Source organism: Mucilaginibacter pankratovii (assembly GCF_014773265.1).
Classification (GTDB): Bacteria; Bacteroidota; Bacteroidia; order Sphingobacteriales; family Sphingobacteriaceae; genus Mucilaginibacter; species Mucilaginibacter pankratovii.
Genome location: NZ_JACWMY010000011.1, coordinates 1 through 57671, shown reverse-complemented (window position 1 = coordinate 57671; position 57671 = coordinate 1). Strand labels below are relative to the sequence as shown.

Below are 57671 nucleotides of genomic sequence, written 5' to 3'. Positions count from 1 at the left end.
CCGCAGCCGCCGAGCAACAGGCAGAAGTGGTTGCCGCATATATGAACGGCGATATTGCCAGCTATTACAAAGGCAGCCTGTTTATGAATATCATCAAGATCCACGGGTTCGATCTGTGCAGCATTGGCCTCTCGGATTGCCCGGATGATAAGGATTACGAGGAGATCGTGTTTATTGATAAGGCCAAGCGCTACTATAAAAAATGCATCATCCACCAGGATAAATTAGTGGGCACTATTTTGATAGGCGATAAGAGCGAGTTTTTGGAGTTTAAGGAACTTATCGCCAATAAAACCGAACTAAGCGACAAACGCCTTAAGCTGCTCCGCAGCGGCAAAACTGCCGAGCCGGTTTTAGGCAAGCTGGTTTGCAGCTGTAATAATGTGGGCGCGGGTAATATCCGCAACAAAATTGAGGCAGGCTGCGATAATCTCGCCAGCCTTTGCACGGCTACAGGTGCCGGCATGGGTTGCGGCAGCTGTAAGCCGGAGGTAAAACGATTATTGGAAGAAATGCAAACGGTAAGTGCGGTATGAACAATAAAAAGCAAATTAAGATAAACCTGCCCGGTGGGGTAGTTGCTGCCGGCGACTTATACGAAATTTTGGTATTGGCGCAAAATGCCGGTGCCACGCACATTAGGTTTGGCAACCGCCAGCAATTGTATTTTGAGATAGATGGTCATGAACTGGATGCCCTGGATATTGAACTGTTTAATGCAGGTATTGATTATGAGGCGAATGCCGCCGAGTACCCCAACATTGTAAGCTCCTACATTGCCGATGGTATTTTTAACCAAGAAAACTGGCTAAAGGAGGGCGTTTACAAAGATATTTTCGATCTCTTCGATTACAAGCCGCTGCTGAAAATAAACATTGTAGATGGCAGCCAAACCTTTGCGCCGTTTTTTACCGGCAATCTTAATTTTATAGCTTCATCGGTAAGTAATTACTGGTATTTGCAGATCAGGTATCCTAAAACTAATATTGTTTATAGCTGGCCATCTTTGATCTATTCTGAGGATATCCCTGCGATAGCCAAGGTGATAGAGGAGGTAATATTTGCCAATAAGCAACAGTTTTATGATCAGCCTGAGATTGATTCTTCCTTATTGCATCAGCTGGTATCGGCAGATCGCGATTTTGTGATCCAACAGATAGAGCAGCCCTTAAAACTGCCCGATTTTCAGTTGCCCTACTACGAAGGTTTCAATAAGCAGGGCAACAAATACTGGCTGGGCATATACCGCCGCGATGAATTGTTTGCTATTGAACTGCTGATGGAGATTTGTAATTTATGTATGCAAACCCGCATAGGGCAGTTGTACATCAGTCCCTGGAAATCTTTACTGATTAAAAATATAGAGCCTGCCGACCGCCCTTTATGGGGTAATATCCTTAATAAATACCGGGTGAACATCCGCCATGCCTCCAACGAATTGAACTGGCAGGTGGAGGACCTTTGCCGCCAGTGCCTGCAATTGAAGCAACAATTGGTTCGCGAATTTGAGGAGGCCGACCTGCGCACTTACCGCCTTAGCTTTGTGGTGAAACGCTCGCCCAAATCGGGACTGTACGGCTCTATCATTATCCGCGACCGCGGGAACGATCTGTACGAAATAGCGCATACACAGGATTTTAACCCCAATACCAAAGAAGTTGTGGTATACCGGCAAGGGGTATCGGCCAACGAGCTCAGCATACACCTGATGGCACTTTGCAGCGACTTTTATGCCAGGCAAAGTATGGAATTAAAACCTGCCGCTGTTATGGTGACCGAAGCGCCACAAATTGATGGCATTACCGTACACCAATGCAGCGATTGCCTGACTATTTACGATGAGGCTTATGGTGATGAACACAACGGGATACCACCGGGCGTGCCATTTGCCGGTTTGCTTAGCTACGAGTGCCCGGTTTGCGGCTCATCAAAAGACACGTTTAAGCCGGTTTTGATGGAAGGGAACAAATTCGCGCATACCGCTTAGCCCTGGCTACCGCTTCAGATCATTTAAAAACTGCGAGGGCGTTTTACCAAACTCTTTTTTAAAGGCTTTGGTGAAGTAAGCCTGCGTTTGGATGCCTACACGCATCATTATTTCGGTAATGGAGGCGTCTTCGTGCGTCATGATGTGGATGGCTTTGTTGAGCCTGATGGTGCGGATAAACTCCACAATGGATTGGCCGGTGAGCCGTTTAATCAGCTCGTACAACTTGGTACGGCTCATGTTGAGGTTGGCGCACAGGTAATCAACATCCAGGTCGGGGTTTTCCAGCTGGGCCTCTATTACCGTTACCAGTTGGTCCATAAACTGCTTGTCTTTATTGGAGTGTACGGTTTCCTTTACCTCGGCCTGGTAGTCGTGTGTGTAGCGTTCTTTCAACTGATCGAGCTGGAGAAACACATTCCTGATAGTGAGCAGTAACAGGTTAATGCTTACCGGTTTCGAAAAATAGAAATCGGCACCACTTTCTATGCCCTCCAGTTTCGCCTCCAGCGAATCTTTAGCAGTAAGCAGGATGAAGGGGATATGTTTGGTTTGCTCGTCGCTCTTTATCAGTTTACAAAGCTCAATGCCATTCATATTGGGCATCATCACATCGCTGATGATCATATTAGGCGACCTGTCGCGGGCCATGGCCAGGCCTTCCTGCCCGTCTTTCGCTTCTATCACATGGTAAATGCTGCCCAGGATCTCTTTCAGGAAGGTGCGTAGCTCAGTGTTATCCTCAACAAGTAAAATATACCTGGCAGCTGCATTTGCTCGGGCTTCGCCGGGTTGTTCCTTCAGATCGGTGCCTTCTGTGGGCTGCGGCCATTCGGTAGTTACGCTTTCCAGCAGTACGGGTTTGTTTTCGCTTATCCAGCGCTCATTTGGCTGGTAATCTGCCTCGTCAACCGGCAGCGCTATCAAAATCTCTGTGCCCTTATTGCGCTCACTGTATACGTTAATGCAGCCTTTATGCAGCAGGGTAAGCGTTTTTACAAAGGCCAGCCCAATACCCGAGCCCAGGTGTGTTGATGTGATGCGGTAATACCGCTGAAAAAGATGTTTGATAGAATCTGCGGAGATGCCAATGCCGGTATCGGCCACCAAAATATACATGTATTGCCGGGCCTGGTAGGTGTTGGTTATCTTCAGCTCATTTTGGTAGGAGGGCTTAAAGTCGCTTTCGTCAAAAAACAACTTCACGGTAATTTCCCCGCCATCGTTGGTGTATTTGAATGCGTTATTGATGAGGTTGAGCAGGATCTTTTCCAGCAGCTGCCTGTCGAAGAATACCTCTTTGCCGCCCAGATCGAAGTTTTGGAGGGTAAACTTAATATGCTTTTGCTCTGCCCACAGGTCAAACTCGTCGGTTATCTCGTTCATAAAAACAGTGATATTGCCGGCGGTAACGTTCAGTTTCAGCACACCCGATTCGGCCTTGCGGAAATCCATCAGCTCGTTTATCAGGTTCATCAGCCGTGTAGCGTTGCGGTACATCAGTTGGTAGGTGCGGCTTTGCTCGGGCTGGCTGCCGTTCCCCATCAGTTTTTCCAGCGGGCCAAGTAACAGGGTAAGCGGGGTACGAAACTCGTGCGAAATATTAGTGAAAAATTGCAGCTGTAACTGGTGCACCTCCTCCTTTTTCTCTTCTTCGAGTTTTTTCAACTGCATGTTTTGCCTGTAGCGGATGATGGCATAGGCCAAGCCCAGGCTAAATAACACACCCAATGTGCGGAACCACCAGGTTAGCCACCAGGGCGGCGTTATGGTAATGGTGATAGATCTGCCAACATTATTCCATACGCCATCATTATTGGCCGCTTTTACGGTGAAGGTATAATCGCCGGGATCGAGGTTGGTGTAGGTGGCCTGCGGTGCGGTGCCGGTGTAATTAAAGCTTTTATCGAAATCGGTTAGCTTGTAAGCGTATTTGTTATTCTCGGGCGCGAGGTAATTTAGCGCGGCAAAGCTGAACGAGATGCTGGATTGCAGATAATTAAGTTCGATATGATCCGTCAGGCTGATATCTTTTTCCAGCGTGGAATCTTTCCCGGGCAGCGCGGATCTGTTAAAGATCTGGAAATCGGTAATGTAAACCGGGGGTACATAGTAGTTGCTTTTAATATCGCGCGGATAGAAGGCGTTGAACCCGTTAATACCGCCAAAGAACATTTGCCCGTTTTTGGTTTTCATGTAGGCGTTCACTTCAAACTCCATCGCCTGCAGGCCATCGCTGGTGTTGAATTTATTGGCGTGGCGGGTGGCGGGGTTTAATTTAACCAGGCCATTGGATGTAGATACCCAAAGGTTGCCTTCATCATCTTCGGTAAGGCCCTTTATAAAATCGTGGCCCAGGCCCGCTTCGGTGGTAAAAAGCGCGAACGCGTTTTTTTGTTTATCGTATTTGTATAAACCCGATTGCCCTATCCATAGTCCCCCGTTATGGTCGGTAAATATTACGCGAAGATCGGGTTTCTTGTTCTCCCTATCAAAGTAATGTTCAAATATTTGGCTTTGCCTGCGGTAGCAGTTAAGCCCGCCGTCATCGGTGCCTATCCATAAATTGCCATCAGCATCCTCATTAAGGGCCACTATATTATTTCCCTGCAGCTTTGTTTTACCGGCCGGATCAGCAATTACCCGGCTGAACTTTTTGGTTGATGGATCGAAACGGTTCAATCCACCAAAATAGGTGCCCACCCACAGCGTGCCAGCCTTATCCTGGTATACACTCTGCACGTAATCTGAGGAGATGGACGATGGATCTGCCGGGTTGTTTTTAAAACTCGTAAACGTACCCGCAGCAGGGTCCATCAGGTTCAGGCCGCCGCCCCAGGTAGAGATCCACAGGCGGTTCTGCTTATCTTCGGTAATATCAAGCACGGCATCACTGCCCAGGCTGGCAGCATCGTTAACACGGTGGCGGTAGGTGGTAAAAGTTTGCTGCTGCTGGTTAAACAGGTTCAGGCCACCGCCATCGGTACCTACCCATATCCTGCCGGTATGGTCTTCTTCAAAGCATTTTACATCATTATAGCTCAGGCTGTTTGCGCCTACTTCCTGCCGGTAAACATTGAATTTTTTTGCGCCGGGGTTGTACAAATTTACGCCCCCGCGGTGGGTGCCTATCCAAAAATTACCCTGCCTGTCCTCAAATATGGCAGATATGGTGCGCTGGCTCAGGCTGTAGGGCTTGGCAGGCTGGTAGGTATACTTAGTAAAAGTTTCTGTATCGCTGTTGAACAGATTTAAGCCGCCGTTAATGGTACCGGCCCAAATGCGGCCCGCCTTATCGCGCAGTAGGCTTAAAACCTGGTCGTTACCCAGGCTGGCAGGGTTTGCATCACTATGGCGATAGGTTTTATATTGGCCATCGGGGGTCAATGCAATTAGTCCCTTGCCTTTTGTGGCAAGCCATATCTGCCCGTTTAGCCCCTGTTGAATAAAGTTGATGCCAAGGCCGCTATCCTTTATTTGCAGGGCGAAGCTTTTGGTGACGGGGTTGTACTTTACTAATCCACCATCTGCCGCTATCCAAATGTTTTTTTTGTTATCCTGTAAAATGTAATTAACAGAACCCTGCAGCATGGGGTTTGTAATGTGCGAGAATTTTTTGCTGCCGCGATCGAATATATCCAGGCCTTTATTGGTGCAGATCCACATGTTTTTATCCGCATCCTCCATGATGCAGTTAATGGTATTGCCGGTTATGCTGTTCGCGTCAGCCTGTTTTACATAAGAGGTGAAAGATTTTGTGGTTTCGTCAAAGCGGTTAAGTCCGTTTAGCGTGCCTACCCAAAGCGTGTTTTGTTTATCGGTATAAAGGCAGGTGATGTAATTATCGCTTAAGGTACCCGGCTTACCTTTTTCGTTCCGGAATACCGTCATCCGGTAGCCATCGTAAAGGTTCAAGCCATCGCGCGTGCCTATCCAGATAAAGCCGCGGCTGTCCTGGGTGATGGCTTCGATGGTACTGTTTGATAAGCCCTGATCGTAATTAATATGCTTAAAAGTGATGCCCGGCGCCTGGGCGAAGGAGAAGGTTGTTGCCGATAGCCATCCACAGCCGGCTAACACTGCAAAGCGCAGGCAAAAGCATAAAAACCGGGCTGTAAATTTAGTCATGATCTGTTCCTGGTAATTGCTTTTAAGGCTAACGGGCAATCCCCCATAATGGTTATTCAATTATAGGCTTTATTGGCCGATTTATTTTAAAACAGGCCCATTTAATGAACTTTTGCCCTATAAAAATGCTGATTCGGACAATATTTAAGCTGATTTGCACAAAGCCCCGGGCATAAGCGCAGCCTAACTTGCAACTGTTTTGTAACACACCAATTATACCAATTTTCTTGTTTAACAGTTTTTGCCGGCAATGCCATTGTTAATGCAGGGGGATAAATTATCGGTGCTTGTTTACAGGCCGAACCAAACCAATTAAACCAATTAAATGAAAAAACTTTATCTAAAACTAACACTTTTATTAGTGTTTATTTTCACCGCGCTGTGCGTTCATGCGCAAACCGGCAGCATCAGCGGGCAGGTGCTTGATGAAACCGGGCTGCCCCTACCGGGAGCCACCGTTTCGGCGGGCGACAAGGCTACTATTACTAATACCGAGGGTAAATACACTATTACAGGTTTACCCGCAGGGAGTATTTCGGTGTCGGTAAAATTTGTGGGTTACCAGGTTTTGCAGCAGATGGTTACCGTTAACGGCGATACCAAGTTTAATGCAAGCCTTAAGCCATCGTCAACCGGGCTGAACGAGGTGGTCGTGATCGGTTATGGTACTGTGCAGAAAAAGAATCTAACGGGTGCCGTATCTACAGTAACTTCAAAAGATTTCCAGAAAGGCAGCATCACTACGCCGGAGCAACTGATAGCGGGTAAAGTACCGGGTATCAGCATTACTTCAAATGGTGGTTCGCCGGGCTCGGGGAGTGTTATCCGTGTACGTGGCGGGGCATCGCTCTCGGCAAGTAACGATCCCTTAATTGTGATTGATGGCGTACCGTTAAGCAATAACAGCATTTCCGGCGCATCAAACCCGTTGAGTTTGATCAATCCGAATGATATCGAAACCTTTACGGTGCTTAAAGATGCATCCGCCACGGCCATCTACGGCTCGCGGGCATCAAACGGGGTAATTTTAATTACCACCAAAAAAGGTACATCGGGCGCGCCTAAGTTTAACTTTAGTACCCAGCTATCGGCCTACAAAGTCGGCAAAAAGCTGGATGTGCTTACCCCGGCCGAGTTTCGCGATTATGTGACCTCCAAAGGCACCCCGGCGCAAATTGCCATGCTGGGTACCGAAAATACCGACTGGCAGGATAAGATCTACCAAACATCCCTGGGTACTGATAATAACCTGAGTGTTTCGGGCGCTTATAAGAATATGCCTTATCGCATATCCGGCGGTTACTTAAGGCAGGTGGGCGTACTCATCACTGATAAATTACAGCGTACTACCGGTAGCATCACCCTAAACCCTAAGTTTTTTGATAACCACCTGAAGGTAGACCTGAACCTGAAAGGTGCATTAACCGAAAGCCGCTTTGCCAATCAGGGCGCTATCGGCTCAGCCGTTTTCTTTGATCCTACGCAACCGGTTTACGCAAAAAACTCCTTCGGTAATTATTACGAGTGGACCAACACCAGCAGCGATGGCTCGGTTATACCCAACAACCTTGCGCCCCGTAACCCTGTAGGGCTTTTGGCGCAGCGCAGCGATAACAGCCAGGTAAAACGCAGCTACGGCAATGCGCAGTTTGATTACTCGATGCACTTTTTACCCGAATTGCATGCCAACTTAAACTTAGGGTACGATATCTCTAACGGTAAAGGCACTACGTACGTTCCGGCTAACGCCGCGCAGAGTTTTGCGGTACAGGGCCTCGATAACAACTATCAGCAAAACATCAATAATAAAGTAGGCGAGTTTTATCTTAACTACAATAAAGACCTGAAAGGCATTAAAAGTAATATCAACGTAACCGCTGGTTATGGTTATTACGATTTTTTAACCAAGATCTTCTTTTATCCAAGCTACAACGCCAACCATGATGTGGTAGCCGGTTCGGAGCCTGCCTTCCCGTTTGATAAACCGCAAACCACGCTGATATCTTATTACGGCCGTGCTATTTATACGTTCGATAATAAGTACATCCTGGCCGGGTCGGTACGTACGGACGGTTCATCGCGCTTCGCACCGGAAAACCGCTGGGGTGTGTTCCCTTCAGCAGCCTTTACCTGGAGGATTAATCAGGAGGATTTCCTGAAGGATTCTAAAACCATCAGCGATCTTAAACTTCGCCTGAGCTACGGTATCACCGGGCAGCAGGACGGTATCCCGTATTACTCGTACCTGCCTACGTACGCCTTAAGTATTGCCTCGGCAAAATACCAGCTGGGCGACACTTTTTACAGTATGTACGCGCCGCAGGCTTACGATAAATCTATCAAATGGGAGCAAACAGCAACGTACAACGCCGGTATGGACTTCGGCTTATTTGATGGCCGCGTGAACGGTAGTGTGGATGTGTATTTTAAGAAAACAAAAGACTTGCTGAATAATATCCCTATCCCGCTGGGCTCTAACTTCAGCAACTTTATTACTACTAACGTAGGTAATATAGAGAATAAGGGTGTAGAGTTTGCCATCAATGGCGTACTGGCGCAAAGCAGCAGCGTTAACTGGACAGCAGGCTTCAACTTTACCTATAATAGCAACAAAATAACCAAATTGACCAACGTAGAGAACCCTACTTACCCCGGCGTTTTAACCGGTGGTATCTCGGGTGGTACAGGTAACACCGTGCAGGTGAACTCGGTTGGCTATAACACTTTTTCATACTACCTGTACAAGCAGGTTTATGATGCTGCGGGCAAACCCAAAGAAGGGATCTACGAGGATTTGAACGGCGATAATATCATCAACGAGAAGGATCTTTATCGCTTTCAGTCATCGGTACCTAAATACATCTTAGGTTTCAGCACACAGTTTAGCTACAAAAAATGGTCGCTTTCTACCGTATTGCGTGCCAATTTGGGTAACTATGTTTACAACAACGTAAAAGCCAATGCGGGTGTTACCCGCGGCATTTTAAACCCGGGCGGTTACTTGGGCAATGCCAGCACCGAAATCTTTAAAAGCGGCTTTGATAATAACCAATACCTCAGCGATTATTATGTAGAAAACGGCTCGTTCCTGCGGATGGATAACTTAGGGCTATCGTACAATGCGGGTAAAATATTCGGCCCTACAAGCAAAGTTGGGCTGCGTTTGAACGCTAACTGCCAAAACGTGTTCATCGTAACCAAATATTCCGGCCTCGACCCGGAGATCAGCAGCGGTATCGATAATAACTTTTACCCCCGCCCGCGCACATTTGTATTAGGTGTTAACCTTGATTTTTAATTACGACCATGAAAAAATTCAATTATATAATAGGCTTATCCGCGCTGATATTGTTATCGGCCGGGTGCAAAAAGGACCTTAACCGGGTGCCAACAAACGCCATCACTGCCGACGCAGCTTACAGCAGCCCCGCAGGTTACAAACAGGTACTGGCAAAAATGTATGGCGGCTTTGCCCTAACCGGCAACGGCGGTCCGGATGCTACCGTAGGAGATGTAGCCGGGATAGACCAAGGTTCATCAGATTTTCTGCGCCTGTTTTGGAATATGCAGGAATTAACTACCGATGAAGCCGCCATTGTTTGGAACGACCCGGGTTTGCAGGATTTCCACGTAATGAACTGGACATCAACCAACATTATGGTGCGCGGGCTTTATAGCCGCAGCATGTACCATATTACAGCGCTTAACGAGTTTATCCGCGAATCGACCGATGCTAAGCTAAGCAGTCGTAACATTACCGGTACCGAAGCGGATAACATTCGCCATTACCAGGCAGAAGCAAGGTTTTTAAGGGCCTACGAGTACTGGGTGTTATTAGACTTGTATGGCAACCCGCCATTTGTTACCGAGAACGACCCGATAGGCAAATTCATCCCTCCGCAGATAAAACGTGCTGATCTGTTTACCTACATCGAATCGGAACTGAAAGCGATAGAGCCTTTATTGGTTGCTGCCAAACAAAATGAGTACGGCCGTGCCGATAAAGCAGCTGCTAATGCGTTGCTGGCAAGGCTTTACCTGAACGCCGAAGTTTACACAGGTAAAGAGCACAATACCGATGCCATTACCTACGCGCAAAAAGTGATCGGCTCGGGATATACCTTACATCCGAAGTATGCCAACCTTTTCCTGGGCGATAACAATTTAAACAACCCGGAAACTATCCTGGCGCTTAACTACGATGGCGTAAACTCACAAAGCTACGGTGGTACAACGTATCTCATTAACGCGGCCATCAGCGGTGCGCTCGATCCCAAAACCTTTGGCGTACCAAACGGCGGCTGGAGCGGTATGCGTGCCACCAAAAACCTGCCTTTGCTGTTTGCAGATTATAGCGGCGCAACCGATAAACGCGCCAAGTTTGCCGGCAGCAATATCGAAATGAATGATCTTACGGTTTATACCGATGGGCTTGCGGTTACCAAGTTTAGCAACATAACTTCTACGGGTACTATCCCGGCATCGCCAAATGGTGTTTATTCTTCTACCGATTTCCCACTGTTCCGCCTTGCAGAAATGTACCTCATTTATGCGGAGGCTGTTAAACGCGGCGGTACCGGTACCGAGGGGCAGGCAGTTACTTACCTTAACCTGTTGCGTACCCGTGCCTATGGCAATGCCAGCGGCAACATATCTACCTATACTTTAAACGATATTTTAGACGAGCGCGGCCGCGAATTGTATTGGGAAGGCTTCCGCCGTTCGGATCTGATCCGCTACGGCAGGTTCACCGGTGATAATTATCTGTGGCCATGGAAAGGTGGTGCCAAGGCCGGTAAAGGGGTGGAAAACTTCCGTGTGCTTTATCCCTTACCATCAACAGATATTATTGCCAACCCAAATTTGGTACAAAACGCAGGTTATTAATTTTTACAGATCATAAAGATGAAAAAGAATATAATAAAAGCATTATTTGGCACGCTTGCACTGTTGATCATCATCAGCGGCTGCAAACGGGACGATATACTGGTTAAATCTTCAGACGGTACAGCGCCCGCGCTAACTGCTACCGCAAGCACATTAGTGCTTAGCAGCGATAAGGCAACAACCGAGGCCGTAGCTTTCAGCTGGAATAAGGCCGATTACGGCTACAACGCCGCAGTGCAATACACCCTGCAATTAGATAAGGCAGGCAATAATTTTGCCGCGCCCAAAGAGGTTGCCATAGATGCGGCAGCCAGCACGCAAAAGTTTAACGTTGCCGATTTTAACAACGCCCTGGCATTAATGGGGTACTCGGCAGGCACAGCTTCCGGCCTGGAGGTAAGGGTTAAAGCAGAACTGCGCCCCGGCGTAAATACGCTTTACAGCAATGTGGTAAACCTAATGGTAACTACTTACCCCATCATCATTGTTTACCCGGGGCTGTTCGTACCCGGCGCATACCAGGGCTGGACCCCGGCTACCGCGCCAAAAGTTGCCTCGGTAAAAGATGATAAGGTTTACGAAGGTTATGTTGATTTCAACAACGCTACCGATTTTGCTTTCAAATACACCGAAGATGTGGAGTGGAAAGTGAACTACGGCTGGGCGAGCAGCACCAATACTGATAGCTATGCCGGCGGTACATTTGCTATGGGCGCCAGCGGGAATCTTTTCGTACCCTCTAAAGGTTATTACCTGCTAAAGGCCAATGTAAATAACAGCACCTGGAGCGCTACCAAAACGTCCTTCGGTATTATTGGCGATAGCACACCGGGTGGTTGGGATAACGATACCGATATGACCTTCAGTTCCACCACGCAGGAGTGGAAGATAACCACTAACCTTGTTGGCGGTAAAAAGATAAAATTCCGCGCGAACGACAGCTGGGACATTAATTATGGTGATAATGCACCGGCAAATGGTTTCCTGAAACTGAATGGCGCTGATATCACCGTACCTGCCGATGGTAATTACACCGTTGTGTTAAATTTATCAAACCCGGGCAATTACTCGTACACCATCACCAAAAACTAAGTAATGAAGAAATTATTTATAGGAATCAGCATTATAACAACAGCGCTTTTTGCGGGCTGTACCAAAGATATTACCGCGCCCGATTTCCCGGACGCGCCGCTTGCGGCTAACTATGCAAAAGGGGCCGACGTAAGCTGGGTAAGCGAAATGGAAGCAGCCGGCATTAAATTTTATAACAACGCCGGTACCCAGCAGGACCTCTTCCAGATATTGAAGGATAAGGGCATCAACTCCATTCGCCTGCGGGCATGGGTAAACCCGGCCGCCGGCTGGAATAATACGGCCGATGTAGTTGCCAAAGCACAGCGGGCAAAGAACGCGGGTTTCCGCATCCTGCTCGATCTGCATTATAGCGATATCTGGGCCGATCCGGGCCACCAGGCAAAACCTGCCGCGTGGGTGGGGCAGGATATCACCGCGTTGAAAGCATCTGTAGGCACGTATACCCTAAGCGTAATGAATGCGTTGAAAGACAAAGGCATTACACCCGAGTGGGTGCAGGTTGGTAACGAAACCAATAACGGGATGCTTTGGGATGAAGGCAAGGCATCGGTTAACATGAAAAATTATGCCGACCTGGTACAAGCGGGCTATGCCGCCGTTAAAAGCGTAAGCAGCACCAGCAAAGTTATTGTACACGTTTCTAACGGGTATGATAATGGCCTGTTCCGCTTTATATTTGATGGACTGAAGGCAAACGGCGCTAATTGGGATGTTATCGGCATGTCGCTTTATCCAACAGCGGCTAACTGGCAAACCCTCAATGCGCAATGCCTTACCAATATGAATGATATGGTAACACGCTACGGTAAAGAAGTAATGCTGGCGGAGGTAGGAATGCCCGTTGCAGAAGCTACGGCAGCAAAGGCGTTTTTAACCGATATCATTACCAAAAACAACAGCCTTTCCGGCGGCAAGGGGCTCGGCGTTTTCTATTGGGAACCACAGGCTTATAGTGGTTGGCAAGGTTACCAGCTTGGCGCTTTTGATGCCAGCGGTAAGCCAACAATTGCAATGGATGCATTTTTAATAAAGTAGTTACATATAATTGGTTGATGAGATTTAAGGCTTTAATAATTGTAACCTGCTTTTACCTGTTTGGCGCGGCCACTGTTGGTCGCGCGCAAACTGGTGTGCCAAAAAATAAGGCGAACGAAATTTATATCGATGCAAAAGGCATTATCCGTTTGCAAAAAGACGATAGCGAGGCAAGCTTTTTCGGTGTGAACTATACTGTGCCTTTTGCTTATGGCTATCGTTCGCATAAAAAGCTGGGCGTAGATCCCGAGAAAGCGATAGACGCGGATGTTTACCATCTGGTCCGGCTTGGCGTAACAGCCTTCCGTGTGCATGTTTGGGATACCGAGATAAGTGATTCGCTGGGAAACCTGAAGAATAACGAGCATTTACGCTTGTTTGATTACCTGCTTGCCAAACTGGAGGAGCGCGGCATCCGCAGCATTATCACACCCATAGCTTTCTGGGGTAATGGCTATCCTGATAAGGACGAGCATACCGGAAGCTTCTCCGACGTTTATGGTAAGGAGAAAGCATTGGTAAACCCCAAAGCTTTTGAAGCGCAGGAGCGTTACCTGATACAGTTTTTTAGGCACGTAAACCCTTACACCAAAAAAACCTACGGTGCCGACAGGTTTGTTATCGCTACCGAAATAAACAACGAACCACACCACAGCGGCCCAAAAGCGCTTACTACAACTTACATTAACCGCATGATGGCGGCTATAAAAAGTACCGGGTGGACAAAGCCTGTATTCTACAATATCAGCGAATCGCCGTGGTACGCGGATGCTGTCGCGGCCTCTACCGCTAACGGTTTCAGCTTTCAGTGGTATCCAACCGGGCTGGTATCGGGTCACGAACAATTGGGTAACCTGTTACCGCATGTAGATCATTATGCTATTCCTTTCGATACTATTCCGACATTCAAAAATAAGCCGCGGATGGTTTACGAGTTCGAATCGGGCGATGTATTGCAGCCCTACATGTACCCGGCAATGGCACGTAGCTTTAAAACAGCGGGCTTCCAGTGGGCCACGCAATTTGCTTACGACCCTATGGCAACCGCCTATGCCAATACCGAATACCAAACACATTATTTAAATTTGGCCTATACGCCGTCAAAGGCCATTAGTCTGCTGATAGCAGGTAAGGTTTTCAAGCAGGTGCCGATATATAAGTCGTACGGAACATACCCGGCCGATACCGTTTTCTCTGCATTCCGCGTAAGCTATAAGCAGCAGCTAAGCGAAATGAACGCGCCGGCGGAATTTTACTATTCCAACAGTACTTCCTCGGTGCCGGTACAGGCAAAAGCTTTACAGCATGTGGCCGGGGTTGGTTCTTCGCAAGTGATAAAATACACAGGCAGCGGTGCTTATTTTTTAGATCGTATTACGCCCGGCGTTTGGCGTTTAGAAGTAATGCCCGATGCGGTTAGGCTCGGCGATCCTTTTGAGCGTACCTCTTTGGATAAAAAAGTGACAGGTATCGCCTATGGGAAACAGCAGATGCAGATCAACCTGGATGATTTGGGTGCGGACTTTAATTTTGTGCAAATTAATGCACCGGGTACTTCGGCCACTGCGAACCGCAGGCTTGTAATTGTAACTCCCGGTGTTTACCTGCTCAGAAAAAAGGGCCTTGCGTCTACAACAATCGCTGCGGATACAAAGGTAGGTAACCTGCGCATGAACGAGTTTTACGCACCTGCGCCAACGGATAACGTTGTTGGCACGCCCGCGAAACTTCAAAGCGGGTTTTCGGCATCGGCACCGACTAACGGCCTGCAGCTTTATGAACCCACCGCCAACCGCGAAACCGCAACAATCTATTCGCCCGAATGGAGAAGCGATACTTACGATTACATCACCGGGCAGCAAGGCAAAAAAGTGCTCGACCTTAAACACCTGTTTGGCGCCAAAGCAGGCGGCATGGAAGTTTTTGTAAAACCGGCACTGATAGCGCACAAAACCCAACTGCAGGGATACAAATCAATAATAATAACCGCAGGGGCAGATACCGCGATGGATATTAAGGTTACCCTGGTGGATGAAGATGCCAACGCCTATAGCGCCGTAATAAAAATCGATAAGCAGTTAAAAGAGATCAGGGTGCCGCTACGCTCCCTCAAAAAAGATGAAATGGTGCTGCTGCCGCGTCCTTATCCCGGTTTCCAGGCATTCAGCTTCAAGTCGCCCGGCAACGCGGGTTTGCAACTGCAAAAAATAGAGAAACTACAGGTGGCCATTCCGGGTCAATTCCAACATAAATTTTCAGTTCAACTCGGCGAAGTACGCTTAGAAACAAACAACTAAAACCGCTTTAATGAATTTTTTATCACGCTGCATTTTAGGATGCTTAGGCACTTTTTGTATCCTTACCTCATCATTTGCACAGCAAAACAGTGGGCGTAAGCGCGAATCATTTAACGATGGCTGGAAGTTTCAGTTGGGCAATGCTGCCGATGTGGCTAAAGATGCCAACTACGGGTTGGCAGTAATTTTCTCCAAATCGGGCAAAGCCGAAAACACAGCTATCGCGCCAAAATTCAACGATTCTGCCTGGCGCAGCGTACAATTACCGCATGATTGGGCGGTTGAACTGCCCTTCGTAAATAAGGATAACGAGAACCTGAAAGACCATGGTTACCGCCCGGTAGGCGGGCTTTTCCCGCAGAACAGCATTGGCTGGTACCGTAAAAAATTCAGCGTTGCCGCTGCTGATTCTGGGAGGCGTTTTAGCATTACTTTCGACGGCATCTTTCGCGATGCCAAGGTTTGGGTGAACGGTTTTTATTTAGGCGGAAACGAAAGTGGTTACGTCGGTTTCACACGCGATATTACCGACTATGTCAGCTTTAAAAACCCTAACGTAATTGTAGTACGCGCCGATGCCACCCAGGCCGAAGGCTGGTTTTACGAAGGTGCCGGTATCTACCGCAATGTGTGGCTGAATAGCTACGATAACCTGAGCATTGCCGATGATGTATTTGTACATAGCGTGGTAAACGGCAGTACGGCCAATGTTACCATAGAAGCTACCGTACAAAACGAGGCGCTTAAACCAACCACAGGCAGTTTTTATGCCGAGATAACCGACAGGAACGGTAAACTCATCGGCAAAACACAGCCACAGCCATTCACCATAGCGCAATTGGGCAGCCAGTTTTTAAAGCAGCAGCTTACGTTAAGTAATGTTAATCTCTGGTCGATAGAGCAGCCTTATTTGTATCACATAAAATCCATTGTAACGGTAGGGGGCAGGCAGGTTGATAGCCGCGAGATCCGCTTTGGCGTGCGCACGGTTGAAATAAAGGCCGACGGCGTATTTTTAAACGGTAAATTCATCAAAATAAAAGGCACCAATAACCACCAGGATCATGCGGGCCTGGGCGCCGCTCTGCCCGATTATTTGCAATATTACCGCATTGGCTTACTCAAGCAAATGGGCTCCAACGCTTACCGTACCAGTCACCACGCGCCCACGCCCGAATTGCTGGATGCATGCGATAGCCTGGGGATGCTGGTACTGGATGAGCAGCGTTTGCTGAACAGTTCGCCGGAGTATATGGATCAGTTTGAAAGGTTGTTAAAACGCGACCGTAACCATCCAAGCGTGTTTCTATGGTCAATAGGAAATGAGGAAGGTTACGCGCAAACCAATAGCTTTGGCAAACGCATAGCGCAAACCCTGCTGGCCAAACAGGTGCGGCTCGATCCAACCCGCACCAGTACCTACGCCGCCGATCTGGCCAATGTGTATACTGGTGTTAACGAAGTGATCCCGGTAAGGGGATTCAACTACAGGCAATTCGCGGTAGCAGAATACCATAAGGATCATCCAAATCAACCCATCCTCGGTACCGAAATGGGGAGTACGCTCACTACAAGAGGCGTTTATGTAAAAGATACCATAACCGGTTACCTGCCCGATGAGGATATCACCGCGCCATGGTGGGCCAGCAAGGCCGAAGAATGGTGGCCGCTTGCCGCAAATAATACTTACTGGCTTGGCGGTTTTGTGTGGACGGGCTTTGATTACCGGGGCGAGCCAACGCCTTTTAAATGGCCAAACGTAAACTCACATTTTGGGCTGATGGATGTTTGCGGTTTCCCCAAAAACCTTTATTACTACTACCAATCGTGGTGGAAGGATGAGGATGTGCTGCACGTATCGCCGCATTGGAACTGGAAGGGCAAAGAAGGGCAGAAAGTGAACGTTTGGGTAAACTCCAATGCTGATGATGTGGAACTGTTTTTAAACGGTAAAAGCCTCGGCAAAAAAACAATGCCCCGCAACAGCCACCTCGAGTGGGATGTAGCCTATCAACCGGGGACTTTAAAGGTTGTGGGTAGACGCAATGGCAAAAAGATAGTAAGCGAAGTGAAAACTACCGGGGAGCCGTACAAAATAAAACTTTCCCCATCCAAAAATACATTACTTGCCGATGGGCGCGATGCAGTTGTAATGAACGTAAGCGTACTGGATAAAAACGGACTGGAAGTGCCGGACGCGGCCAATCTCATCGAATTTTCCTGCGAGGGCGCAAGTATCATCGGCGTTGGTAACGGCGACCCCAGCAGCCACGAAGCCGACAAAATGGACGGGCAATGGAAACGGAATTTGTTTAGCGGTTATTGCCAGGTAATTATCCGGGCAGGCAGTACGCCGCAAAAGGCAAGCATCAAAGCAGGCTCGAAGGGCTTGCTACCGGCAGAGCTACATTTTTAGCCAATTGCATATGGCTGTTCTTTTCAACAACTAAAAGGAGTATCGCGGGGATAAACCAAATAGCTGGCAATTTATCATTGTAATATTTATAAATTGCTGGCTATTTGGGTGAAGCACGTTCGGCGTGAATTAACCCACCCGTGATTCCCCAAATGGCTGTTGTTTAATGAGAAGGTTAATATCGTTTGCGCTTACAAAGGGCCTGCCCGCAGCCATTGTTTTTTTATTTTGCTGCGCACTTTTGGCGCCGTTTGATTCGGGTGCGCAAACGCGGTATACATTAGATAATTCTCCATCTATAAAGATAAATTCTTACCAGGTAATGCCCGATAAGGGTTATAACATTGGGCAACTGGCGAACGATACGACCCTCGTTTTTAAGGATGATTCGTTAAGGGCATCGGCGAGCGATTTTTACTGGGTTAAGCTTATGGTTGATAACCCGTATCCCAACAATGAAGATTATCGCCTCTCGGTGCAATTATTAAATTATACGTTGTATCAGTTTAATCTGCTCAACAAAAAGTGGGAGGGACGCAGCGCCGGGTTAAGTATTAACAGCAAGGAGCGTACCGCAAGTGTTATGCCGCTGCTGTTGCAAAAGCATTCGCAAAACATACTCTATTTAAAAATAGATGTTAGAGAGCTTAAGGCGTTTAGCCATGCGTTTAAACCAACCATCAGCCTGGAAAAGGCCTACATCTACGAAACGCGCGAACAATATTTTACACTTGCCTACGTGTTCTGCTGTATCGTGCTCATCAGTTTTTCGTGCTATAACCTGTATGTATACTTCCATTTAAAAGATAAGGCATACCTGTTTTTTGTGATTGTGCAGGTAGGCTCCCTTATCTACATCACCGGCAACCAGTCGTTTTTAAATGTTCTTCTCCCGTTCAGGGCGTACAATTTAACCATGTTCTCAGACGGGCGAACGCAATTTTTAGACCTGAATGATTTTATTGAACACTTTGGGGTAACTATGCTTTTTTGGGGCTTTTTGCATTTTACATGTTCCTATTTGCGTACCAGGGAGTTTTTACCGGTGTACGATAAATTGCTTAAAACGCTCGCCTACATTTATGTAGTGTTAGAAATTATCCCGATCACGTTAACTATAACCAGGCTATATTATATAGATATTGTATCCGCCGCAAACGTATTTATACTCATCATGATCGCGGCCTGCATCACTACAGGCATAGTGGCTTATAAGCGTAAAATTGTGGGTGCCCAGCATTTTTTGATCGCTAACCTAATTCCCGCATTAATTGCCGCTACCATCTCGGTATACGTATTAAGATACGATACTGCCAGTTATTTATTAGCGGAAATGGCCGTCCTATCCCAGTTGTTTACATTCGCCGCGGCATTGGTGGCCCGTATAAAGGTGATAAACGACGATTTGAAAACCAAAGAAATAGAAGCCATACAACTGGAAAAAGATGTCACTGTAACCGAATACAAGCGCTTACTTATAGAACAAGAGAACAAACACATTACCTTAACCATGGAGCTGGAAAAGGAAAAGAATGAGCTGTTGCAGCAACGCCTGGAGGCAAACCAGCGCGAACTGGTGGGGAATAGTTTATATATCCATCAAAAAAATAAACTGCTTTCTGATCTTAAACTGCAGATAGAGGATATAGATCACTTGTACCCGGATACCAAGCCCGAATCTTTAAAAAACATACAGCTCTCCTTAAAAGGCGGGCAGTACCTTGATGAAGAATGGGATAAATTTAAAATGCATTTTGAGCAGGTACACCCCAGTTTTTTTAACAACCTGCAGGCTGCTCATCCGCAGTTAACCAGGTACGAGTTAAGGCTGTACGCCTATTTCCATATCAACCTTTCTACCAAGGAAATTGCCGCCCTGCTTAATATAGCGCCATCGAGCGTACGGCAGGCCAAAGCCCGTTTAAATAAAAAAATGAACGTTAAGCATTCAATCGGTTAGCAGCATAAATTCCCGCTAAGATTTAGTTAACTTTGAAGCTACAGCGAAAAAATAATGCAGCGGTTGGGAGGAAAGATAAAGCAACAAATAGGAATATACTTGTTTTCGGGCTTGCTTTACTGCTTGCTGTTGTTTGCAGGCAATGTTGCCGCCAACAAGGATACCTGGCAAAGTATATTGAACCAGGCGATAGAAAACAAGGCAAAGTACGAACAGGCCAAGTTGCGCGATATTCAGCATCTGAAGAAACAGCTTGCCGCAAATTATTCTTCTTTACCAGCGCGTTACAATAATTACCAAAAACTATTTAATGCCTACAAATCCTTCGTGCACGATTCGGCTTACGTGTATTGCCAAAAGCTTAACAATGTTGCCCACCTGCTGAACGACCCGGGAAAGATCAATTATGCCAAGGTAAATATGGGCTTTGTGCTGGTATCTGCAGGGATGTTTAAGGAGGGGCTGGATACACTGAATAAAGTAGACCCCCAAAAATTAAGCGAAAGCCAGCGCTACGAATACCTTTTTTTACAGGCCCGCAGCCATTTCGACCTGGGCGATTACGATAAAATAAACGATTATTATCAAAAATACAGTGCTATTGGGCTTGCGTATTGCGATTCTATCATCGCTTCCACCAAACCAAATACGTACGAAAATTTATCGGCCGTAGGCTTAAAAGCGCTGCGCACCGGGCAATACAAAGCCGCGCTGGAGCCGTATAACAGGATCATGCGCATCCCGCAATCATACCAGGACAGCGCCATTAATTACAGCTGCCTCAGTTATATTTATAAGGAATTGAACCAACCGGAGCAATCCATCAGCTACCTGATGCAGGCGGCAATTATTGATAATACCCACTCTACCAAAGAGGCGGTAGCCCTCACCAACCTGGCCGAATACTATTACCAGCAGGGCGATGCAAAAACGGCGTTCACTTATATCAACAGCTCTATTGATGATGCCAATTTTTACGGAGCCAGGCACCGCGAGGCGCAGATCAGTAGCATTATGCCCATTATTCAGGCAGAAAAGATCAACGGGATAGAAAAGCAAAAGCGGTCGCTCACCATATACGCTTCTATCATCACCTCGCTTATTGTGGTGGTTATTATATTCAGTTTTATTACGGCAAGGCAGCTAAAGAAACTGAGGATTGCCGACCAGGTGATCGTAAACAAAAACCAGGACCTGAACGTGGCCAACGACTCGCTCACCAGGGTGAATAAGGTGCTGGATAGCACCAACCGCTCGCTATCGCGCATTAATACCAAGCTGGACGAGGCCAACATTATTAAGGACGAGTACATCGGCTACTTTTTTAATATCCACTCAGATTATATCGAAAAGATAGACCGCCTGAAACGCTCTATCGACAAAAACCTGAAGGAAAAACGCTACGAAGAAGTGATGCTGGTGCTCAACAGGCTAAACACCAACTTCGAGCGGGAGAACCTCTACCATAGTTTTGATAAGGTATTCCTCAACATCTTCCCCAATTTTATTGATGATTTTAACGCGCTGTTTGATGCCGATCACCGGGTGCATTTTCAGGAACATCATTTACTGAATACCGAGCTGCGCATCTTCGCGCTGATCCGTCTTGGGATAGACGAGAACGAAACCATTGCCAAGATCTTGAATTACTCTGTTAACACCATCTACACCTACAAAACCAAGGTGAAAAATCGCTCCTTTGTACCTAACGATGAGTTTGAGGAGCGGATAATGCTGATAAAAGCGGTGAAGGAAGTGGCAGATTTAAGCTAACAACTACGATGTCATCTCGACCCGAGGAACGAGGGAGAGATCTTGTTAGTTATGCAAGGCCCGATATGCAAATCCGCTCTGCTGGTCCAACAAGATTCCTCGTCGCTGCGCTTCCCTCGGAATGACAAGGTGTTAATTCTTCAATATCAAGTAACTGTAGGGCTCCAACGTGATATTGGCGTTAATTGTCATTTTTATTTCCGTAAAAGCGTTTTTCCATTTGCTTTTAAGCAAATCTGCGGGGATGGTATAGCTAACCGTCTTATTACGCAGATTGCTCAATACAAATACTTTCTCTTTTCCATTTTCTTTAGTAAACGCACAAACATCGGCGCTGCTATAAGATGTGAGCTTGCCCCGGCGGATGGCTTTGCTACTGTTTCTAAATCCTATTATCTTTTTATACTCGGCGGTTACATCAGGGTTTAGGGTCCAATCTATCTTTTTTGCGGTGAAGGGGAACAGCAGGCGATAAGGCGTACCAACTTCCTGCCCGTTGTATATCATGGGCACACTTTTCATGCAGGCAATTACTACAAATGCCGCCATCGAACCTTTTTTACCGCCAAACAGCTCCAGCGGTGTCCCGTCCGATCCGTTAACATCGTGGTTGGTAGTGTAACGCACCATTTGCTGCCCTTCTTCGGTATCTTTATAATCGGCGGTATTGAGGCTATCGATAGATAATACAGATCGGTTTCGTTCAAATACAGCTTTTAAATTCCCGAAAAAATTGAACCCGAAGTTATAATCGAAGCCCGCTTTGTAATGATCCTTTCGGCCGCCTTCCGATAGCAGCAATAGCGTATGGTTAGGTATGTTTTTTAAGGTATCAAGCGCCTGTTTCCAGAAATCAAAGGGTGGCCCGTCCGAGTAATCGCAGCGGAAACCATCCACATTGGCAGCCAATATCCAATACTTCATAGCGCTCATCATGGCACGGCGCATATCTGGGTTCTTAAAGTTCAGCTGCGCGACATCTCGCCAGCCCATATTTGGCGGGCTGATGATATTGCCGGTACTATCCTGCAGGTACCAGCTTTTGTTCTTGGTCCACACGTGATCGTACGCGGTATGGTTAGCTACCCAATCCAATATCACCGCCAAATTGCGGCTGTGCGCGCCGTCCACCAACTGGCGCAGATCATCTAAGGTTCCAAATTCTTTGTTGATGGCGGTATAATCCCGGATGCAATAAGGCGAGTTAACTGCTTTCAAAATCCCGACGGGATAAATAGGCATCAGGTAAATTACGTTTACACCAAGGGCTTTTATCGAATCTAAACGTTCGGTAACGCCCTTAAAATCGCCGTTTTTGCCGAAGGTGCGCATGTTTACCTGGTAGATGGATACATCACGCCTGTCGGGCACATTTTTAAATGGCTTGCCATATTGTGCGGGTGTCGCCAGGTTTGTCTGCGCAAACAAGGCTGGGTTTTGAATGCAAAGCAATGCCACGAGGCAGAATAGTATAAGTAAGTTTCTTTTCATAAACGTTTTTAGGCCTCCGGCAGGGTAGCTGCATAAAGTGTTTTGGTTTAAACCTGGTAATAATTGGTTACGATTGGATAGCGCGGTACAAATGAACCGTTCGGCCCGGCAAAAATCAAGGCCGGGGAAGGCCGATATAGAAATTTATCGGTAAAATATAAATTCAACTTATTGAACTATAGTGATTTGTGTATTTGTGAATGAAAAATTAATATGAACGATTTTTGAAACGGCATAGCCTCCGGCGACGAAAAAAGCGGTGAACGGCACAAAAATGGCCGAAAAATCGCCAAAAAGATTTTGATCTGCCCAAACGGTTCGGAAATGGCGGCTTTGCAATTAAAACTACCGTCAAACCACCCATTTAATGGTGGTTTGGGCACCCGAAAGCTAATAAAATACCCTGTTTTTCGGCGGCAGTAAGGATAAAAACAGGCGGTTTTGTCGATGTCATCCCGGCAATTATCTATATAAATACCCATTTAGAAATTTTATAAGTATTTGATTGTTAATTATTTATACCGAAATATTTTTTACTTTTTTTAATATCGACTTTTTAAACCGTTGCTTTCCGCTATTGTGCCCATCTATATTTGAATAAGCCGCACTGACCCAATCAGGAAGGTTTATCAAACCAATTTAAAAACCAATTTCTATGAACAAAGTTTACTTATTTAAGTACGGCCTGTCTGTGCTATTCCTTATCTGCACTTTAACAACGTTTGCCCAGAAAGCACGCTTCAGCGGTACCGTTGTAGATGAACGTAATTTGCCATTACCCGGTGCCACCGTTACGGCGAAAGAAACCGGCCAATCCCTTACAACAAATAAGGATGGTGGTTTCTCTATTGCAAACAGCAGCCTGCAAACGTTAACCATTACGGTTAACTTTTTGGGTTTCGACGCGCTGGAGAAAATTGTGCTGGCAGATCAGCCTGCAAAATTCAACTTAATCCCTAATGCCCGCGCCCTCACCGAGGTGGTAGTTGTTGGTTACGGCACCGTGAGGAAAAAAGATCTTACCGGTGCTGTATCAACCGTTGGTGCTAAAGACCTCAACCCGGGGGCTGTTACCAACCCCTTGCAGCAACTGGATGGTAAGGCCGCAGGTGTAAACATTACGCAGGTAGGCAGCGAGCCGGGTGTACCCCCAACTATCCGTATCCGTGGTATTACTTCCTTACAGGGTGGCAACGATCCACTGGTTGTTGTTGACGGTATACAGGGTAATATGGACCTGTTGAACCAGGTACCACCAAGCGAAATTGCCTCTATTGATGTATTGAAGGATGCATCAGCAACCGCCATATACGGTTCCCGCGGAGCCCCCGGCGTTATTATTGTTACAACCAAAAAAGGCACGGCCGGCAAAACAAGCGTGGAATACAGCGAGAATACATCGCTTGATGTTATTGCCAACAAGCTGAAACTTTTAACAGCCGACCAATGGACAGCCCAGGCTGCGGCACAAAACGTTGACGTTTCGGCCAACCACGGTTCTAATACCGACTGGTTTAACCTGCTTACCCGTAACGGCGTAACACAAAACCATACGCTTGCATTTGGCGGAGGCACCAACGATTTTAACTACCGTGCATCCCTGACCGCTATTAACCAAACGGGTATCGTTATCAACTCGAGCTATAAAAAATACATAGGCCGAATTGTAGCGACACAAAAAGCGCTCGACGATAAGCTTACGCTTACCATGAATGTAAACAGCGGTATTAACGAATATACCTACAGCCCTACCGGTGTTGGTAACGCCGCCTTTACCTCTAACCTCATCAGCCAAACTTATATATCGAGGCCAACCGACCCGGTTTTAAACGCCGATGGCAGCTTTTATAGAGACCCTAACGTTTTTCAGTATACAAACCCTTACGCTGTTGCCACAACCGTACAAAATAACAACAGCATTAATAACCTCTTCGGCAGTTTAAGGGCCGACCTGGAGCTTTACAAGGGGCTGTCTGCCGGATGGTTTGGCAGCTGGAGAAAAGCAGATTCTAACAACGGATATTATGCACCTGCAGCCTCTACCATCACCAGCGCCATGAACTATAATGGCCAGGCGCACATCAATAACGACCACGTGGATGAGAAGCTGATGGATATCAGTTTAACCTATAAAAAGGATTTTGGCGCAAATCATTTTGATGCTACAGCCGTGTATGAGTGGCAGGCGCAAACCTATAACGGCAGCTATTCCGCCGCAAGGGGTTTTGCCAACGATATAGCTACTTACAACGCTTTACAGCTTGGCACCTTAGCCAACGCCTTATCGGGCGATGTGGCCTCTTATAAAAACGACCGCAGGCTGGTATCGTTCCTGGGCAGGGTTAACTACTCTTACAATAACCGTTACCTGCTTACCGCCAGCTTCAGGCGCGATGGTTCAACCGTGTTTGGCGAAAACCATAAATGGGGTAACTTCCCATCGGCTTCGCTTGCATGGCGGGTAGATCAGGAAGGTTTCATGAAAAACCAGAAAACCTTTAGCAGTCTTAAATTGCGTGTTGGTTACGGTATTACCGGTAACCAGCAAGGTATCACCCCGCAAAATTCCATAGCACTGGTTGGGCTGAACAGCCAAACGCCTACGGTATATTTTGGCGGTCAGTTGATTCCCAACTATTTTTATACGCAAAATGCTAACCCTAACTTAAGGTGGGAAACAAAAAAACAGGCTAACGCCGGGTTAGATTTTGGTTTCTTTAACGATAGATTAACAGGGAGTATAGATGCTTACACGGCTAATACCGACAACCTGCTGTTTCGTTACACCGTACCGGTAACAGGCTCTTTCTTTGTAAATAACATCCTGGCAAACATAGGTAGTTTACAGGCACGCGGGCTGGAGCTTTCATTGGCCTATACCGTAATTAAAACCGAAAACACAACATTAACCCTTGCCGGTAACGGTTCTTTAATGCAAAGTAAGGTGCTAAGCCTTGGCGGTAACATACAAGGGCTTGATGTACCTACCAATTATGTTGGCTTGGGATCTAACGCTTATCTTATTAAAGGCAAACCTATTGGTACCTTCCTTATCCTGCACCATTTGGGTAAAGATGCCAACAATGCAGAAACTGTTGTTGACCAGGATGGCAATGGTATTATAGACCAGGGCGATCAGAGTAAAGACAGGGTAGAAGCGGGGCAATCCCTGCCAAAGTATACTTATGCTTTTACACCAACCTTTACTTACAAAAACTTTGATGCATCAATGGTTTGGCGCGGTTCGGGCGGCAACAAGGTTTATAACGGCATACGCCAAACCTTAAGCCTGGAAGAAAATCTGGGCAAATCTAACCTGCTGCAAAGCGCCTTGCCGCTGGGCATCGCTTCCTCGGGCTATGGTTCTGACCTGTGGCTGGAAGACGGCTCTTACTTGCGCTTCCAAAATCTTTCATTCGGTTACCGTATCAATGTGCCAAAGGTTAAATATATCAGCTCTTTACGCATATCCTTAACCGGGCAAAACCTGGCCGTAATTACAAAATACAGCGGTATCGATCCGGAAGTAAATGGCGGTGGTTTGGCCAGCGGTGATTATGGCACCTACCCGCGCACCCGCACTTTTTCCATCGGTTTAAATGTTGTTTTAAAATAATTAAAATGATGAAGAAATTTTTAACAAGTATTTTAATAGTTGGCCTTGCAGCACAGAGCTGTACCAAGGTTAACGAGAACGTGTACGATAAGTACGCCGGCGACGCGTTTTACAGTACCCCCGCCGGTGCAGATAATGCGCTGGCCACAGTTTACGGAAAGATCACCGGGACCTGGGGAAGCAACTATGCTGGGCGCGATAACTGCTGGTACGATCTGAATAGCTTCGCCTCTGATGAGCAGGTGATCCCTCACCGTAACACCGGCGACTGGCAATTGGATTTTGCCCAGCTTTACACCCGTACCGAACTACCAACTTTAGGTATCATCAACAATACCTGGAACTGGATCTACTCATCCATCTACAGCGCCAACCTGGCAATTACGCAGTTAACGGCAGCCAAAGCCGATCCTTCGAAGATAGCCGAAGCAAAAGTAATGCGCGCCTGGCTGTATTATTTAGCTATAGATGACTTTGGTGATGTGCCTTTCTACACCGATAACAACATTGATGTATCTAAAATCCCGCAGGAAAAAAGAGCGGTAATTTATGATTTTATCGTTTCGGAACTAAAAGCCAATGTCGACCTGTTATCAGAAACAAGGGGAGGGGCTTACTATGGCCGTTTTAACAAATGGGCCGGATACATGGTACTGGCCAAAGTTTACTTAAATGCAGGGGTTTACACAGGCACACCACATTGGGCAGAGGCTTTGGCAGCTGCAAACAAAGTTGCTGCAGGCGGTTACTCTTTACACTCTGGCGCGGCAAACGCAGGCAGCCCGCTGGGTTACCAGTATTACGAGTTGTTTGGCGATGTATGCCCTAACGATGAAACAATCCTGGCCGAATTTATTACCCAGAATGTGGTGAGCGGCAACATTTACGGCATCAGGAGCCTTAACAGCCCCAATGGCGTAGCGCTTATAGGCTTTGCAGGCTGGAACGGTACCGTTATCCCGTCTGAGTATTATGATAAGTTTGATGATAAGGATATCCGTAAAAAACAATTTTTGGTTGGCGCCCAGGCCGGCGGGGTTACTTACACCCGCGATGTGTCTTCGTTGATCAGCCCCGGGGCAGCACCCGATGAAGGTATCAGGGATGTTAAATTCTTCCCGGTAAAACCCGATGCAAGCGGCGCTTCTAACGATTTCCCAATTTACCGGTATGCCGATGTATTGTTAATACAGGCAGAATGTAATGTTCGTTTAGGTAACGCAAGCGCGGCCGCGCCATTCCTTAACCAGGTTAGGCAAAGGGCCGGGTTAGCGGATATAGCCGCACCTACGCTGGATAATATCTACGACGAAAGAGGTTTTGAGCTGAACATGGAGGGCCACCGCAGGCAGGATATGATCAGGTTTGGTAAATACCTGCTGCCGCATGGCTTTGTTCCGCCTGCGCCTGCTACGCGGTTGGTATTTGCTATACCTACCGCAGCGCTTAACGCCAACCCTACATTAAAACAAAATCCAGGTTATTAACCCATTATATCAATTATGAAAAAGTTTTTATACCTCTCATTATTACTTGTTGGCTGCCTGGTTTACGCCTGTACAAAAGATAAGACGCTAACAAAGCTGGCAACGGTGGCGTTCCCTTCTACTCTTACAGCATCAACAAACGCGGTAGCACTTAACAAGGCCAACGATACCACATCGGTAGTTACGTTCTCCTGGCCGGCGGTTACCTACCCCGTTAAGGCATCTGTTACTTATACTTTACAGATAGATGTGCCTGCCGATACCGTAGGCACCGCGGCATGGGGCAACGCTACCAATTTAACCATCGGTAAAGATGCCCTTAGCAAATCTTACAAAGGTAAGGACCTTAACGCGCTGGCCATTTCTAAAGGGCTGGCAACAGGCGCTGCAGGTACGCTTGTTTTCAGGGTACGCGCTTACCAGGATCAGTACGCTTTTAGCAAGCCGGTTACTTTAGCTATCACACCTTATGCGCCAGCGCCTACCATACCGGTATTGTACATACCGGGTAATTACCAGGGGTGGTCGCCGGGTAGTGCACCGGTTGCAGCGGCTTTAAAGCCAAAAATTTACGAGGCATACGTGTACATGCCAACGGCAGATAACTACTACTTTAAATTCACCAGCTCGCCGGACTGGGATCATATTAATTATGGCGATGCAGGCGGCGGTTCCATTACCGAAGATGGCGCGGCAGGCGGTTTGGTTTCGCCAGGACCGGGTTATATACAGGTTTCTATCAACCTCAATACAAAAAAATGGTCGGCAGTACCCACAAATGCCTGGTCTATAATAGGTGATGCAACTCCTGGAGGTTGGGGCGGCGATACGCAACTCACTTATGATCCTGTAAAGCAGGTATGGTCGGTTACCTGCGATATGATCTCCACCGGTTCGTTCAAATTCCGGGCGAACAACGAATGGGTGATCGATTTCGGGGTGACCAAAGAAGGTAAGTTAGCTTACGCAGATAGCCCGGTGTTTGGCTACGATGGTTCGTTAGATAACATTACGGTACCATCAAACGGTAACTACACCATCACGCTGGATCTGCACGACCCAACCAACTATAAGTACACGCTAAAGAAAAATTAACAAACGGGGCTGCCCGAAAGGGCTGCCCCTAATTGATCAAAATGATGAGATATACAATCAATCAAAAGATAAAAAGCGGGTTATTGCTGCTGGTGATCGTTTTCTTCAGCTTTTGCAAAAAGAACGAGTTCACTGCCCCGGCAATTGTACCCGATGCATCCTACCCACAGGTTGGCACGCCTTATACCGGCGTGCTTAATTCGCAGGATGCCATTATTTACCAGGTTAACCTGCGCTCCTTTAGTACCGATGCAAGCTTTAAAGGCGTAACCGCACGGCTGGATGCAATAAAAGACCTGGGCACCACTGTAGTTTACCTGATGCCGGTTACCCCCGTAGGTGTTCTAAAATCTGCAGGTGGCCTGGGCTCGCCATATTCTGTAAAAGATTATAAGGGAGTGAACACCGAATTTGGCACCCTTGCTGATCTGCAGGCCCTGGTTGCCGGCGCCCACGAGCGTGGCATGACGGTAATATTGGATTGGGTAGCCAACCACACCAGCTGGGATAATGCCTGGATCACTGCCCACAAAAACTGGTACAAACAGGACGATAAAGGCAATATCATCGCGCCTCCCGGCACCGGTTGGACAGACGTTGCACAGTTAGATTACAGCAATAGGGAAATGCGCGCCGCCATGATCGATGCCATGAAATATTGGGTTTATACCGCCAATATTGATGGTTTCCGTTGTGATGCCGCGGATTTTGTGCCCTTCGATTTTTGGAAGGATGCGAATGATGCGCTTAAAACAATCACCAGTCACAAGCTGCTGATGCTGGCAGAAGGTACCCGTAACGATCACTTTAAAGCAGGCTTCAACCTGGTTTACGGGATGGGTTATTACTCTACGCTGGAAAGTAAAGTGTTTGGTACAGGCGCATCGGTAACCATGCTGCAGGATCTTAATACCAGCGAATATGCAACCTCGTACCCTGGCTCGCAGGTGGTACGTTACACCACCAATCATGATGTGTATACTACCGATGGCAGCCCGGTAAATGTTTACGGTGGCAAAGCCGGCTCGGTGGCTGCGTTTGTGGTTACCGCCTATATGAAAGGCGTACCCATGGTGTATACCGGCCAGGAGGTTGGTACCACCCGCGATATGAACTTCTTTTACCATAACCCGGTTGATTGGACCGCAAACCCCGACCTGGCCCTGTTGTACAAAGGAATACTAAACTTCAGGAAAAACAGCGATGCCTTAAAGAACGGCGACCTGACGGTAATGAGCAGCGATGATGTGGCCGCGTTTACAAAAGCTACCGATAAGGAGAAAGTGCTGGTGATTGATAACCTGCGTGGTAATAACGTAACGTACAATCTGCCCGCAACCGTTAGTAAAACCGGATGGAAGGATGCTTTCAGCGGGACAGCGGTTACCCTTACCGAAAAAATATACCTTACACCATATAGATACATGGTGCTAACACAATGATATTAGAGATACGATCGACGGTTTGGTTGGTTTGATTTGTAATGTGTAATGCTTAATTGGTAGCGCCCCGGGATGAGATCCGGGGCGTTTTTTTGTGGAATTGATATTCGAAGAATTATTTTTGAGGCCGGATGCAAATATTTTCGATCAAACAGGTGCTGATATTGAGGATAATGCAAATACTAATAGTAAATTTGCTGCCATAAACCCCCTGTTAATACAATATAGCGCCCTACCCGGCGTATTATTTTCTTTCACTTACTTAGTATACGCGCTCTAAAAATGGTAAAATTGTTCGTTGGCGGTTTCTCACTTGACATAACCGAATTGGAATTGGTTCAGATCTTCGACCCGCATTGCAGCGTGGTTACCATTAAGATTGTTCGCGATAAAAAAACGCGCGTGTGCAAAGGCTATGCATTTTTAGAGGTTGAAACCATGGACGAAGCCGAAAACGCGGCCATTCAACTTGATGGTACCGATATTGGCGACCGTACCCTAACAGTAAATATTGTGCGGGAAGAAGATGTTAAAAAGAAGCCCGCGCCCTCATCCTTTACCCGGAGGCCTATATCAACCGGCTATGCCAAACCTGCCGAGAGCCAGCCCGCCGGCCTGAGGCCAAGGCGCCCGCGGAAGTAGCGCGCGGTGCCCGGGAGGCAATGATTACAGGGAAATCGCTTTAGGTTTTTTACAGGCTTATACAGTAATGATTTGTTTTAAATCACGCGTGTTCGGGCTTGTTCGGGCTGTTCGCGCCACATGTCGAACGCGAACAAGCAAAAAAAACACCTGAATTATCACCAAAATCCGTACTGTTAGTGGTTCTGTATTAAAAGCGATCTCCCTGGATATGATTACAAAAATTTTCCTTTCTCAAAATAAACTTGTAATTATGCTGTACCAATTCATCAACCGTTTTTTCGTCCATTTATGCTCCCACAACAGGAATATCAAATGTGGCCCGATGCAAAATTATTAGAGTTGCTAAGGCTGGATGACCGCAAGGCATTTGAAATACTGTACAATAAATATTCGCCAAAGCTTTACTACGCCGCTTACAATTTGTTCAGGGACAAAGAGGTGTGCGAAGACCTGGTGCAGGAGTTGTTTATAGATCTGTGGACAAAACGGAACGACCTTAACATCGCCTCGCTGGAGTGGTACCTTAAAGTGGCCATTAAAAACCGCGTGCTGATGTACATCCGCACGCAAAGGGCCACGCTGGATGTATCGGCCATAGAGGTGCTTGCCGAAAAATACAGCGCCGACAGCCAGCTGCTGCAGCACGATATTAGCCGGGTATTAGAAGATAATGTTGCCCAGCTGCCCGAAAAATGCCGCCAGATCTTCACCCTCAGTCGTAAAGAATACCTTAGCAACAAGGAGATAGCCACCCGCCTGGGCATCTCCATAAAAACGGTAGAAAACCAAATGACCATCGCCCTGCGCTACCTGCGTACGGGGCTAACCGATTACCTCCCATCGATAGTAGCACTGCTGGTGGTACATAAGATGAAATAATTACTTACTTATTGCCGTGGTGCCCTATAGTTCAACCCTGCGGTAGTTCCGCTGGTTACATCCACTGTACAGCCGGTGATTTTGCCCGCCATATCTGATGCCAGGAAAACAGCGGTATTAGCAATATCAGCCATTAAAGGCAGCTGCTTTAGCATGGTGTCGTTTTCCATTTGGCTTAACGCGCCGCCCATTACCTCGGGGATGCTTTCGATAGCCTCTTTAAATACCCTTGAATCCGGTGAGCCACCCGAGCGGATGTTAACCACCCGCACACCATACACGCCAAGCTCCGCCGCCAGGTTGCCCGAAAAACTTTCCAACGCGCAGCATGCGGCCGCAAAGCCTCCTGTGAAAGGGTAACCAATACCGCCCGGCGTAGCCGTAAGCGATAAAATAACGCCCGAACGCTGTTTTATCATGGCATTCCCCGCCGCCTTGGCAGTAAGGAAACGGGTTTGCAGGGTTTGGGTTACCGGCAGCACAAATTCATCCATGGTAAGGCTAACAAGGGGTACTCCCTGCTTAACGTTGATACCCGCCAGGTTAAATGATATATCAATGGAGCCCGCTTTCTCTATTACAGCATCCAAATGGCTGTTGATGGCGCTTTCGTCAAATGCTTCAACTTGTGCTACCTCGGCAAGGCCACCCAGGGCAGTTATCTCATCCGCTACTTTTTGTACAGATGTAAGGTTGTGCCCGGTTAAAAACACCCTGGCACCCGCAGCAGCAAAAGCTTTAGCGATCGCACCGCCCAGTGAGCCCCCGGCTCCATAGATCACCGCATTTTTATTTTGTAGCATCATTTTCCTACTTTTTTACGTAATGAAGCGCAATACATCCCGATTTAAAGATCTTCGATTCCACCAATTTTAAACCTAATGTCTCCGGCAGGTTAATTCCTTTTAACAACCGTGTACCTTCTCCCGCAATAAAAGGCTGAACAACAAAATGGTACTCATCAACCAAACCAAGCGCTATCAGATGCGAAGAAAGAGCCACGCCACCAAGCGAAATAGGCTTGCCTTCGCCCTGCTTTAACTTCAATATTTCTTCCTCCGGCTTTGCCCGGCTGATGGTAGTGTTTTTGTCGTCGGCGCTCTCCAGTGTTTGCGAGAAAACAAGCTTTTCTATCGAATCGAATACTTTGGCAAACTCATTACTTGCTTTGTTCATTGATTGGGTTTTTGCAACCTCGGGCCAAAAAGGGACCATCAATTCATAAGTTTTACGCCCGTAGGCCAGCAGGCCCATACCCCGCAGCAGTTCCGTAAAATACTCATGTAGTTCATCATCGGCAATTCCTTTGGTGTGGTCGCAGCAGCCATCTATGGTGATGTTGGTGGCGTAGATTACTTTTCTCATTTGCTTGGTTTTAATTTTGATCTACCTGGCGTGTTGTGTTTGATAATATCAAAAATAAAATATTGCGACGATTACAGCGAGGGCAATCGCGGCAAAAAAAGGGGCGTTTTAAGCCAAAAGTTCATTCAGCTATACTTACTTAAAGAAGCCCCCCCCCACAGACTTACAGGGATTTCTTAATTAAATGCTGTTGGGGCAATGGCGGCGGTGTTGTTTTGGATTGATGAGCATGTTTGCTACTTTTTCATCAGCTACTGATACTGCTTAGGCATACACTTTGAGTGAAATTTTGAATAGAAATGATGACTTTTGATATAAACAGATAAACCGATGGCAAAAAACAAATTACTACGCATGGACAATATCGGCATCGTTGTAGAATCCCTCGATGATGCGATATCTTTTTTCACCGAGATAGGTTTGAAACTCGAAGGGCGGGCTACAATAGAAGGAGAGTGGGCCGGCCGGGTTACGGGACTGGGTTCTCAGCAAGTAGAGATCGCTATGATGGTTACCCCTGATGGCCATAGCCGGCTTGAGCTTTCGCGATTTCTAACTCCGCCTGTTATCTCAGATCACCGCACTGCTCCTGTGAACGCTTTGGGTTATTTACGCGCTATGTTCACTGTTGAAGATATCGACGAACTGGTGGCCAGGCTCATCAAACATGGCGCTCAGCTCGTTGGCGAAGTGGTCCAATATGAAAATTCGTATAAGCTCTGCTATATCCGCGGAACCGAAGGGTTGCTGATCGGTCTGGCGGAAGAACTCCGTAATAAATGAGCAGCGAAGCGTCTATCTGTCCCAGTTGGTCAGGCTCTTTTAATCACTTCAGCTACGGAACTTAAAAAATTGACCAGTTTGCCTTTATTGCTTTCGAAGATGAAATCATGTATGCTTTTGCCGGGCAGTTGACTAAAATCCCCGATAATAGCAAACCGAATACGCCAGTTGGAGCATTTCTGCAAAACTTCACCTGCCAGTCCTGTTTTTAGTTCAAAAAAAGACGGGGCTAATTGGTAAGCATGTATGATGAGCAGGTCAAAGCCCTGGTAGTAAAGGTCGGCTATGAGTTGCGCACCATCTTCAGGCGTTTGTATCAAAATGGCATCCGAAACTAATTCAGCTATTTGGATGTCGTTTTTGTTGTGGGTGATAATTTGCATGTAGAGGTAAGAAGTATCAGGCAGATGTAATTATAATAAAACGAAGTTAACAAAAAACGAGCAGTACCTTAAAAGCAGGTGGCAAACATGATATCTTCTTACCCTAAACTGCAGCATCAGCTTCACTATTTCTACCCTCCAAAAAAATATTTTCATTTCTTTTAGGGGGTAGCCTTTCCGTTTGCATCCTACATATATAAACCACCAATAAAGTTTACATTCTTGAAAAAACGTAACCAGGCCGGCGATAGCTCGCTGCAGGAAAAACTTGTAGAAAAATACTTTGACGGGCTTAACCTTGACGAACAAAAGGCAGCGGATCATGGTGTGGCGTTTGAGAAGGATAAAGTGTACAGCCGTATCATCGCGGCAATTGATGAGCCGGCGATACAGCGCCGTACATCCAAAAAGTGGATGGTGGCCGCGTCAATAATTGCAATTGCCAGTTTATCGGCGCTCATCTACCAGTTTAATAACAATATCATCAATTACCTCGACCCGGTTAAAAACAAGCAGCTTACCGCTGCCAATGGCCAGGTAGTAAATTACACCCTGGCAGATGGTACGAAAGTTTGGCTCAATGGCGGCAGTAAGCTTACCTATCCCGATAAGTTCAGAGGCAACCTGCGCGAGATCACCCTGGAGGGTGAAGCATTTTTAGAAGTGGCGCACGATGCTAAAAAGTCGTTCATTGTACATACCGGAGCTATCCGTACACAGGTGCTGGGTACCAGCTTTAATGTAAAGGCTTACCCCGAAGATGCTTTTGTAAAGGTGGATGTAGTTACCGGTAAGGTAGGCGTTATCCCGGCCGCTATCCCGGCCAAAGCCGCCCAAACCGTTTTCCTGACCCCGGCCGAAGAGGTTTTCATTAATAAAAAAGATAATACCGCGCTTAAAACAACCGGTGTGGATGTTGCCGTGCTAACCGACTGGAAAGACGGCGGGCTGGTGTTTAAGAACATGGCCCTGCAGGAGGTTTTAAACGCGCTGCAGCACCGCTACAATATCAAAATTAAGGCTGATGATAACCTGGCCAAATGCAATATCTCGGCCAATTTCACCAATGTATCGCTGCAGAACATCATGGTCATCATCTCTAAACTGGTGAAGGGCAAAGTTGTGCAGGAGGGGCAGGTGTACCACTTTAGAGGCAAGGGCTGCTAAAAATTGAACCAATAACAAAAGAAATAACCAATGATCAACTAAACTTAAAACGATGAAGACAACAATGACATAAAAAAATAAAAAAACCCTGCTCAAAGGGATTTGATCAGGGTTGATTAAAATGCCGGGTTATTATTAAGTGTACCGTTTCGAGGTCCAATTCAGAACGATACGCTTGAATTTCAAACACTTTAATTTTCTCAAATTTATGAATATATCTCTATTTTCAAATGGAGTAGTTCGTTATGTTTTTATATTAATGAAATTTACCTCGCTCGCCTGTTTTGTTGTTTGCTTAATGTGCCTTTCTGCCATTGCAAACGACTCTTTCGGCCAGAAATTTTTGGAGCAGCCGGTAACGCTTAAGTCGAAGAACGATAAGCTTACCGAGGTGCTGGAAAAGATCTCGGCCGATAAACAAGTAAAATTCGCTTATGCGGATAACGTACTGAAGTCCAGCTTCAGGGTAAATGTTAATGTAAGCAACAAAAGCATTAAACAGGTACTTGATGAGGTTTTAACTCCATTTAACCTCTCGTACAAAATTATTGATGACGTGATCGTCATCAGCGAGCGTACCGAAGCAGACGCTGCCACTACTATAAAACAAACCAGGCAATTTGCCAAAATAAACGGTAAAGTAACCGATGAAACCAACCAGCCGTTACCGGGCGTTAGCGTAAGGCTAAAAGGCAGCACAATTGCTACGGTAACAGATATCAACGGTAACTTTATTTTAGATGCGCCTGATGCCAACGGTATCCTGGTTTTTACTTTTATTGGTTTTACTGCAAAAGAAGTTCCGCTAAATGGGCAAACCACCGTTAATACCCAATTACTGCCCGAGCGTACGTCGCTTAATGAGGTTATTGTTGTGGGTTACGGTACCCAAAAGCGTGTAAACGTTATTGGCGCGGTAGACCAGGTTTCTTCTGCAGCTATTGAGGGTAAGCCATCGGTAAACCTTGCACAGGCATTGCAGGGTACATTGCCCAACTTAACCATCCAGCAAACCAGCTCGGAGCCGGGCGCTTATCAAACCATCAACATTCGTGGGGTAAGCACGCTGGGGAATAACAGCCCGCTTATTGTTATCGATGGGATCACCGGCGGCGATATCAACCTGCTTAATCCGCAGGATATTGAAAGCGTATCGGTATTGAAAGATGCCGGTGCGGCAGCCATTTATGGTTCGCGCTCTGCCAACGGAGTAATTTTGGTAACTACCAAAAGAGGTAAGAAAAATTCGGCTGCTACCGTAACTTATAACGGGCAGGCAGGCGTGCAATCGCCGCATGTGGGTTACCGCCCGGTGCATAGTTTCGAAAACGCCATTTTGCGTAACGAAACCGTGGTGAACGCCGGCTTACAGCCTATCTACAGTCCAGCGCAGATCCGCGCTTTCCAGGAAAGCGGTGATAACCAATGGTTTTTAGATGCCATCCTTAAAAATGCCGTGCAACAGAACCATAACCTGGCATTGAGCGGCGGTACAGCTACTACATCGTACCTCGTGTCGGCGGGTGTAACCGATCAGCGGAGCAATTTGGTTGGCCCTAACTACGGTTTAAGGCGCTACAACTACCGCATGAATTTAACCACCGAGTTTGGTAAGCTGAAATTAACCAGCATATTATCTTACGCCCGTACTGAGATCAAGGAACATTCATACAGTACAGGCACACTGATTGTAGATGCAGGCCGTACTCCAACCTACTACAAAATTCAGGATGAGAACGGTAACTACCTTACCAACGATGTACTGCAGGAGTTTAACCCGCTGGGTATCCTGGAAAAAGGCGGCTACCGCAAACGCGATAACGATAATATATTTGGTAACCTGAACGCGGAATTTGCCGTTACCAAGGATTTCAAGCTCAAAGGAGTATTTGGCGGTACATTGCTGGCCAACCACATGTTTGGCCGTGTGATACAGGTGAACTACCTGCCAAAAGGCACCTATGGCGCAGACAGGAACACGGATGATGATGACAACAAAAACCTGTTCATCAACACGCAGTTTATAGCGCAGTACACCAAAACAATTGCACAAAAGCACAACGTAGATGTGCTGGTAGGTGTGGCAAACGAATCTACCAACAACACCAGCAACTTTCTGCACCTAAAATTCACCGACCCGGAGCTGGGCACCCCAACCACGGGTACCATTATCGATCCGTCGTCGTCTACCAGTAATAACAACACTACCGAAAGCAGCTTGAATTCATTGTTTGGCCGTGCAAGTTACTCGTACAACAACAAATATTACGGCGAGTTCAATTTCAGGGTAGATGCATCTTCGCGCTTTGCCAAGCAAAACCGTAACGCGTTCTTCCCGTCTTTCTCCGGTGGTTACAGGCTTACCGAAGAAAGCTTTATGGAAAACTACCGCCGCAAAGTGGGCGATCTCAAACTCCGTGCATCGTACGGTATCCTGGGTAACCAAAACGTTGGCGATTACCAGTTCTTAAGTACTTACCAGGCCTCGTCGGGAACCTATTATGGCTTTAATAACGCCGTGTTAGGTACTACCGAGATCAGGTTTGCCAACCCGGATATCCGTTGGGAACGGGCAGCAACCTTTAACGCAGGTATCGATGCAACCTTCTTTAATAACGCGTTAACGGTATCGGTAGATTATTTCAACAAAATAACCAAGGATATTTTGCTGCCGCCGCGTGTGCCGGGTGTTTATGGTGCAGGCCTGCCCGATTATAATGCCGGTAAAGTGCAAAACCGTGGTTGGGAAGTTAACCTGAACTACCGCGTAAAAACCGGCAATTTCAACCACTCCTTTGCCTTTAACGTAGCCGACTCCAAAAATAAGGTGCTCTTCCTGGAAGGTGGCGACCAACTGCGCAGCTACGACGAAATGCAGATCATCAACCGCGTTGGCCTGCCTATCGGGTCGTACGTAGGGTACAAAAGAGATGGCTATTTCCAAAATTTGGACGACGTGAATAACGGTCCTAAATTTCCGGGCCTCAATGTTGTGCCGGGCGATAACCGCTACGTAGACGTAAACGGCGATGGCGTGCTGGACGATAACGACAAGTTTGTTTTGGGCAACGGCTTCCCCCGCTTAACATTCGGTTTTACCTATGCTGTAAATTATAAATGGTTCGATTTGAACGTATTTATGCAGGGAGTAGGCAAACGTGCCATGTTTGTGCGTGGCGAGCAGGTGGAACCTTTCCATTTTGGCTATTCGCAGGTAATATACCAGCACCAGCTGGATTACTGGACCCCGCAAAACCCCGATGCACGCTATCCGCGCCTGGCAGCAAACGGCAGCCAAAGCAACGAGAACAACTTTCGCCGCGGCTCGGATATGTACCTGTTCGATGGTTCGTACCTGCGGGTAAAGAACGTACAGTTGGGTTACACGCTACCGGGTGGCATCGCCAAAAAAATTGGGATGCGCAAGGTTAGGGCATACCTCACCGGCCAAAACATCCTCACTTTCTCGGGCATGAAATTCCTCGACCCCGAAACCACCGAGCTTAACGGCAGCGTACAGGCAAACGGTGCAAACAGCGGCAGGGCATACCCTATGCCAATTTATTACGGGTTTGGAATTGATGTAACGTTATAAATATTGTTATCATGAAAAAGATTAGAAATTACAATAAGACCGCGTTTTTCATCATGCTGATCGTTTTTCTTTCAGCCTGTAAAAAACTCGACCTCGCACCAGCCAACAGGTTCACCGAGGCAAACTACTGGACAACTACCGAGAAAGCCAGCACGTTTTTAAATACAGCCTACGCGCAATTTTACCCTAACGATTGGTTTTTTTACAACGAGGGCGCTTCTGATAATGCCTACAATGGCCGTGGCGATGCCAGTGGTGTGGCATCGCTTGCCGCAGGCACTTATGATGCATCGCTGGGTCGCGTTCGCGATGAGTGGAACAACCACTACTCGGGCATTAAAACCTGTAACATCTTTTTAGAAAATGTGGATAAAGTGACATCGATGGATGCTAACCTTAAAAACCGCATGAAGGGCGAAGCAAGGGTTATCCGCGCTTTCCACTACTTTCAGTTGGAAACCTGGTTTGGCGATGTGCCTTTGTTCGATAAAGATATTACGCTTGATGAGGCAAAAACAATCAGCCGCACTCCAAAAGCACAGGTTGTAGATTTTATATTGAAAGAGCTTGACGAGGCAGCAGCAGCATTGCCGGTAAACACCGCTTACGCCGCTGCCGACCGTGGCCGCATCACAAAAGGTGCCGCCATTGCGCTTAAAGCAAGAGTATTACTGTACGAAAGCCGCTGGGCCGAGGTGGCAACCACCTGCGAGCAGCTGATAGGTAACACCACAAACGGTACTTACGGCTTGTTTAACTCTTACGAAGGTTTGTTCCTTCCGCAGAACGAGTACAATAACGAGGTGATCCTGGATCTGCAATACGTAGGGGGCGCGCCAAACCGATCGTACAGTAACTTTTTTGATTTTGCACCGCTTGCCGTAGGCGCAAGGCTTAACGCCCTTGCCCCAACGCAGGAACTGGTAGACAGCTACCTGATGGCTAACGGCAAAAAACCAGCAGAGGCAGGCAGCGGATACGATGAGAACAACCCATACGTAAACCGCGACCCGCGTTTAACCAATACTATTGTATATAACCTGTACAAATGGAAAAAACCGGACGGATCACTCCAAACCATTTATACCAAGCCGGGCTCAGATCCTAACCCGGATGCCAACACCGGCCGTGGTACCGATGAGTACGCTTCGGGCGCGGTTAGTTCGCCAACCGGTTATTACATTCGTAAGTATTACGATCCAACATCGCTTACCAATTTCCAGTCGGGTTTAAACCTCATCCTCATACGTTACGCCGATGTGCTGCTGATGTATGCCGAAGCAAAGAACGAGCTTGGCCAGTTGGATGCAGGCGTTTGGGATAAAACCATTAAACCTATCCGCAACCGCGCAGGCTTTACCGATGCGGCCGCGCTAAACTTCCCCGGCGGCGCGCAAACAGCGCTGCGGGATGTGGTACGCAACGAGCGCCGCAGCGAACTGGCGATGGAAGGCTTAAGGGTATTTGATATCCGCAGGTGGAAAACGGCCGAAGTGGTGTTGAACGGCTGGGCCCATGGTGCCAAATTTGGCCCTGCATCGGTTGATAACGGTTACATCCGCGCAAACCTCAGGAGTTTTGATAAAAGCAAGGCCTACCTGTGGCCCATTCCGCGCGATGAGCGTAACGTTAACCCAAATTTGTCGCAAAACCCGGGTTGGTAATTCTTAATTATTTATAAAAACATTTAATTGATCAAGATCATGAAAAAGATATTCTATAGCCTTTTGGCTTGTGTTTTGGCGGTAATGGTAATACCCGGCTGCAAAAAAGATAAAACATTAAACCACACAAACGTATCGGCGGTAAGCACGCTTTTCGCGCCAGAGAACAACAAATTTGTAAAGATAGCTTCGGGTGCATCGGGCGCGGTTTCCTTTGAGTGGGAGCAGGCACATGCCGAAGATAACGGCTTGGTTTTATACGAGGTTGCTTTTGATAAAGAAGGCGGCGATTTCTCGCACCCGCTTTACTCGGCACCATCTGATGGTAACGGCTTGTACAACAAGTTAAGCCTCAGCTTTAGCGATTTGAACAAAATTGCTACCAGCGCAGGTGTAAAACCACAGGAATCGGGCAAAGTGATCTGGACGGTGATGTCATCAAAGGGCATCAACGTACAAAAATCAACCCAGATCCGTACGGTAGAGATCCAGCGCCCGGCAGGGTTTACTGATATCCCAACCGAACTATACCTCACCGGTACAGCTACAGAAGGTGGCGAGGATCTGTCTAAGGCCATCAAATTAAAGCTGACCGCTCCCGGTAAATTCGAAGCGTTCACCTCGTTAAAAGCCGGCACCTACCACTTTGCAGATCGTAACACAGGCACGCCGTCGACCTACTCATACGACGGCACCAAACTAACCGAAGAAGGCAACACTACCGTAACCGGCGCTACTAAAGTACAGCGGATAGAGCTTGACTTTAACGTAGCTTCCTTTAAAACTACCGAGGTAGTATCGGTAGGCTTATGGTTTGCTGCTGATAATAAGATCTGGTTCGACCTGCCTTACAAAGCAGCGGGCGTATGGGAAATTGATGGCGCTTCTATCGTGTTCCACCAGGAATCATGGGGGCGTGATGAGCGTTATAAATTCCGTTTTACGTTTAAGGATGCAGCCGGTGCAACTACCACCCAATATTACGGCAGTACCAATTCTGATAACAACCGCCCGGACGCGGGTACAGCACCATCGTATTTTTATATGGTGCCTGTTAACAATTCGCAGTACGATTACAGCTTTAAATTCACCGGCGCAGCCGATAACAAAACAGCAGATATTAAGGTGGATTTTAGTGGTGCATCAGGTGCTTACACCCATTCGGTTAAGGTTAACTAATTAAGGTATTGTGTTCACCAGTCCCGGTTGGCCATCGGCAAACCGGGACTTAACATCAAACAAATGAAAAATATTACCCAACATATAGGCAAACTGGCGCTAACGGCGATAGTGCCGTTAATGCTCACATCGTGCCTCAAGGATAAGCCTTTCCCGCTGTATGGCAACAAGGCGGCGGTGGTTATCAACTACACCTGGGCCGAAACAGCCGATTCGCTGCAAACCGCTACGTATAACAACTACATATCGGCCAACGGCAACTATTTTAAGCAGGATAACGGTGGTAACACCAATTACAACTACTGGCCGCAGGCGCACACGCTGGATGCTTTTACCGACGCTTACGAGCGCACCAAGAACGAGATATACAAGCAAAGGATGAAATCCTTGCTGAACGGTACCCGCATTACCAACGGTAACAAATATCAGAATGAGTATTATGATGATATGGAATGGCTGGCACTGGCAAGCCTGCGCGCCTACGAGCTAACCAACGATAACGATTACCTGGATGCCGCCAATATTTTGTGGACGGATATTAAAACCGGCGTAAACACCAATCAGGGTGGTGGTATAGCCTGGCGCAAAAGCCAGCTGGATTATAAGAACACCCCGGCAAACGCGCCCGCCATTATTTTTGCCTGTCGCTTGTATCGCTTAAAAAATAACGCAGCAGACCTGGCGCTGGCTAAAGAACTGTACACCTGGATGAAAGCTACCCTGGTAGATCCCGCAACAGGTATCATTTGGGATGGCATCAACGGGAACCACGACGGGCAGATCAGCAAAAACGAATTCACCTACAACCAGGGTGTTTATATAGGTGCGGCTTTGGAATTGTATAACGTAACCAAGGATGCAAGCTACCTGGCCGATGCAACCCGTAACGCCAGCGCTACCATCGTAGATACCGATATCTCCCCGGGTGGCTTGCTGCGCTCGGAAGGGCAGGGCGACGGCGGTTTGTTTAAAGGTATTTTAGTACGATACCTTACCTTGCTAACGCAAAGCCCCGATATCACGCCGTCTAATAAAGATGCTTACGTTAAGTTTTTAAAATACAACGCGCAAACGCTGTTTGTAAAAGGGATCAGTCGCCCGGATATGAGGGTGAGTCCGGATTGGAAATCGGCACCGCCTGCAACCGTCGACCTTACCACGCAAATAAGTGGTGTTACGATGATAGAAGCCGCGGCGAAGTTGAAGGCTGCAGGGGTCTTTTAGATATTGTCGCTCGGTGAGTTGACTCACCCCGACATCGCTCCGCTTGTCGACCCTCTCTGCTTCGCAAAGAGGGTTTAAAAAGGAAAATAAAACTCCCCTCTTTCCGCAGGAGAGAGGGGTTGGGGGTGAGTAAATTCGCGGCGCGATTAAAGCCCGCAGGCATATTTTAAATAAGGAGAACTATCTTCCGGGATTTAAGTAATTTTCCCGGAAGATTTTTTACCCGGATAATTACATACATATCTATGAAAAGAAGGCAATTTATAGGCAGCACGGCCCTGTTAGGCGCAGGTGTTTTAATGAGCAAGCTATCGCTTGCCGCAGACGCGTATCCCGTAGTAAGGGTGCCGGCATCGCATCGCAAATTTACCAGCAAAGCGGTAGAGGCAGCAATAAAGGAGTTTAAAGCGAAAGTGAAGAACCCCGAACTGGGCTGGCTGTTTGAGAACTGTTTCCCCAACACGCTGGATACTACGGTAACCTATAAAGTAGAAAACGGCAGGCCGGATACTTATGTGATAACCGGTGATATTGATGCCATGTGGCTGCGCGACAGCAGCGCCCAGGTTTGGCCCTACATCTCTTTTATTAATAAAGACGCTGAACTGAAAAACCTGGTGGCCGGTGTTATCAACCGCCAAACAAGGTGCATCAATTTCGACCCGTACGCAAACGCTTTTTACGATGATACCACCAAGGAAAGCGAGTGGAAGGACGATGTGACCAAAATGAAACCGGGCCTGCACGAGCGTAAGTGGGAGATCGATTCGCTTTGCTACCCCATCCGCCTGGCCTATAAATACTGGAAATTAACCGGTGATACGTCGCCCTTTGATGCCAACTGGAAAAAGGCCATCCAAAACGTTTTAAAAACCTTTAAAGAACAGCAGCGCAAGCACAACGACGGGCCATACTCGTTCCAGCGTAAAACATCGTGGGCAACAGATGGCGTGCCGATGAACGGCTTTGGCTATCCGGTAAAACCGGTTGGTTTGATATGTTCCTCCTTCCGCCCGAGCGATGATGCTACGGTTTACTCCTACCTTATCCCATCCAACTTTTTCGCGGTGGTAAGCCTGAAGCAAGCATCAGAAATGGTGAGAACTATACTGAAAGACACCGCGCTATCGGCAGAACTACTTGCCTTAAGCAACGAGGTGAATGCCGCCCTGAAAAAACATGCCGTGATCAACACCCCGCAATACGGCAAAGTTTACGCTTACGAGGTAAATGGTTTCGGCAGCTTTAACCTGATGGATGATGCCAACGTGCCGAGCTTATTAGCTATGCCTTACCTGGATGCCATTAAAAACACCGACCCGGTTTACATCAATACCCGCAAAATGCTGTGGTCGCTCAATAATCCCTTCTTTTTTAAAGGAACGGCTGGCGAAGGCATTGGCGGCCCGCATGCAGGTAAGGATATGATATGGCCAATAAGCATTACCGTGCTGGCTTTAACCAGTAATAACGATGCCGAAATAAAGACTGCTATTGAACAATTGCGTAAAACGCATGGCGGTACCGGCTTTATGCACGAATCTTTCAACAAAAACGACGCGAAGAATTTCACCCGTAAATGGTTTGCCTGGGCCAACACGCTGTTTGGCGAACTGCTTTGGGAAACCTATACTACTAAGCCCCGGCTACTGGTTTAACAATTAGCAATATATCTATGAAAAGAATATCATTTTAATGGTACCGGGCTGTACCATGGCATTTTGTGCAGCAATATCCGCGACCTTACCAGTAAAATTGGACACCCTGTATACCGGGCTTAAGAAATGATTGATTAGTTGGTTCAACGGCGCTTTTTTGATTGGGGAGCGCCGCGCCCCGGGGTGGTTCCCGGGGCTTTTTTTGTTTTTAGAATTTCATATACTCCGTAAACACTTCCTGTAGAAATGCTTTACCCAATAGCAGCGTCTCGTCAGTTTTGGCTTTGGGGGCTTTGGGGTTTTTAACGAAGCTAACCCGCTCGCCTGCATTGTCATACGATACCGCCTGTTGCGGTAAAATAAAACCCATGCCGTTATCCCAGTCGAAAAAGGCAAAGTCCCTGGTATACGGGTTCAGCAGGTTTTTCGACCATTTGAACTCCTTGTGCGGCAGTTCCATCTGTGCCAGCAGGGTGGTGATCATATCGGTTTGGTTGCCCAGCTTACTTATCTTTTTGCCCCGGTATTCGGGTTTTATAGCATCCCCAAAAAACAGCAGGGGGATATGGTATTTGCGCGGATCGTAAGGCTCCGAGTGATTGAGGGGCAGGCGGTGGCCATGGTCGGCCACCAAAATAAACAACGTATTTTTATACCAGGGTTGCTTTTTGGCTTCGTCGAAATACTGCTTCAGGCTGGCATCGGTATAATAAGCCGTGCTGCGGAATTTATTGGGCAGGTCCTCCCCCGGGAAGTGAGCTTTCACCGGCACTTCGAAGGGTTCGTGGTTGCTCAGCGTTTGGATATAGCTAAAAAAGGGTTCGGATTGCTGGTTTAGGTATTTGATGTTGCGTTTCAGTACAACATCATCGTGTGCCCCCCATTTCGAGTTCATTTCGCTGGCGGCAAAGTTCCCTTTCTCAATAATATCGCTGATATGATGGCTCAGTAAATAAGCCTTAAAGTTCATAAAGTCGCTTTCACCGCCGTAAAAGTAGGAAGTATGGTATCTTTTTTCGGCCAGCACATTGCTTACCGCCGGCAGGCGCTCCTGCTTGGAGTTATCGATCACCATGGTGCGCGAAGCCTGTGATGGAAAAGCGCTTAAAATAGCCACGATACCCTTATCGGTACGGTCGCTGGCGGCATAAATACTATCGAATAGTACCCCGTTCTTAATAAAATCCTCAAAATTCGGCGCGTCGCCTTTTTCGCCGCCGAGGGATTCGATCACGTCCGCCGTAAAACTTTCCAATTGGATAATAACCACATTGGGGCGGGTAGTATTGAGGATGCGAATGGTGGTATCTTTTTCTACCGCGTACATGCTATCCACCAGCGCAGTAGCACGGGCCGCAGGCATAAACAGGTAGGGGTTGCTCTGCGTTTTAACGCTTTCGAAGGTGTTTTGCAGCAGGTTCCATTCGGTATTCAGCGCGCCCTGGTTAAGTATGGGTTTATCTGAAAAGTAAACCGAACTTTGGCTGAGAGGCACCAATTGTACCCCGCTGCGCACAATAACAAAGTTGATCCCAAACAGCAGCAGGAAAATAAAAGGCTTGGCGATGGTTGGCACTTTCGGTTTCCTGAAGTTATAATCAATAATAAAATGCGATAAGGTAATACCGATGATCAGGAGCACAGCGCCTATGGATAAACTGATACCTATAGGAGAAGAGCCGGTAGAGGCCATAGCTTCCGAAGGGGAATTATACACGTTGGCAAATACCCTGAAGTTCACCTTGGTTCCCCACTCGCGGAAAATATTGAAATTGAGGATAGTGATAAAGCAAATAAGGAAGAGCATAAAGTACACATAACCCCGCAGCCAAATAGGTTTGATGTGGTATTTGGTGAACCAATTAACTCCAAAAATAAGCAGGGGGATAAGCGCGATGTACCCGGCGGCGGATGCATCCATGCGGGAGCCGTACCAAAACGTTTGCAAAATTTGGTATGTGGTGCTGCCGGTAAACTTTTCGTGAAAGTAAACCTCGAACACCGCACGCGTGATGATGGCAAATACGATCCAGAAGATAAGGAATCGGCAAAAACTAAAAATGCTTTTTAACATCGGGCCTCAAAAATAGGTATTTAAAGCGGATGTTAAAAAGCCGTTAAGTTAAAGGCGTGTCAAATCAAAGTTTCCGGTTGTTCGCGTTCGGCAAGGAGCGCGAACAGCCCGAACAAGCCCGAACAATGTTTAAACATTTAAATTCGCCTACCTGCTGATGCCGTTAGCAGGCGCACTGAATGGCCAGACCCGCGCTGGCTTGGGTACCCTCGGTTTCGTAGCCGTCGAACTTCCACCACTCTATGCCGCCTATAAGCTCCTTTACGTTAAAACCAAGTTTTGCCAGGTGTAACGCGCCCCGGGTTGAGGCATTGCAGCCTATGCCATCGCAATAAGTGATGTACAGTTTTGTTTTGTCGAAGCTTGCAGTGGTTTCGGCGCTCGTATCGCGGTGCGGCAGGTTAATGGCACCAGGGATACGCTCCCGCTCGTAGGCGAAGTTTTTCCGCGCATCAATTACAACAACCTGTTCGTTGGCTTCAAGGGCGGCAAACAGGTCGGATGGGTCCATTTCGTAAGCTAATTTGTTTTGATAGTGATCGATCGCTGTGTTCATTTTTTTGTGTTTTGATGATCCAAAAGTAGGGCGGGACCGCTATGGATTTGTATGAGAATTGGCGCAAGTGCATATGAAGAATCCACATAAGAATTAGCCTTGCAAACCAGTAACTTTACGGGATGGATGTAAGGCATTTAAAACTGATAAAAACCATTGCCGATGAAAAAGGCATCAACAAATCGTTGCATAAATTATTCCTTACGCAGTCTGCAGTGAGCCACCAGTTAAGGGATATTGAAGAGCGCATTGGCGTGAAAATATTCTATCGCACAAAAAATCAATGGATCCTTACGGATGAAGGCAAAATACTGTATGATACCGCCACCCGGGTTTTAGAGGAGATAGAACTGGCCAATACCAAACTAAACGATCTACGGATGGGCCACGTTGGCGATATCCGCATCAGTACAGAATGCTACACCAGTTACCATTGGCTGCCCGCCTTTATGGTAAAAATGAAACTGCTTTACCCAAAGCTTAACGTAAAAATTGTGATGGAGGCAACGCATAAACCATTGCAAAAGCTGCTTAATAACGACCTGGATGTAGGCATCACATCCGACCCATTGAATGATAAAAGCATCAGGTATATCGAGCTGTTTAAAGATGAAGTGATGGCCGTTGTACCCGCCGGGCACGTTTTAAGCGGTAAAAAACACCTCCAGGCAGATGACTTTGCCAACGAGGTATTGATCATCCACTCTTACCCGCTGGAAACCGTTACCGTGTACCAGCATTTTTTAAAGGAACAGAAAGTACAGCCAAAGGAGATAATGGCTATCCCTTTAACCGAGGTGGCGCTGGAAATGGTGAAAGCCGGTATGGGTATCATGACGATGCCCATTTGGGCGCTTAAACCGTTTGCGGCATCGGATGCGGTTAGCCTGGTAAGGATAGGCACTAAAGGACTCACCCGCACCCATTACGCCGCCATCCGTCATGAAGACAGCCACAAAAAACACATCCTTGAGTTTATAGATAATTTAAAACAGGAACTGATAAAATAGCTATGGATTATAAAATACGGCAAGCGGAAATTGGCGATCTAAGCGAATTAATGTTGATGATAGCGGCGCATGCCGAATACGAGAAAGCTGGTTTTACCCCCGATGGTAAAGCGGAGCGACTGGCCGCCGCACTGTTTGAAACAGGCCGGCTGCACGGTTTGGTTGTTGAGCAAGAGGGCGGCGAACTTATCGGCTACGCTACTTACACATTTGATTACTCTACCTGGGATGCCGCTGAATTTATGTACCTCGATTGCCTGTTCCTGAAAGAAAAAGCCCGCGGGCAAAAAATAGGGGAGCAGATCATCAACCTCCTCAAAGAGATTGGCACGGCGCGCGGCTGTATCAACATACAATGGCAAACGCCCGATTTTAATGCACCTGCCATCCGTTTCTACAAACGAAACCAGGCTAAAGGGTTAAATAAGGTAAGGTTTACTTTAAACCTATTTTACCCATGAGTCGTCCCGACGGGCAATGTCATTAAGTTGAGAAAAACAGATTTTTTTAATATCGAATAATGAATTTCGAACGCCCAACGCCGAAGTTTTTATTTCATTATTCGATATTGGACATTCGGTGTTCGACATTAAACTCTCTTAATCTCTGATAGCTTTCAAAGCCTCACACAACACCCCAATCTCTTCCTCCGTATTATAATAATGCGCCGATGCCCTCACAATGCTTACCAAATGGTTCTTATTCATATAAATGAGGGTGGAGATGGCTTTGGCAACCGATACATTAATGCCCTGCTCCGCCAGCTTGCTTTTTACCACAGCACTTTCTATCCCTGCGACAGAAAAAGTTACTATCCCGCATTGCTCCGCGCCAAAATCGTGCACGGTTACGTCATCAATAGCGCTTAACTGAGTACGCATTAAACCGGCGAGGTATTGTACCCGCTGCCAGATCCTGTCGACGCCAATGTTCAGGGCATACTCTATAGCTTTGCCCAGCCCAAGCGTTAACGCCCGGTTCTTTTCGTAAAGTTCAAAACGGCGGGCATCATTGCGGATCTTAAATTCCGTTTCGCTCACCCAATCGGCTGCAAAGCTGTCCATCAGTATCAGCTTCAGCTTATCCTGTACCTCCTTCCGCACAAACAAAAAGCCCGTGCCACGTGGGGCACGCAGGTATTTGCGGCCGGTAACCGAGAGCATATCGCAGCCAATTTCCTTTACATCTACAGGCACCTGTCCGGCGCTTTGGCAGGCATCTACCAGGTATAAAATGCCATGCTTGCGGGCTATCTTCCCAATTTCTACTATAGGCATCATACCGCCTGCTGTAGAAGGGATCTGCGTAATGGCAATCAGTTTTGTTTGTGCCGAGATCAGTTCCTCCAATCCCTGCATTGAAAAATTCCCCTGCTCATCGTTCGGTACCACTTTAAAAACAACACCATGGTTCTTTTGGGCGTTCAGGAAACCCATCAGGTTAGTTACGTACTCCATTTCGGAGGTAATGATCTCATCGCCTGGTTTAAAATCGATGCCGTTAAATACCAATCCCCAACCCACACTGGCGTTTTCTACAATGGCCACCTCGTCTCGGTCGGCATTGATCAGCCGGGCGATCAGGTCGTAGGTCTGCTCTAATTGCACTTGATATTTAGCCTCTGTTTCATACCCTCCGTTGGTAGCTTCTTCCTTCAGGTAATCTATCACGGTATCGGGCACCACATCGGGGGGTAAGGATGCGCCGGCATTATTGAAGTGGATAAGCCCGGCAACGCCCCTGGTTTCCGTGCGATATTGTTGTATTTCCTGTTCGTTTAAAGGTGTTATTTCCATTGCCATCAATTATGCTACAAAGTAAAGTGATACCGGTTTGGTAAAACAGATGCAGATTTGTTAATTTTGAGCATAACAGATTATAATGAAACTGACTGCCACTACCCCTGATGATGATTTTTTGTACGAGAAAATTGCCGCCCGTTTCGAAAGCCAGATAAAAAAGGGCCTGCTGAAACCGGGCGATAAGCTATTGTCAGTCCGTGCGCTGAGCCGCGAGCAGGGCATCAGCATCAGTACGGCTTATAAAGCCTATGTAGAACTGGAAAACATGGGCATGATAGAGGCGCGCCCAAAATCGGGCTATTATGTAAAGTTCTCGCCGTCGAGGTTCAGCAATTCTCCTGATATTAAACCGCCGCTGAAAAACACAGGGCAGGTGAGCGTTACCGACATGATAGCCATGGTGTACCAGAACATGCCCGGGGAAAGTGTTTTAAAATTGTCTCGTGCGGCGCCGCCATTAAACCTTATCCCGCTGGCCAAACTAAACCGTTCCATGATCGAGGCCATCCGCAAAAGCCCGAGCGGAAACAGCAATTACGAAACCCTGCAGGGTAATATCGCTTTGCGCAAACAAATTGCCAAAAATGCCTTTAACTGGGGCGGCAATATTACCGAGGAGGATGTGGTTACCACACAGGGTTGTATGGAAGCGCTGATATTTTGCCTCCGCGCGGTTACCAAACCCGGCGACACGGTGGCAATTGAAAGCCCTACTTATTTCGGCATTTTTAATGTGATGCTCAGTCTCGATCTGAAAGTGCTGGAGATCCCGGTAGCGCCCGAAACCGGGTTGGATCTTGAATATTTGGAGCAGGCCATGAATACGGTGGAAATAAAAGCCTGCCTGTTTGTTACCAATTTTAGCAACCCCGTGGGCAGTTGTATGCCCGATGAGCGGAAGCGCCAATTGGTGAGTTTGATCACAAAAAAGCAGATCCCGCTGATTGAGGATGATATTTATGGCGAGATCTACTTTGGCAAAACCCGCCCGCATACCTGCAAAAGCTTTGATACCGAAGGCTGGGTGATGCTGTGCTCATCGGTATCTAAATCGCTGGCACCGGGGTACCGGGTGGGCTGGTGCATCCCCGGCAGGTTTAAAGAGCAGGTTGTTAATATTAAAATGATGCACACCATCAGCTCGGCTACGCCAACCCAGGCAGCTATAGCTTTGTTTTTTGAGGCAGGCCGCTACGATCTGCATATGCGTAACCTGCGCCGGGCTTTATACACGCAATGTCTGCGTTATATGCAGGGTATTGCCGAACATTTTCCGCCGGATACCAAAATAAGCCGGCCACAGGGCGGCTATGCTTTATGGATAGAACTGGATAAAAGCATCAACGCGTTTGAATTGTACCAGGCGGCCATGCAACACAATATCAGCATTGCGCCTGGGCAGATATTTAGTACCGATGCCCGTTTCACCAACTTTATCCGCATCAGTTTCGGGATGCCTTACGATGATGTGGTAGATAACAGTTTTAAGGTTTTGGGGCAACTGGTTAGGGCTTCGGTATTGAAACCTGGTAATTGTTAAGGTTCACCCCGGCAATTCCCGTCCGTTTAGTTACTGTTCATCGGTACAAAATACGGGTTTACCGATTCCTCATCGGCCATTGTTGCATAATGCCTTTTATTTACGTCTTACGATAAAAAGCCACTACCCCCGTAATGAAAAAACCTTCTACTCTTCGCAATTTTCTTTTAGTTATACTGATAGCCGCGCTTAGTTCATGCTTTAAAAGCAGCGATAGCGATGTTACCCCGCCCGAACTGGTTACCACCCCCGTTATAGTGAATGCAGCAGGCACCGCAGCCTTAAGCGGCGGCTTTTTAACCAGCGGCAGCGCTACAGCCTATGGCGTTTGTTACAGTACCAGTAATCCACAGCCTACCTTAAGTGATCTCAACACTTCCGAAACGGTGAACTACTCAACCTTCAGCAGCAGTATTACGGCGCTTACGCCAAATACCACTTATTATTTAAGGGCGTATGCCACTTACGCGGGCAATACCGCCTATGGTAACGCAATACAATTTGCCACCGGGGCAGATCTGTCCGCCACATCCGGCACGGTGAGCACTTTTGCCGGCAGCGTAGCAGGCGGCTTTGTAGATGGCACGGGCACGGCGGCACTATTTGGTAACCCTATGGGAATTGCCACCGATGCCGCAGGTAATATTTATGTAGCCGATTCTTTCAACTCCGCTATCCGCAAAATAACTACCGATGGTAAAGTAACTACCTTAGCGGGCAACGGCAATTTGGGCCTGGTAAATGGTACCGCTGAAGTGGCGCAATTCTATTCGCCATCTGCCTTAGCGGTAGATCTATCGGGGAATGTTTATGTGGCCGACCGTGGCAACAACGTCATCAGGAAAATAACCCCTGCCGGCGTGGTAACAACGCTTGCCGGTAACGGCGAGGCCGGTTATACCGATGGTACAGGCGCTGCGGCCTATTTTAATACCCCAACAGGCATAGCCGTTGATGCTGCAGGCAACGTGTATGTTGCCGATAATGGCAATAACATAATCCGTAAAATTACCGCTGCCGGCGTTGTAACTACCATTGCGGGGAGCCGTACGGTGGGTTATGCAAATGGTGTGGGTATTTTATCCAATTTTAATAAGCCAACCGGCATAGCGCTGGATGCCACAGGCAATATATACGTTACCGAACCGCTTAACCATGCCATCAGAAAAATAAACGCGGATATGCTGGTGACCACCTTTACAGGCAGCCCTTCCGGTGGTACCGTAGCCTCGGCATGGCTGGGTGCCCCGAATGCCTTAAGCATAGATGCAAGCGGAAACTTTTGGATAAGCGATGCCAACGGACGGATATTAAAAATAGATACCGCAAACAAAATGACTGTTGTGGCCGGCACATCAGGTACAACAGGTGCCACAAATGGTGTAGGTACCGCCGCCTTGTTTAACAACCCAACAGGTATAGCCGCGGGCACAGGTGGCCACGTTTACGTTGCCGATTTTGGCAACAACCTTATCCGCCAGGTAAATTAAGTAGCATAAAGAAACCCTAAGCGGCCTGCCCGATACGTTACCCCGTATCAGGCAGGCCGCTTACTTTTTAATATTACCCCCTTGTTCTATCATCTGTTTTAATAGCTATATTGGGCTATTAAACGCAAGCCCCATGACTGAATTTGAAGAATCTTTACAAATTGAAAAACCCGCGCGCGATGTAATATCCGTAGATGAAAAAATTTACACCGTAAAACAGATCCAGGTTGCCACATTTCTTGGAGGGCCCCTGGTGGCCGGTTACCTTATTGCAAATAATTTCAGGGCCTTTAACGAGTACGATAAGGCAAAAAAAGCCTGGCTAATTGCAATAGCTGCTACGGTGGCCGTGTTTGCCCTCATATTCGTCATCCCGGAATCGGTTAAGATACCGAATATAGCATTCCCGCTGATCTACTCCTGGGCCACCTATATCCTGGTAACCAAGTACCAGGCCCAGCAAATGAAGGAGCATATTAGGGCAGGCGGGCAAAGCTATAACTGGGGCCGCGCTATTGTGGTGGCGCTTATTGGCGTTGCTGTTACGGTGGTGTTGTTGGTTATCGGCGTTTTTGGGTTTCAGTTGTTTTTTCCTTCAGAGAATTATTAGCTGCTTCCGGTATAAATTACCACAACTTATCCACCATATCGTACCGGGCCTGGTAATTTTCGCTTGTTGGCTGCTGGTTGTATGCCAGGTAATAAATATACCGGTTGTTTTTATCTATCCCCGGCATCAGTTTGCCAAGTGCCTTGCGGATCAGCAGGTTTTCGGCTTTAATAGCGGCGGTATCTTTCAGTTTTACTTTTGTAACATAGGTTATCTGCGGGAAGCTGCCTTCGCGCGTGGTTTTATTATTAATGCTGACGATGTATGGCCGGCTGAGCAGGTCGTCTACAGGGGTTGGGAATTTATAAGCCTTATTAGCATCCGCAGTTACTTTATTGTAAAAGCGGTACACTTCGGGTTCATTATCATACACCCAAATTTCATTTGGCCTTAAGCTGATGATAGCCAGGTTGATATTATTTAAGGCATCTATCAGCTGGCCTTTGCTGTACTGTTCTTTAGCTATCTCGAAGAGCTCTTGGGCGTTTTTGCCATTAAATCCGTAAGGCTGCATATCCATAAAGCAGATCTTCCAGCCGTAGCTGTACTTGGCGTAGCCTACTGTTACTACCTGTTTATTGGGTACCTCCTTTTTTGCCTGTATAAAATGCATAAAATACATCTCCTGCGCCACCGCGGGATAAATAAGGCTATAAGCGTTTGCATTTTTTAAGTTCGATTTGATGGTATCCTTACCCAGGTATTTGTTTACCACGTAATATTCGTCCAGGCGCTTAAACGTATCAATAACCAGGGCATGGCCTATGTTTCTCATGCGCGCATCGTTATTGGCATCACCGATAAGCTCTTTAGAAAGCAGGCTCCCCAGTGCCTCCGTATCACCTTTTTTGATAAGGTGAAATGCCTTTTCGTTCAGCTCGTGCATATCCTCGCGCCGGCCCTCCTTTATCTCGTCGTTTTTCCAATAGCCGGGTTTGCTGCAGCCTAATAAAAATATGGCTATAAAAGCCACAACAAAGCAGCCGTGTAAATTAGGGGTTACGCGTATCATGCTGCTAATGTAAATAAAGAGGCGCAATACAATAAGGAAAAATTAAATAAAGCGTGCGCCTTTGCATGGCTCCGCTTTCTGCCCTATCTTAGGCGCCTATCATACCACAGCATGCGCAAATTATTCACTAAAGGCAACCTCATTAATGGGGTAATTATTGTAGCCCTGCTGGTTATTGTTTTTGTGCCACCCGCAAAGGCTTTACTGATACGGGGACTAATGGGCATCGGCCTTTTTAAAGCGGATGTTACACAGCAGGCACCAGCCGTACCCGTAGTTGTCGATATTGCTTTTCAGAATGCAGCGGGGCAAACCATCCGCCTCAGCCAGTTAAAAGGCAAGGTGGTATTCCTTAACTTTTGGGCCACCTGGTGCCCACCCTGCCGTGCCGAAATGCCGTCCATCAACGCCCTCCATCAAAAGCTGAAAGACGATAGCAACCTGGTTTTCATCATGGTGGATGCAGATAGCCAGCTTGCAAATGCCGCGCAGTTTATGGCGAAGTATGCTTATGACCTGCCCTTATACCAGGTAATAAGCGATGTGCCGCAAAGCGTTTATAGCGGCAGCTTACCAACAACGGTGATATTTAATAAAGCCGGGGAACTGGTGTTTAAGCACGATGGCATGGCCAACTATGATAGCGGCGAGGTGGAAGAGTTTTTGATGAAACTCGCTTCGGCAAAATAATAATAGTAAACGCTAATCTCGCTAATAGAAATTACCCAACATCGTTTGTGATAATTTGATTTAATTCGTGAAATTCGTGTCAATCAATTTAGCCCCTTTATCATGAAAGTTTTCAATCTCATTTTCGTTTTCATATTCATCGTTTTTGCGGCCCTGCAATACAACGACCCCGACCCTTACATCTGGGTGCCTATTTATTTGTATAGTGCCGCGCTGTGTTACCTGGCAGCGCAAAAGAAATTTTATCCCAAAGCGTATTTAATAGGCGTTATTGTTTATGGCCTGTACGCTGCATACCTGTTTTTTGATAAAACCGGCGTTATCGACTGGATTACCGAGCACCACCACGAAAGCATGGTACAAACCATGAAAGCCGAAAAACCCTGGATAGAAGAAAGCCGCGAGTTTTTCGGGCTGGTGATACTCATCGTAGTGATAGCTATTAACTGGGCATATATGAAGCGGGTGCAGAAAAAATAAAATTTAAACACACCTACCATGAAATACAGAACTTTAGGCAATACAGATATTAAACTATCGGCAACGGGGCTGGGCTGCATGGGCATGAGCCATGCCTACGGTGAGCCCGACGATGCGGAATCCATAGCAACCTTAAACCTGGCGCTCGACCTCGGCATCAACTTTTGGGATACCGCCGATGTTTATGGCAACGGCCAAAACGAAAAGCTCATCTCGCAAGTGTTAAAACCCAACCGCGATAAAATATTCCTGGCTACCAAGTTTGGCTTCAGGGCCACACCGGATGGTAAGCTGAGTACTTTTGATGGTTCGCCCGCCTACATGAAAACAGCGGTGGAAGCCAGCCTTAAGCGCCTGCAAACCGATGTGATAGACCTTTACTACGCCCACCGCATAGACCCGAACGTGCCCGTGGAAGAAATGGTTGGCGCCATGGCCGACCTGGTGAAGGAAGGTAAGGTGAAATACATCGGCCTATCAGAGGCATCGGCAAACAGTATCCGCCGTGCGCATGCCGTGCATCCCATATCTGCCCTGCAAAGCGAATATTCATTACTTACCCGCGATGTGGAGGCGGAGATACTGCCGCTTTGTAAAGAGCTGGGGATCTCCTTTGTGCCTTTTAGTCCGCTTGCACGGGGCCTCATCACCAATACCTTAAACGTGGCCGACCTGAAAGAAGGCGATTTCCGCAAATCATTACCGCGTTACCAGGAGGGCCATGCCGGAAATAACCAAAGCCTTGCACAGGGCTTCGCCGATATTGCCGAAGGCATAGGCTGCTTGCCGGCGCAATTAGCCATTGCCTGGGTACTGGCGCAGGGCGATAATATTATCCCTATCCCCGGCACCAAAAAACGCAAATATTTGCAGGAGAACGCGGGCAGCGTAGAGGTAGAATTATCGGCACAAAACTTAGCCGATATAGAAGACCTGCTAAAGAAATACCCTGATACCGGCGCGAGGTATAACGAGGGGTATTTTAAGTTTGTGGACCGTAATTAGTGAATGGTTGCCGGGTGAATCGTTTTCTTCAGAACGTCATTGCTGTAAAGGTTAGATAATTCGGTAACAGATTAGCTTTACGTAACAAAGCTAAAAAGTTATGCGCATCAACACGAATGACCTAACACTGAAACGTAATTATTTGCAGACG

General features: G+C 47.2%; 40 protein-coding genes (1 of these 40 running past the window's edge). 31 read left to right on the top strand and 9 right to left on the bottom strand.

Features of this window, described 5'->3' with window-relative positions; translation table 11 throughout:
- Window positions 1-536, top strand: the final stretch of a protein-coding gene (locus IDJ77_RS19975) for a nitrate reductase (RefSeq protein WP_191190758.1). The gene continues 2977 nt to the left of window position 1, outside the view; 536 of the gene's 3513 nt are visible here — the last part of the coding sequence; its start codon lies off the left edge, out of view; its stop codon occupies window positions 534-536.
- The gene (locus IDJ77_RS19970) at window positions 533-1987 is read left to right on the top strand and encodes a rubredoxin (RefSeq protein WP_191190757.1); all 1455 of its coding nucleotides are present in this window, start codon (window positions 533-535) and stop codon (window positions 1985-1987) included. Before IDJ77_RS19975 ends, IDJ77_RS19970 begins: the two co-directional genes overlap by 4 nt.
- A 6-nt stretch (window positions 1988-1993) precedes the next feature.
- On the opposite strand, the gene IDJ77_RS19965 is transcribed toward IDJ77_RS19970, so the two are convergent.
- Window positions 1994-6115, bottom strand: a complete 4122-nt coding sequence (locus IDJ77_RS19965; protein WP_191190756.1) for a hybrid sensor histidine kinase/response regulator transcription factor — start codon at window positions 6113-6115, stop codon at window positions 1994-1996.
- Between the two features lie 325 nt (window positions 6116-6440).
- On the opposite strand from IDJ77_RS19965, the gene IDJ77_RS19960 reads away from it, so the two are divergent.
- The 8 genes from IDJ77_RS19960 (at window position 6441) to IDJ77_RS19925 (ending at window position 21578) form a co-directional block, all read left to right on the top strand.
- Window positions 6441-9413, top strand: coding sequence for a SusC/RagA family TonB-linked outer membrane protein (locus IDJ77_RS19960; RefSeq protein ID WP_191190755.1), 2973 nt, complete (start codon window positions 6441-6443; stop codon window positions 9411-9413).
- Window positions 9414-9421: 8 nt separating this feature from the next.
- Complete coding sequence (locus IDJ77_RS19955) at window positions 9422-11002, top strand: RagB/SusD family nutrient uptake outer membrane protein (RefSeq protein WP_191190754.1); 1581 nt, start codon at window positions 9422-9424, stop codon at window positions 11000-11002.
- An 18-nt stretch (window positions 11003-11020) separates the two neighbouring features.
- Window positions 11021-12094 (top strand): SusE domain-containing protein, encoded by a 1074-nt coding sequence (locus tag IDJ77_RS19950; protein WP_191190753.1) that lies wholly within the window; start codon window positions 11021-11023, stop codon window positions 12092-12094.
- A 3-nt stretch (window positions 12095-12097) separates the two neighbouring features.
- Entirely contained in the window at window positions 12098-13132 is a 1035-nt protein-coding gene (locus tag IDJ77_RS19945) for a glycoside hydrolase family 53 protein (protein WP_191190752.1), read from the top strand.
- A 17-nt stretch (window positions 13133-13149) separates the two neighbouring features.
- Window positions 13150-15429, top strand: coding sequence for a membrane or secreted protein (locus IDJ77_RS19940; RefSeq protein WP_191190751.1), 2280 nt, complete (start codon window positions 13150-13152; stop codon window positions 15427-15429).
- A gap of 10 nt (window positions 15430-15439) precedes the next feature.
- On the top strand, window positions 15440-17845 hold the full coding sequence (gene galA, locus IDJ77_RS19935; protein WP_191190750.1) for a beta-galactosidase GalA: 2406 nt from the start codon (window positions 15440-15442) through the stop codon (window positions 17843-17845).
- 166 nt (window positions 17846-18011) lie between these two features.
- Window positions 18012-19805, top strand: a complete 1794-nt coding sequence (locus IDJ77_RS19930; protein ID WP_191190749.1) for a 7TM diverse intracellular signaling domain-containing protein — start codon at window positions 18012-18014, stop codon at window positions 19803-19805.
- A gap of 54 nt (window positions 19806-19859) precedes the next feature.
- Window positions 19860-21578: a DUF6377 domain-containing protein gene (locus IDJ77_RS19925; protein WP_191190748.1), complete on the top strand. Its 1719-nt coding sequence runs from the start codon at window positions 19860-19862 to the stop codon at window positions 21576-21578.
- Between the two features lie 132 nt (window positions 21579-21710).
- Here the strand turns inward: IDJ77_RS19925 and IDJ77_RS19920 are convergent, their stop codons facing one another.
- The gene (locus IDJ77_RS19920) at window positions 21711-23069 is read right to left on the bottom strand and encodes an alpha-amylase family glycosyl hydrolase (RefSeq protein ID WP_191190747.1); all 1359 of its coding nucleotides are present in this window, start codon (window positions 23067-23069) and stop codon (window positions 21711-21713) included.
- Window positions 23070-23724: 655 nt separating this feature from the next.
- Between IDJ77_RS19920 and IDJ77_RS19915 the strand changes: the two genes are divergently transcribed.
- From IDJ77_RS19915 to IDJ77_RS19890, 6 genes are all read left to right on the top strand, one after another.
- Window positions 23725-26685, top strand: coding sequence for a SusC/RagA family TonB-linked outer membrane protein (locus IDJ77_RS19915; RefSeq protein ID WP_191190746.1), 2961 nt, complete (start codon window positions 23725-23727; stop codon window positions 26683-26685).
- 5 nt (window positions 26686-26690) lie between these two features.
- Entirely contained in the window at window positions 26691-28172 is a 1482-nt protein-coding gene (locus IDJ77_RS19910) for a RagB/SusD family nutrient uptake outer membrane protein (RefSeq protein ID WP_191190745.1), read from the top strand.
- 15 nt (window positions 28173-28187) lie between these two features.
- On the top strand, window positions 28188-29267 hold the full coding sequence (locus IDJ77_RS19905) for a SusE domain-containing protein (RefSeq protein WP_191190744.1): 1080 nt from the start codon (window positions 28188-28190) through the stop codon (window positions 29265-29267).
- A 41-nt stretch (window positions 29268-29308) separates the two neighbouring features.
- Complete coding sequence (locus IDJ77_RS19900; protein ID WP_191190743.1) at window positions 29309-30709, top strand: alpha-amylase family glycosyl hydrolase; 1401 nt, start codon at window positions 29309-29311, stop codon at window positions 30707-30709.
- A gap of 282 nt (window positions 30710-30991) precedes the next feature.
- Complete coding sequence (locus IDJ77_RS19895) at window positions 30992-31351, top strand: RNA recognition motif domain-containing protein (RefSeq protein ID WP_191190742.1); 360 nt, start codon at window positions 30992-30994, stop codon at window positions 31349-31351.
- Between the two features lie 291 nt (window positions 31352-31642).
- Complete coding sequence (locus IDJ77_RS19890) at window positions 31643-32233, top strand: RNA polymerase sigma-70 factor (protein ID WP_191190741.1); 591 nt, start codon at window positions 31643-31645, stop codon at window positions 32231-32233.
- Between the two features lie 8 nt (window positions 32234-32241).
- Here IDJ77_RS19890 and IDJ77_RS19885 read toward each other — a convergent pair whose 3' ends face one another.
- Both IDJ77_RS19885 and IDJ77_RS19880 read right to left on the bottom strand, forming a co-directional pair.
- Window positions 32242-33039 carry an SDR family NAD(P)-dependent oxidoreductase gene (locus tag IDJ77_RS19885; protein ID WP_191190740.1) on the bottom strand — a complete coding sequence of 266 codons (798 nt, stop codon included), beginning with the start codon at window positions 33037-33039 and terminating at the stop codon, window positions 32242-32244.
- A 4-nt stretch (window positions 33040-33043) separates the two neighbouring features.
- Window positions 33044-33598: a dihydrofolate reductase family protein gene (locus tag IDJ77_RS19880; RefSeq protein WP_191190739.1), complete on the bottom strand. Its 555-nt coding sequence runs from the start codon at window positions 33596-33598 to the stop codon at window positions 33044-33046.
- Window positions 33599-33928: 330 nt separating this feature from the next.
- On the opposite strand from IDJ77_RS19880, the gene IDJ77_RS19875 reads away from it, so the two are divergent.
- Window positions 33929-34381: a VOC family protein gene (locus IDJ77_RS19875; protein WP_191190738.1), complete on the top strand. Its 453-nt coding sequence runs from the start codon at window positions 33929-33931 to the stop codon at window positions 34379-34381.
- Between the two features lie 29 nt (window positions 34382-34410).
- On the opposite strand, the gene IDJ77_RS19870 is transcribed toward IDJ77_RS19875, so the two are convergent.
- On the bottom strand, window positions 34411-34764 hold the full coding sequence (locus tag IDJ77_RS19870; protein WP_191190737.1) for a DUF4180 domain-containing protein: 354 nt from the start codon (window positions 34762-34764) through the stop codon (window positions 34411-34413).
- Window positions 34765-34986: 222 nt separating this feature from the next.
- Here IDJ77_RS19870 and IDJ77_RS19865 point away from each other — a divergent pair, with 222 nt between their 5' ends.
- The 6 genes from IDJ77_RS19865 to IDJ77_RS19840 all read left to right on the top strand — a co-directional run bounded on the left by IDJ77_RS19865 (window position 34987) and on the right by IDJ77_RS19840 (window position 45251).
- Window positions 34987-35931, top strand: coding sequence for a FecR family protein (locus tag IDJ77_RS19865; protein ID WP_191190736.1), 945 nt, complete (start codon window positions 34987-34989; stop codon window positions 35929-35931).
- A 259-nt stretch (window positions 35932-36190) separates the two neighbouring features.
- A complete protein-coding gene (locus tag IDJ77_RS19860) occupies window positions 36191-39526 on the top strand; it encodes a TonB-dependent receptor (RefSeq protein WP_191190735.1) in 3336 nt (1111 codons plus the stop codon).
- An 11-nt stretch (window positions 39527-39537) separates the two neighbouring features.
- Window positions 39538-41190: a RagB/SusD family nutrient uptake outer membrane protein gene (locus tag IDJ77_RS19855; RefSeq protein ID WP_191190734.1), complete on the top strand. Its 1653-nt coding sequence runs from the start codon at window positions 39538-39540 to the stop codon at window positions 41188-41190.
- Window positions 41191-41229: 39 nt separating this feature from the next.
- On the top strand, window positions 41230-42369 hold the full coding sequence (locus tag IDJ77_RS19850; protein ID WP_191190733.1) for a SusE domain-containing protein: 1140 nt from the start codon (window positions 41230-41232) through the stop codon (window positions 42367-42369).
- 63 nt (window positions 42370-42432) lie between these two features.
- Entirely contained in the window at window positions 42433-43593 is a 1161-nt protein-coding gene (locus tag IDJ77_RS19845; protein WP_191190732.1) for a glycoside hydrolase family 76 protein, read from the top strand.
- A gap of 245 nt (window positions 43594-43838) precedes the next feature.
- Window positions 43839-45251 carry a glycoside hydrolase family 125 protein gene (locus tag IDJ77_RS19840; protein ID WP_191190731.1) on the top strand — a complete coding sequence of 471 codons (1413 nt, stop codon included), beginning with the start codon at window positions 43839-43841 and terminating at the stop codon, window positions 45249-45251.
- Window positions 45252-45459: 208 nt separating this feature from the next.
- Here IDJ77_RS19840 and IDJ77_RS19835 read toward each other — a convergent pair whose 3' ends face one another.
- Entirely contained in the window at window positions 45460-47325 is a 1866-nt protein-coding gene (locus IDJ77_RS19835) for an LTA synthase family protein (RefSeq protein ID WP_191190730.1), read from the bottom strand.
- Window positions 47326-47488: 163 nt separating this feature from the next.
- On the bottom strand, window positions 47489-47881 hold the full coding sequence (locus IDJ77_RS19830) for a rhodanese-like domain-containing protein (RefSeq protein ID WP_191190729.1): 393 nt from the start codon (window positions 47879-47881) through the stop codon (window positions 47489-47491).
- 122 nt (window positions 47882-48003) lie between these two features.
- Between IDJ77_RS19830 and IDJ77_RS19825 the strand changes: the two genes are divergently transcribed.
- Window positions 48004-48891 (top strand): LysR family transcriptional regulator, encoded by an 888-nt coding sequence (locus IDJ77_RS19825; RefSeq protein ID WP_191190728.1) that lies wholly within the window; start codon window positions 48004-48006, stop codon window positions 48889-48891.
- Between the two features lie 2 nt (window positions 48892-48893).
- Window positions 48894-49352, top strand: coding sequence for a GNAT family N-acetyltransferase (locus IDJ77_RS19820; RefSeq protein ID WP_191190727.1), 459 nt, complete (start codon window positions 48894-48896; stop codon window positions 49350-49352).
- A gap of 138 nt (window positions 49353-49490) precedes the next feature.
- Here the strand turns inward: IDJ77_RS19820 and IDJ77_RS19815 are convergent, their stop codons facing one another.
- Window positions 49491-50687 carry an aminotransferase class V-fold PLP-dependent enzyme gene (locus IDJ77_RS19815; RefSeq protein WP_224751169.1) on the bottom strand — a complete coding sequence of 399 codons (1197 nt, stop codon included), beginning with the start codon at window positions 50685-50687 and terminating at the stop codon, window positions 49491-49493.
- Window positions 50688-50772: 85 nt separating this feature from the next.
- Between IDJ77_RS19815 and IDJ77_RS19810 the strand changes: the two genes are divergently transcribed.
- The 3 genes from IDJ77_RS19810 to IDJ77_RS19800 all read left to right on the top strand — a co-directional run bounded on the left by IDJ77_RS19810 (window position 50773) and on the right by IDJ77_RS19800 (window position 54333).
- Window positions 50773-52233, top strand: a complete 1461-nt coding sequence (locus tag IDJ77_RS19810; protein ID WP_191190726.1) for an aminotransferase-like domain-containing protein — start codon at window positions 50773-50775, stop codon at window positions 52231-52233.
- Between the two features lie 134 nt (window positions 52234-52367).
- Window positions 52368-53723: an NHL repeat-containing protein gene (locus tag IDJ77_RS19805; RefSeq protein ID WP_191190725.1), complete on the top strand. Its 1356-nt coding sequence runs from the start codon at window positions 52368-52370 to the stop codon at window positions 53721-53723.
- A 133-nt stretch (window positions 53724-53856) separates the two neighbouring features.
- A complete protein-coding gene (locus tag IDJ77_RS19800) occupies window positions 53857-54333 on the top strand; it encodes a hypothetical protein (protein ID WP_191190724.1) in 477 nt (158 codons plus the stop codon).
- A gap of 16 nt (window positions 54334-54349) precedes the next feature.
- Here the strand turns inward: IDJ77_RS19800 and IDJ77_RS19795 are convergent, their stop codons facing one another.
- Complete coding sequence (locus IDJ77_RS19795; protein WP_191190723.1) at window positions 54350-55345, bottom strand: hypothetical protein; 996 nt, start codon at window positions 55343-55345, stop codon at window positions 54350-54352.
- A gap of 111 nt (window positions 55346-55456) precedes the next feature.
- Here IDJ77_RS19795 and IDJ77_RS19790 point away from each other — a divergent pair, with 111 nt between their 5' ends.
- From IDJ77_RS19790 to IDJ77_RS19780, 3 genes are all read left to right on the top strand, one after another.
- Complete coding sequence (locus IDJ77_RS19790) at window positions 55457-56035, top strand: TlpA family protein disulfide reductase (RefSeq protein WP_191190722.1); 579 nt, start codon at window positions 55457-55459, stop codon at window positions 56033-56035.
- Window positions 56036-56137: 102 nt separating this feature from the next.
- Window positions 56138-56515: a transmembrane 220 family protein gene (locus IDJ77_RS19785; RefSeq protein ID WP_191190721.1), complete on the top strand. Its 378-nt coding sequence runs from the start codon at window positions 56138-56140 to the stop codon at window positions 56513-56515.
- Between the two features lie 18 nt (window positions 56516-56533).
- Complete coding sequence (locus tag IDJ77_RS19780; protein WP_191190720.1) at window positions 56534-57520, top strand: aldo/keto reductase; 987 nt, start codon at window positions 56534-56536, stop codon at window positions 57518-57520.
- Window positions 57521-57671 lie beyond the last annotated feature (151 nt).

Coding starts and splice junctions, on each gene's coding strand:
- IDJ77_RS19845 (WP_191190732.1), top strand. CDS start 42,433: ATGAAAAATATTACCCAACATATAGGCAAACTGGCGCTAACGGCGATA.
- IDJ77_RS19825 (WP_191190728.1), top strand. CDS start 48,004: ATGGATGTAAGGCATTTAAAACTGATAAAAACCATTGCCGATGAAAAA.
- IDJ77_RS19795 (WP_191190723.1), bottom strand. CDS start 55,345: ATGATACGCGTAACCCCTAATTTACACGGCTGCTTTGTTGTGGCTTTT.
- IDJ77_RS19890 (WP_191190741.1), top strand. CDS start 31,643: ATGCTCCCACAACAGGAATATCAAATGTGGCCCGATGCAAAATTATTA.
- IDJ77_RS19870 (WP_191190737.1), bottom strand. CDS start 34,764: ATGCAAATTATCACCCACAACAAAAACGACATCCAAATAGCTGAATTA.
- IDJ77_RS19965 (WP_191190756.1), bottom strand. CDS start 6,115: ATGACTAAATTTACAGCCCGGTTTTTATGCTTTTGCCTGCGCTTTGCA.
- IDJ77_RS19820 (WP_191190727.1), top strand. CDS start 48,894: ATGGATTATAAAATACGGCAAGCGGAAATTGGCGATCTAAGCGAATTA.
- IDJ77_RS19940 (WP_191190751.1), top strand. CDS start 13,150: ATGAGATTTAAGGCTTTAATAATTGTAACCTGCTTTTACCTGTTTGGC.
- IDJ77_RS19960 (WP_191190755.1), top strand. CDS start 6,441: ATGAAAAAACTTTATCTAAAACTAACACTTTTATTAGTGTTTATTTTC.
- IDJ77_RS19900 (WP_191190743.1), top strand. CDS start 29,309: ATGATGAGATATACAATCAATCAAAAGATAAAAAGCGGGTTATTGCTG.
- IDJ77_RS19910 (WP_191190745.1), top strand. CDS start 26,691: ATGATGAAGAAATTTTTAACAAGTATTTTAATAGTTGGCCTTGCAGCA.
- IDJ77_RS19860 (WP_191190735.1), top strand. CDS start 36,191: ATGAAATTTACCTCGCTCGCCTGTTTTGTTGTTTGCTTAATGTGCCTT.
- IDJ77_RS19880 (WP_191190739.1), bottom strand. CDS start 33,598: ATGAGAAAAGTAATCTACGCCACCAACATCACCATAGATGGCTGCTGC.
- IDJ77_RS19920 (WP_191190747.1), bottom strand. CDS start 23,069: ATGAAAAGAAACTTACTTATACTATTCTGCCTCGTGGCATTGCTTTGC.
- IDJ77_RS19850 (WP_191190733.1), top strand. CDS start 41,230: ATGAAAAAGATATTCTATAGCCTTTTGGCTTGTGTTTTGGCGGTAATG.
- IDJ77_RS19915 (WP_191190746.1), top strand. CDS start 23,725: ATGAACAAAGTTTACTTATTTAAGTACGGCCTGTCTGTGCTATTCCTT.
- IDJ77_RS19925 (WP_191190748.1), top strand. CDS start 19,860: ATGCAGCGGTTGGGAGGAAAGATAAAGCAACAAATAGGAATATACTTG.
- IDJ77_RS19955 (WP_191190754.1), top strand. CDS start 9,422: ATGAAAAAATTCAATTATATAATAGGCTTATCCGCGCTGATATTGTTA.
- IDJ77_RS19945 (WP_191190752.1), top strand. CDS start 12,098: ATGAAGAAATTATTTATAGGAATCAGCATTATAACAACAGCGCTTTTT.
- IDJ77_RS19790 (WP_191190722.1), top strand. CDS start 55,457: ATGCGCAAATTATTCACTAAAGGCAACCTCATTAATGGGGTAATTATT.
- IDJ77_RS19970 (WP_191190757.1), top strand. CDS start 533: ATGAACAATAAAAAGCAAATTAAGATAAACCTGCCCGGTGGGGTAGTT.
- IDJ77_RS19785 (WP_191190721.1), top strand. CDS start 56,138: ATGAAAGTTTTCAATCTCATTTTCGTTTTCATATTCATCGTTTTTGCG.
- IDJ77_RS19885 (WP_191190740.1), bottom strand. CDS start 33,039: ATGATGCTACAAAATAAAAATGCGGTGATCTATGGAGCCGGGGGCTCA.
- IDJ77_RS19950 (WP_191190753.1), top strand. CDS start 11,021: ATGAAAAAGAATATAATAAAAGCATTATTTGGCACGCTTGCACTGTTG.
- IDJ77_RS19875 (WP_191190738.1), top strand. CDS start 33,929: ATGGCAAAAAACAAATTACTACGCATGGACAATATCGGCATCGTTGTA.
- IDJ77_RS19895 (WP_191190742.1), top strand. CDS start 30,992: ATGGTAAAATTGTTCGTTGGCGGTTTCTCACTTGACATAACCGAATTG.
- IDJ77_RS19930 (WP_191190749.1), top strand. CDS start 18,012: ATGAGAAGGTTAATATCGTTTGCGCTTACAAAGGGCCTGCCCGCAGCC.
- galA (WP_191190750.1), top strand. CDS start 15,440: ATGAATTTTTTATCACGCTGCATTTTAGGATGCTTAGGCACTTTTTGT.
- IDJ77_RS19905 (WP_191190744.1), top strand. CDS start 28,188: ATGAAAAAGTTTTTATACCTCTCATTATTACTTGTTGGCTGCCTGGTT.
- IDJ77_RS19800 (WP_191190724.1), top strand. CDS start 53,857: ATGACTGAATTTGAAGAATCTTTACAAATTGAAAAACCCGCGCGCGAT.
- IDJ77_RS19855 (WP_191190734.1), top strand. CDS start 39,538: ATGAAAAAGATTAGAAATTACAATAAGACCGCGTTTTTCATCATGCTG.
- IDJ77_RS19815 (WP_224751169.1), bottom strand. CDS start 50,687: ATGGAAATAACACCTTTAAACGAACAGGAAATACAACAATATCGCACG.
- IDJ77_RS19805 (WP_191190725.1), top strand. CDS start 52,368: ATGAAAAAACCTTCTACTCTTCGCAATTTTCTTTTAGTTATACTGATA.
- IDJ77_RS19840 (WP_191190731.1), top strand. CDS start 43,839: ATGAAAAGAAGGCAATTTATAGGCAGCACGGCCCTGTTAGGCGCAGGT.
- IDJ77_RS19830 (WP_191190729.1), bottom strand. CDS start 47,881: ATGAACACAGCGATCGATCACTATCAAAACAAATTAGCTTACGAAATG.
- IDJ77_RS19810 (WP_191190726.1), top strand. CDS start 50,773: ATGAAACTGACTGCCACTACCCCTGATGATGATTTTTTGTACGAGAAA.
- IDJ77_RS19780 (WP_191190720.1), top strand. CDS start 56,534: ATGAAATACAGAACTTTAGGCAATACAGATATTAAACTATCGGCAACG.
- IDJ77_RS19835 (WP_191190730.1), bottom strand. CDS start 47,325: ATGTTAAAAAGCATTTTTAGTTTTTGCCGATTCCTTATCTTCTGGATC.